General features: G+C 67.3%; 61 protein-coding genes, 4 tRNA genes and 1 other RNA gene (2 of these 66 running past the window's edge). 27 read left to right on the top strand and 39 right to left on the bottom strand.

What is annotated here, in order from left to right; translation table 11 throughout:
* The 3 genes in view from VFA08_02145 to VFA08_02135 are tightly spaced (each overlapping or abutting the next) and all read right to left on the bottom strand, a layout consistent with a single transcriptional unit that may run on beyond the window.
* Positions 1-455 carry the 5' portion of a class I SAM-dependent methyltransferase gene (locus VFA08_02145; GenBank protein ID HYZ12389.1) on the bottom strand. Its footprint begins 199 nt before the window's first position, so only the first 455 of its 654 coding nucleotides appear in the window; it begins with the start codon at positions 453-455; its stop codon lies off the left edge, out of view.
* Positions 452-1,129, bottom strand: coding sequence for a TIGR04282 family arsenosugar biosynthesis glycosyltransferase (locus VFA08_02140; GenBank protein HYZ12388.1), 678 nt, complete (start codon positions 1,127-1,129; stop codon positions 452-454). The genes VFA08_02145 and VFA08_02140 overlap by 4 nt, the downstream gene beginning before the upstream one ends.
* Positions 1,126-1,773 (bottom strand): glycosyltransferase family 2 protein, encoded by a 648-nt coding sequence (locus VFA08_02135; GenBank protein HYZ12387.1) that lies wholly within the window; start codon positions 1,771-1,773, stop codon positions 1,126-1,128. Before VFA08_02135 ends, VFA08_02140 begins: the two co-directional genes overlap by 4 nt.
* Before the next feature lie 124 nt (positions 1,774-1,897).
* On the opposite strand from VFA08_02135, the gene VFA08_02130 reads away from it, so the two are divergent.
* The 3 genes from VFA08_02130 to VFA08_02120 are packed head-to-tail and all read left to right on the top strand — an operon-like array spanning position 1,898 to position 4,169.
* Positions 1,898-2,596, top strand: a complete 699-nt coding sequence (locus VFA08_02130) for a response regulator transcription factor (protein HYZ12386.1) — start codon at positions 1,898-1,900, stop codon at positions 2,594-2,596.
* Entirely contained in the window at positions 2,593-3,798 is a 1,206-nt protein-coding gene (locus VFA08_02125) for a HAMP domain-containing sensor histidine kinase (protein ID HYZ12385.1), read from the top strand. The genes VFA08_02130 and VFA08_02125 overlap by 4 nt, the downstream gene beginning before the upstream one ends.
* 44 nt (positions 3,799-3,842) lie before the next feature.
* A complete protein-coding gene (locus VFA08_02120; protein ID HYZ12384.1) occupies positions 3,843-4,169 on the top strand; it encodes a hypothetical protein in 327 nt (108 codons plus the stop codon).
* 7 nt (positions 4,170-4,176) lie between these two features.
* Here VFA08_02120 and VFA08_02115 read toward each other — a convergent pair whose 3' ends face one another.
* From VFA08_02115 to VFA08_02085, 7 genes are all read right to left on the bottom strand, one after another.
* On the bottom strand, positions 4,177-4,581 hold the full coding sequence (locus tag VFA08_02115; protein HYZ12383.1) for an ATP-binding protein: 405 nt from the start codon (positions 4,579-4,581) through the stop codon (positions 4,177-4,179).
* Between the two features lie 133 nt (positions 4,582-4,714).
* Positions 4,715-5,317 carry a TetR/AcrR family transcriptional regulator gene (locus VFA08_02110; GenBank protein ID HYZ12382.1) on the bottom strand — a complete coding sequence of 201 codons (603 nt, stop codon included), beginning with the start codon at positions 5,315-5,317 and terminating at the stop codon, positions 4,715-4,717.
* A gap of 4 nt (positions 5,318-5,321) precedes the next feature.
* On the bottom strand, positions 5,322-6,251 hold the full coding sequence (locus VFA08_02105; GenBank protein ID HYZ12381.1) for a lysophospholipid acyltransferase family protein: 930 nt from the start codon (positions 6,249-6,251) through the stop codon (positions 5,322-5,324).
* Complete coding sequence (locus tag VFA08_02100) at positions 6,251-7,837, bottom strand: lactate racemase domain-containing protein (GenBank protein HYZ12380.1); 1,587 nt, start codon at positions 7,835-7,837, stop codon at positions 6,251-6,253. Before VFA08_02100 ends, VFA08_02105 begins: the two co-directional genes overlap by 1 nt.
* A 7-nt stretch (positions 7,838-7,844) precedes the next feature.
* Entirely contained in the window at positions 7,845-9,050 is a 1,206-nt protein-coding gene (locus tag VFA08_02095) for a zinc-binding dehydrogenase (GenBank protein HYZ12379.1), read from the bottom strand.
* Positions 9,050-11,347 carry an HAD-IB family hydrolase gene (locus VFA08_02090; GenBank protein HYZ12378.1) on the bottom strand — a complete coding sequence of 766 codons (2,298 nt, stop codon included), beginning with the start codon at positions 11,345-11,347 and terminating at the stop codon, positions 9,050-9,052. Before VFA08_02090 ends, VFA08_02095 begins: the two co-directional genes overlap by 1 nt.
* A gap of 47 nt (positions 11,348-11,394) precedes the next feature.
* Positions 11,395-11,883 (bottom strand): hypothetical protein, encoded by a 489-nt coding sequence (locus VFA08_02085; GenBank protein ID HYZ12377.1) that lies wholly within the window; start codon positions 11,881-11,883, stop codon positions 11,395-11,397.
* A gap of 81 nt (positions 11,884-11,964) precedes the next feature.
* Here VFA08_02085 and VFA08_02080 point away from each other — a divergent pair, with 81 nt between their 5' ends.
* The 4 genes from VFA08_02080 (at position 11,965) to VFA08_02065 (ending at position 14,927) form a co-directional block, all read left to right on the top strand.
* Positions 11,965-12,852, top strand: a complete 888-nt coding sequence (locus VFA08_02080; GenBank protein HYZ12376.1) for a neutral zinc metallopeptidase — start codon at positions 11,965-11,967, stop codon at positions 12,850-12,852.
* A gap of 45 nt (positions 12,853-12,897) precedes the next feature.
* Positions 12,898-14,286, top strand: coding sequence for an MFS transporter (locus VFA08_02075; protein ID HYZ12375.1), 1,389 nt, complete (start codon positions 12,898-12,900; stop codon positions 14,284-14,286).
* A complete protein-coding gene (locus tag VFA08_02070) occupies positions 14,286-14,576 on the top strand; it encodes a MazG nucleotide pyrophosphohydrolase domain-containing protein (protein ID HYZ12374.1) in 291 nt (96 codons plus the stop codon). Before VFA08_02075 ends, VFA08_02070 begins: the two co-directional genes overlap by 1 nt.
* 84 nt (positions 14,577-14,660) lie before the next feature.
* On the top strand, positions 14,661-14,927 hold the full coding sequence (locus tag VFA08_02065; GenBank protein ID HYZ12373.1) for a hypothetical protein: 267 nt from the start codon (positions 14,661-14,663) through the stop codon (positions 14,925-14,927).
* Here VFA08_02065 and VFA08_02060 read toward each other — a convergent pair.
* On the bottom strand, positions 14,912-15,493 hold the full coding sequence (locus VFA08_02060; protein HYZ12372.1) for a TetR/AcrR family transcriptional regulator: 582 nt from the start codon (positions 15,491-15,493) through the stop codon (positions 14,912-14,914). The two genes, VFA08_02065 and VFA08_02060, sit on opposite strands and share 16 nt — an antisense overlap.
* A 290-nt stretch (positions 15,494-15,783) precedes the next feature.
* On the opposite strand from VFA08_02060, the gene VFA08_02055 reads away from it, so the two are divergent.
* From VFA08_02055 to VFA08_02045, 3 genes are read left to right on the top strand one after another with little or no spacing between them, the layout of a single operon-like run.
* Positions 15,784-16,545 carry an ATP-binding cassette domain-containing protein gene (locus VFA08_02055; GenBank protein ID HYZ12371.1) on the top strand — a complete coding sequence of 254 codons (762 nt, stop codon included), beginning with the start codon at positions 15,784-15,786 and terminating at the stop codon, positions 16,543-16,545.
* Positions 16,542-17,288, top strand: a complete 747-nt coding sequence (locus VFA08_02050; protein ID HYZ12370.1) for an ABC transporter permease subunit — start codon at positions 16,542-16,544, stop codon at positions 17,286-17,288. The genes VFA08_02055 and VFA08_02050 overlap by 4 nt, the downstream gene beginning before the upstream one ends.
* 3 nt (positions 17,289-17,291) lie before the next feature.
* Positions 17,292-17,969: a class I SAM-dependent methyltransferase gene (locus tag VFA08_02045; GenBank protein HYZ12369.1), complete on the top strand. Its 678-nt coding sequence runs from the start codon at positions 17,292-17,294 to the stop codon at positions 17,967-17,969.
* Positions 17,970-17,986: 17 nt separating this feature from the next.
* Here VFA08_02045 and VFA08_02040 read toward each other — a convergent pair whose 3' ends face one another.
* The 6 genes from VFA08_02040 to VFA08_02015 are packed head-to-tail and all read right to left on the bottom strand — an operon-like array spanning position 17,987 to position 24,750.
* Complete coding sequence (locus VFA08_02040; protein ID HYZ12368.1) at positions 17,987-18,406, bottom strand: HIT domain-containing protein; 420 nt, start codon at positions 18,404-18,406, stop codon at positions 17,987-17,989.
* The gene (locus VFA08_02035) at positions 18,403-19,434 is read right to left on the bottom strand and encodes an aspartate-semialdehyde dehydrogenase (protein ID HYZ12367.1); all 1,032 of its coding nucleotides are present in this window, start codon (positions 19,432-19,434) and stop codon (positions 18,403-18,405) included. Before VFA08_02035 ends, VFA08_02040 begins: the two co-directional genes overlap by 4 nt.
* 32 nt (positions 19,435-19,466) lie before the next feature.
* Positions 19,467-20,153 carry a hypothetical protein gene (locus VFA08_02030; protein HYZ12366.1) on the bottom strand — a complete coding sequence of 229 codons (687 nt, stop codon included), beginning with the start codon at positions 20,151-20,153 and terminating at the stop codon, positions 19,467-19,469.
* Positions 20,154-21,395, bottom strand: coding sequence for an aspartate kinase (locus VFA08_02025; GenBank protein ID HYZ12365.1), 1,242 nt, complete (start codon positions 21,393-21,395; stop codon positions 20,154-20,156). It lies immediately after the preceding gene.
* A 35-nt stretch (positions 21,396-21,430) separates the two neighbouring features.
* On the bottom strand, positions 21,431-22,651 hold the full coding sequence (locus VFA08_02020; protein ID HYZ12364.1) for a low temperature requirement protein A: 1,221 nt from the start codon (positions 22,649-22,651) through the stop codon (positions 21,431-21,433).
* Between the two features lie 5 nt (positions 22,652-22,656).
* Positions 22,657-24,750 carry a prolyl oligopeptidase family serine peptidase gene (locus VFA08_02015; protein ID HYZ12363.1) on the bottom strand — a complete coding sequence of 698 codons (2,094 nt, stop codon included), beginning with the start codon at positions 24,748-24,750 and terminating at the stop codon, positions 22,657-22,659.
* 58 nt (positions 24,751-24,808) lie between these two features.
* Between VFA08_02015 and VFA08_02010 the strand changes: the two genes are divergently transcribed.
* The 5 genes from VFA08_02010 (at position 24,809) to larE (ending at position 29,363) form a co-directional block, all read left to right on the top strand.
* A complete protein-coding gene (locus tag VFA08_02010; GenBank protein HYZ12362.1) occupies positions 24,809-25,447 on the top strand; it encodes a sigma-70 family RNA polymerase sigma factor in 639 nt (212 codons plus the stop codon).
* The gene (locus VFA08_02005) at positions 25,423-26,451 is read left to right on the top strand and encodes a DUF4349 domain-containing protein (GenBank protein HYZ12361.1); all 1,029 of its coding nucleotides are present in this window, start codon (positions 25,423-25,425) and stop codon (positions 26,449-26,451) included. Before VFA08_02010 ends, VFA08_02005 begins: the two co-directional genes overlap by 25 nt.
* A gap of 94 nt (positions 26,452-26,545) precedes the next feature.
* Positions 26,546-27,331, top strand: a complete 786-nt coding sequence (gene larB, locus VFA08_02000; GenBank protein ID HYZ12360.1) for a nickel pincer cofactor biosynthesis protein LarB — start codon at positions 26,546-26,548, stop codon at positions 27,329-27,331.
* Complete coding sequence (locus VFA08_01995; GenBank protein ID HYZ12359.1) at positions 27,331-28,527, top strand: LarC family nickel insertion protein; 1,197 nt, start codon at positions 27,331-27,333, stop codon at positions 28,525-28,527. The genes larB and VFA08_01995 overlap by 1 nt, the downstream gene beginning before the upstream one ends.
* 47 nt (positions 28,528-28,574) lie before the next feature.
* Positions 28,575-29,363 (top strand): ATP-dependent sacrificial sulfur transferase LarE, encoded by a 789-nt coding sequence (gene larE, locus VFA08_01990; protein ID HYZ12358.1) that lies wholly within the window; start codon positions 28,575-28,577, stop codon positions 29,361-29,363.
* A gap of 34 nt (positions 29,364-29,397) precedes the next feature.
* Here the strand turns inward: larE and VFA08_01985 are convergent, their stop codons facing one another.
* The 5 genes from VFA08_01985 to VFA08_01965 all read right to left on the bottom strand — a co-directional run bounded on the left by VFA08_01985 (position 29,398) and on the right by VFA08_01965 (position 33,080).
* Complete coding sequence (locus VFA08_01985; protein HYZ12357.1) at positions 29,398-29,526, bottom strand: hypothetical protein; 129 nt, start codon at positions 29,524-29,526, stop codon at positions 29,398-29,400.
* A gap of 2 nt (positions 29,527-29,528) precedes the next feature.
* The gene (gene recR / locus VFA08_01980) at positions 29,529-30,122 is read right to left on the bottom strand and encodes a recombination mediator RecR (protein ID HYZ12356.1); all 594 of its coding nucleotides are present in this window, start codon (positions 30,120-30,122) and stop codon (positions 29,529-29,531) included.
* The gene (gene dnaX / locus VFA08_01975) at positions 30,123-31,961 is read right to left on the bottom strand and encodes a DNA polymerase III subunit gamma/tau (protein ID HYZ12355.1); all 1,839 of its coding nucleotides are present in this window, start codon (positions 31,959-31,961) and stop codon (positions 30,123-30,125) included.
* A gap of 49 nt (positions 31,962-32,010) precedes the next feature.
* Positions 32,011-32,276, bottom strand: an RNA gene (gene ffs / locus VFA08_01970) — signal recognition particle sRNA large type.
* Between the two features lie 45 nt (positions 32,277-32,321).
* Positions 32,322-33,080, bottom strand: a complete 759-nt coding sequence (locus VFA08_01965; protein HYZ12354.1) for a GNAT family N-acetyltransferase — start codon at positions 33,078-33,080, stop codon at positions 32,322-32,324.
* A gap of 24 nt (positions 33,081-33,104) precedes the next feature.
* Here VFA08_01965 and VFA08_01960 point away from each other — a divergent pair, with 24 nt between their 5' ends.
* Entirely contained in the window at positions 33,105-33,797 is a 693-nt protein-coding gene (locus VFA08_01960; protein HYZ12353.1) for a hypothetical protein, read from the top strand.
* Entirely contained in the window at positions 33,782-34,696 is a 915-nt protein-coding gene (locus tag VFA08_01955) for a GNAT family N-acetyltransferase (protein HYZ12352.1), read from the top strand. The genes VFA08_01960 and VFA08_01955 overlap by 16 nt, the downstream gene beginning before the upstream one ends.
* Before the next feature lie 7 nt (positions 34,697-34,703).
* Here VFA08_01955 and VFA08_01950 read toward each other — a convergent pair.
* Positions 34,704-34,793: transfer RNA gene (locus tag VFA08_01950), tRNA-Ser, on the bottom strand.
* 48 nt (positions 34,794-34,841) lie between these two features.
* On the opposite strand from VFA08_01950, the gene VFA08_01945 reads away from it, so the two are divergent.
* A complete protein-coding gene (locus VFA08_01945; GenBank protein HYZ12351.1) occupies positions 34,842-36,404 on the top strand; it encodes a glycosyltransferase 87 family protein in 1,563 nt (520 codons plus the stop codon).
* Here the strand turns inward: VFA08_01945 and VFA08_01940 are convergent.
* Positions 36,401-36,880, bottom strand: coding sequence for a general stress protein (locus VFA08_01940; protein HYZ12350.1), 480 nt, complete (start codon positions 36,878-36,880; stop codon positions 36,401-36,403). The two genes, VFA08_01945 and VFA08_01940, sit on opposite strands and share 4 nt — an antisense overlap.
* Positions 36,881-37,010: 130 nt before the next feature.
* Complete coding sequence (locus VFA08_01935; protein HYZ12349.1) at positions 37,011-37,427, bottom strand: cyclic nucleotide-binding domain-containing protein; 417 nt, start codon at positions 37,425-37,427, stop codon at positions 37,011-37,013.
* A 294-nt stretch (positions 37,428-37,721) separates the two neighbouring features.
* Here VFA08_01935 and VFA08_01930 point away from each other — a divergent pair, with 294 nt between their 5' ends.
* Complete coding sequence (locus VFA08_01930; GenBank protein HYZ12348.1) at positions 37,722-38,816, top strand: hypothetical protein; 1,095 nt, start codon at positions 37,722-37,724, stop codon at positions 38,814-38,816.
* Positions 38,817-38,938: 122 nt separating this feature from the next.
* Here VFA08_01930 and VFA08_01925 read toward each other — a convergent pair.
* Positions 38,939-39,028 (bottom strand) — tRNA-Ser (locus tag VFA08_01925).
* Between the two features lie 51 nt (positions 39,029-39,079).
* On the opposite strand from VFA08_01925, the gene VFA08_01920 reads away from it, so the two are divergent.
* Together VFA08_01920 and VFA08_01915 are read left to right on the top strand one after the other, a co-directional pair.
* Positions 39,080-39,493, top strand: coding sequence for a cyclic nucleotide-binding domain-containing protein (locus VFA08_01920; protein ID HYZ12347.1), 414 nt, complete (start codon positions 39,080-39,082; stop codon positions 39,491-39,493).
* A 39-nt stretch (positions 39,494-39,532) separates the two neighbouring features.
* A complete protein-coding gene (locus tag VFA08_01915) occupies positions 39,533-40,327 on the top strand; it encodes a DUF429 domain-containing protein (protein HYZ12346.1) in 795 nt (264 codons plus the stop codon).
* On the opposite strand, the gene tadA is transcribed toward VFA08_01915, so the two are convergent.
* Genes tadA through speB form a run of 3 tightly spaced genes read right to left on the bottom strand, consistent with a single transcriptional unit; the run spans position 40,299 to position 42,147 of the window.
* A complete protein-coding gene (gene tadA / locus VFA08_01910; GenBank protein ID HYZ12345.1) occupies positions 40,299-40,769 on the bottom strand; it encodes a tRNA adenosine(34) deaminase TadA in 471 nt (156 codons plus the stop codon). The genes VFA08_01915 and tadA overlap by 29 nt on opposite strands.
* A complete protein-coding gene (locus VFA08_01905; GenBank protein HYZ12344.1) occupies positions 40,769-41,113 on the bottom strand; it encodes a metallopeptidase family protein in 345 nt (114 codons plus the stop codon). The genes tadA and VFA08_01905 overlap by 1 nt, the downstream gene beginning before the upstream one ends.
* A complete protein-coding gene (gene speB, locus VFA08_01900; GenBank protein ID HYZ12343.1) occupies positions 41,110-42,147 on the bottom strand; it encodes an agmatinase in 1,038 nt (345 codons plus the stop codon). The genes VFA08_01905 and speB overlap by 4 nt, the downstream gene beginning before the upstream one ends.
* A gap of 71 nt (positions 42,148-42,218) precedes the next feature.
* On the opposite strand from speB, the gene VFA08_01895 reads away from it, so the two are divergent.
* Complete coding sequence (locus tag VFA08_01895; GenBank protein ID HYZ12342.1) at positions 42,219-43,550, top strand: nicotinate phosphoribosyltransferase; 1,332 nt, start codon at positions 42,219-42,221, stop codon at positions 43,548-43,550.
* A gap of 3 nt (positions 43,551-43,553) precedes the next feature.
* On the opposite strand, the gene VFA08_01890 is transcribed toward VFA08_01895, so the two are convergent.
* The 6 genes from VFA08_01890 to VFA08_01865 form a co-directional block, all read right to left on the bottom strand.
* On the bottom strand, positions 43,554-44,393 hold the full coding sequence (locus VFA08_01890; GenBank protein HYZ12341.1) for an ABC transporter permease: 840 nt from the start codon (positions 44,391-44,393) through the stop codon (positions 43,554-43,556).
* Positions 44,365-45,195 carry an ABC transporter ATP-binding protein gene (locus VFA08_01885; protein ID HYZ12340.1) on the bottom strand — a complete coding sequence of 277 codons (831 nt, stop codon included), beginning with the start codon at positions 45,193-45,195 and terminating at the stop codon, positions 44,365-44,367. The genes VFA08_01890 and VFA08_01885 overlap by 29 nt, the downstream gene beginning before the upstream one ends.
* Entirely contained in the window at positions 45,192-46,226 is a 1,035-nt protein-coding gene (locus VFA08_01880; GenBank protein ID HYZ12339.1) for an ABC transporter substrate-binding protein, read from the bottom strand. Before VFA08_01880 ends, VFA08_01885 begins: the two co-directional genes overlap by 4 nt.
* 139 nt (positions 46,227-46,365) lie before the next feature.
* Positions 46,366-46,545: a YezD family protein gene (locus tag VFA08_01875; protein ID HYZ12338.1), complete on the bottom strand. Its 180-nt coding sequence runs from the start codon at positions 46,543-46,545 to the stop codon at positions 46,366-46,368.
* Positions 46,546-46,637: 92 nt separating this feature from the next.
* The gene (locus VFA08_01870; protein ID HYZ12337.1) at positions 46,638-47,609 is read right to left on the bottom strand and encodes an aldo/keto reductase; all 972 of its coding nucleotides are present in this window, start codon (positions 47,607-47,609) and stop codon (positions 46,638-46,640) included.
* Between the two features lie 39 nt (positions 47,610-47,648).
* Positions 47,649-48,980 carry an MFS transporter gene (locus VFA08_01865; protein ID HYZ12336.1) on the bottom strand — a complete coding sequence of 444 codons (1,332 nt, stop codon included), beginning with the start codon at positions 48,978-48,980 and terminating at the stop codon, positions 47,649-47,651.
* A gap of 97 nt (positions 48,981-49,077) precedes the next feature.
* Between VFA08_01865 and VFA08_01860 the strand changes: the two genes are divergently transcribed.
* Positions 49,078-49,848, top strand: a complete 771-nt coding sequence (locus VFA08_01860) for an SDR family NAD(P)-dependent oxidoreductase (protein ID HYZ12335.1) — start codon at positions 49,078-49,080, stop codon at positions 49,846-49,848.
* 27 nt (positions 49,849-49,875) lie between these two features.
* Here the strand turns inward: VFA08_01860 and VFA08_01855 are convergent.
* Positions 49,876-49,948, bottom strand: a tRNA-Arg gene (locus VFA08_01855).
* A 132-nt stretch (positions 49,949-50,080) separates the two neighbouring features.
* Between VFA08_01855 and VFA08_01850 the strand changes: the two genes are divergently transcribed.
* On the top strand, positions 50,081-50,497 hold the full coding sequence (locus VFA08_01850; GenBank protein ID HYZ12334.1) for a VOC family protein: 417 nt from the start codon (positions 50,081-50,083) through the stop codon (positions 50,495-50,497).
* 314 nt (positions 50,498-50,811) lie between these two features.
* Here the strand turns inward: VFA08_01850 and VFA08_01845 are convergent, their stop codons facing one another.
* Positions 50,812-51,726: a hypothetical protein gene (locus VFA08_01845; GenBank protein ID HYZ12333.1), complete on the bottom strand. Its 915-nt coding sequence runs from the start codon at positions 51,724-51,726 to the stop codon at positions 50,812-50,814.
* Positions 51,727-51,954: 228 nt separating this feature from the next.
* On the opposite strand from VFA08_01845, the gene VFA08_01840 reads away from it, so the two are divergent.
* The gene (locus tag VFA08_01840; protein ID HYZ12332.1) at positions 51,955-52,092 is read left to right on the top strand and encodes a GPGG-motif small membrane protein; all 138 of its coding nucleotides are present in this window, start codon (positions 51,955-51,957) and stop codon (positions 52,090-52,092) included.
* Between the two features lie 103 nt (positions 52,093-52,195).
* On the opposite strand, the gene VFA08_01835 is transcribed toward VFA08_01840, so the two are convergent.
* Positions 52,196-52,285, bottom strand: a tRNA-Ser gene (locus VFA08_01835).
* A gap of 68 nt (positions 52,286-52,353) precedes the next feature.
* Between VFA08_01835 and VFA08_01830 the strand changes: the two genes are divergently transcribed.
* Entirely contained in the window at positions 52,354-53,532 is a 1,179-nt protein-coding gene (locus VFA08_01830; GenBank protein HYZ12331.1) for an FAD-binding oxidoreductase, read from the top strand.
* On the opposite strand, the gene VFA08_01825 is transcribed toward VFA08_01830, so the two are convergent.
* Positions 53,529-54,635: a P1 family peptidase gene (locus VFA08_01825; GenBank protein HYZ12330.1), complete on the bottom strand. Its 1,107-nt coding sequence runs from the start codon at positions 54,633-54,635 to the stop codon at positions 53,529-53,531. The two genes, VFA08_01830 and VFA08_01825, sit on opposite strands and share 4 nt — an antisense overlap.
* A gap of 91 nt (positions 54,636-54,726) precedes the next feature.
* On the opposite strand from VFA08_01825, the gene hemA reads away from it, so the two are divergent.
* A protein-coding gene (hemA, locus tag VFA08_01820; GenBank protein ID HYZ12329.1) for a glutamyl-tRNA reductase crosses the window boundary here: on the top strand, positions 54,727-54,855 show its 5' portion. 1,128 nt of this gene lie beyond the right edge of the window; only the first 129 of its 1,257 coding nucleotides appear in the window; its start codon is at positions 54,727-54,729; the stop codon falls past the right edge of the window.

The raw sequence follows: 54,855 nt of genomic DNA, 5'->3' as shown, positions 1-54,855 counted from the left end.
CCGCCGGGGTGGAGGAGCTCACGGATGCGGACGAGCAGCCGTGCCGGGTCGCCGCCGATGCCGATGTTTCCGTCGAGCAGCAACGCCGTTCCCCACGTCCCGCGTCCCGGAACGTCACCGAACACGTCGCCGTGCACCACTCGGGCCCCGCGGCGGCGGGCGGCGCGCACCGCGCCCAGCGAGATGTCGAGACCGAGGGCTTCCACGCCTCGTGCCGCGAGCGCGAGCGTGTGCCGACCCGGCCCGCACCCGACGTCGAGGACTGGGGAGAGCGCGTGCGCAATCACCTCGTGATCTGCGACGCTCGGTTCACCGAACCAGCGGGCGACGTGCAAGGCGATCACATCGCCGATGTGCGAACGAAAGACCAATGTGCGCTGTGCGGTCGTCGATCCGGCGATCGCGTAGCTCTGCCACGCGTCGGCCACCTCTCGGCGATCGACCACCACGCTCATGCGGACACCGCCGCAACCGCCTCATCACGGCGTGCGCGCCCCCGACGAGCGAGCCGCGGCGAGATCGCGCGAAACGTGACGGCGAATTGCGTACTCGGCGCTTCGAGCGCCACCGCCGACGCGTCGTCGATCGTGTCGACGTCACGAAGGCGTGGGAGATCGGCGACGTGCAAGCCGAGCGTCTCGAGGCGCTCGCGCGTCCGGATCGCGGTCGTGGGCGCGCTCATGGGGACGCCGAGGAATGCGGATGCGTTCGGCCGGCGGAGCCCGATGGCCCAGTAGCCGCCGTCGACCGCATCGCCGAGCACCGCGTCGGAGTCGACCAGCCGCGCAGTCGCCGCCTCCAGGAGTGCGGGCGTGAGTTGCGGCGTGTCCATCCCGACGAGCAACGCCGCTCCGCCGAGGTCTTCGAAAACAGAAGCGAGTCGCTCGTCGAGGCCGTGTCCCCTCTGAAGCACGACGTCCCAGTGCGGTGACAGCCAGGCCGGCGGCGGTCCATCCAACGCGAGAACGCGACGACCTTCGATCCACATCGAATCGACCGCACGCAGCGTGTCGAACAGCGCCGCCTCTGCGAGTTCAGCGGCCTCGACGAAAGTGCACGGCGGATGCAGCCGCGTCTTCGAACGCCCCGGTCGCGGCGTCTTCGCGAGCACGACGACGTCGACCCTCATCGGGAAAGAACCTCCGCCATGTCCCGCACTGTTCGCGCCGTCCCGAGCGCCGTGCCCGTGACCTTCGAGCGTCCGCGCCGGGGGTAGTACGGGACAGGCACGTCGTTGACACGCCACCCGGCGTCCGCCGCGCGTACCACCATCTCGAGCGGCCAGCCGAACCGCCGGTCGCGGATCGCCAGATCCATCAACGCCGCGCGTCGAGCAGCACGCATCGGCCCGAGGTCGCGCAGCGCGAGTCCGGTCCGCCGACAGACGAGACGAGCGAGGACGCGATTGGCAACGCGTGCGTGCGCCGGCCACGAGCCCCGTGTGAACGTCACGCGCATCCCGAGGACGAGATCCGTACCACCCGCTGCGACGGGACCCACGACCGTCGGCAGGTCCGCGGGGTCGAGTGACCCGTCGCAATCCATGAACGCGACGATGTCGGCCTCGGCTGCCGCCAGGCCAGCGGCGCAAGCCGCGCCGAACCCGCGACGCGGCTCGGCGACGACGGTGGCGTGAAGCTCGCGCGCAACGGACGCGGAGTCGTCCGTCGAGCCGTTGTCGACGACGATCGGTCGGTACCCAGCAGGCATCCGCCCGAGGACCCACGGGATCGACGAGACCTCGTTCAAGACGGGCAAGATCACGTCCGGCATCCCACCGAGCCTTGCCCACTCGTGGTTGCGGAACCCTTACGGCGCGGTTCCGGAACGGTGAATCCTTGCCTGGCCGCCCATGATGTAAGGATTCGGAAACCATCGCGGGGCGATGATTAGGGCGATGGACGCGACGAGGGTCCTCGTCGTCGACGACGAGCCGATGGTCCGCGAGGTGCTCGCGAGGTACCTCGAGCGAGAGGGCTACGCCGTCGACGTCGCCGAGGACGGTGAGCAGGCGCTCGCGACCTACGCGGCGACGACGCCCGATCTCGTCCTGCTCGATCTGATGCTTCCTCGCGTCGACGGCCTCGAGGTCTTCCGGCGGATCCGCGACGGCAGCCACAACAACACTCGTCCGGCCGTGATCATGCTGACGGCAAAGGGGGACGAGACGGATCGGATCGTCGGACTCGAGCTGGGCGCCGACGACTACGTGACGAAGCCCTTCTCGCCCCGCGAGGTCGTTGCGCGGATCCGGGCGGTGCTCCGTCGAGGCGCGGGCGAATCAGATAGCGACAAGCGCGTTCTCGCCTTCGACGACCTCGAGATCGACGCGCACCGCCGCGAGGTCCGCCGCGCGGGTCGGCCGGTGCCTCTCACCCGAAAGGAGTTCGACCTCCTGCATCTCCTCGCCTCGAGCCCGGGCCGAGCGTTCACCAGGGCGGAGCTGCTCGAGGAGGTCTGGGACTTCGCCTGGAGCGGCGACACCGGCACAGTTACGGTTCACATTCGCCGCCTCCGCGAGAAGATCGAGCACGACCCGTCCCGACCGCGACACCTGGTCACGGTGTGGGGCGTCGGATATCGGTTCGAGCCATGAAGGGGTTGGGCGCGCTCCTGCTGCTCGCGGTCGTGGCCACCGCCGGCGCGCTCGGCACGTTCGCCGTCGCTGCAGTCATGGGGATGGGCGGCGATGAGATCGCTCAGCTCGTGGCGTTCATCCTGCCCGCGCTCACGGTGACCGTGATCGCCATGTGGATCGTCGGACGCCTGCTGTCGTCGGCGACGCTCGGGCAACGCTTCGTGTCGGTCGCCACGATCGGCGTCGTGCTGGCGCTGGCCAACGTGTGGGTCCTCTCGCAACAGATGTTCGTCAGCTCTCACGACGCGACCCTCGTCGGCGTGATCCTCGTGTACTCGGTCGGTGTGGGGATCTCGGCGGCCGTCGTGATCGCACGGTCGACATCGCGGGCGATCCGCCGGCTCACCACGACTGCCGAGGCCTACGGGAACGGAGACCTTGACAGGCGAACTGGCTCGCTCGGCGCCGGGCCGGAGCTCGAGCTGCTGTCGCGGACGTTCGACGAGATGGCCGAGCGGCTCGAGGTAGCGCTCGAGCGCGAACGCGCGGCGGAGACGACGCGTCGTGATCTCGTCACCGCCGTGTCGCACGACCTGCGGACACCCCTCGCGAGCCTGCGCGCGATGGTCGAGGCGATCGACGACGGCGTGGTCGAAGATCGGACGACGCTCCGACGGTACGCCGGCGAGATGCGCCGGTCGATCGAGCAAGTCGTCGCGATGGTGGACGACCTGTTCGAGCTCGCGCAGCTCGACGCCGGCGCGATCGAGCTCGAGACGATGCGGTCGCATCTCGGAGAGGTCGTCGACTCTGCCGTGGCCATCGTGGAGCGCGAGGCGGAGGACAAGCGCGTCACGCTCCTCACGAGCCTGAACGGCATCGAGGCCGCGCCCTGCTCACCACGTCTCGCGCGTGTGCTTCAGAACCTGATGGTGAACGCCGTTCGCCACACTCCCGCCGACGGCACGGTCCGAGTCGAGGCGAGGCGTTCGAGCGATGGACTCGAGGTGAGCGTCATCGATACCGGAGAGGGGATGTCCGCGGAGGACGCCGCGCGCGTGTTCGAGCCGTTCTTCCGCGCGGATCCGGCCCGCACCGGCCCAGGCGCCGGTCTCGGACTCGCCCTCGCCAAGCGCATCGTCGAGGCGCTCGGGGGAGACCTCCGCGTGGAGAGCTCACCCGCCGGGTCACGCTTTGCCCTCGTCGTTCCGCTCGCCTAGAGCGCGCGAGGACGGGCCGGCGCGTCGAGGGGTACGGTTCACCCATGCCGGGCCGCGAGGAGCGGGTCGCACTGAACGAGGCGACCGCGCGCGAGATCAACGAGGCCATCGAGGAAGCTCATGAGGGATCGCCAGGCCGGCAGATCCGGATGATCTGTGAGTGCGGACGCGACGAGTGCGAAAGCGTCATCGCCATCACGGTGGCTGAGTACGAGCAGATCCGAAGCGACCCAGTCCGCTTCGCTGTCACGCGGGACCACGTGATCCCCGACGTCGAGGAGGTCGTCGACCGGACCGACCGGTTCGTCGTCGTCACGAAGCGTGAAGGCACGCCGACGGAAGTCGCCATCGAGACGGATCCCAGGAGTTGAGCCGGACCTAGGTTGACTCGAGTCCGAGCTCGAACCAGAACGCGCCGTTGCCGTGACCCCACCGCTCCGCGAGCACGTCGACCAGGAACAGGCCCCATCCGGAGCTGGCCTGCGGGCCGGGACGAATGCCTCCGGCGATCGGGTGAGGAGCGCCCCGCCCGCCGTCAACGACTTCGACATGGAGCGCGTCGCCCACGACCCTGGCCCAGATGCGGATCCGCCCGTTCGGGACACCGGAGTGGCGGATGCTGTTCGCCACCAACTCGCTCACGAGGAGACGGGCGTCGCGCAGCTTCCGCCTGGGGATCGCAAGGCTCCCCAGCGCGCTGCGGATCGCGGCGAGCTCACCGGCGTCGGGCCTTACCTCCAACGTCAGCTCGACCGCGCCAGCCTGCGCGAGGCCCCCGCTCATACGGTCGAAACGTTCCCGATCTGGTCCCGTCCATACCTCCTGGACACGCTCCGTAGTCGCCAGGGGCCGCGCCGAGACATGGACGACCGCAGATCCCGGTGATTTGGGCCTGCCCAGAGCGGCGGCGCGGAGACTATTCCTGCAGCGCGCTTCGAACGAACGCGACGACCTCGCGCTCGCGGCGACGGAGTGACGCTCGGCTCTTGTCCTTTCCCACCACGGCGTTGAGCACACTTGCTTCGGTAAGCGAACCCACCACCGCTGTGTAGAGCATGAACAGCAGCAAAGCTGGATCCTGCTCGCGGATCTCTCCTGCATCCATCCCCGCCTGGAGAAACTGAACCGCTCGCTTCCGCAACGGATCGATCACGCCCGCGAACTTCTCGAAGCCCTCTGCGCCGAGTCGACCCGCCTCCCTGATGAACATCGGGAACTCGGGCCAGTCCTCTGCCAAGCGAAAAACCGCATGGATCACGGCCTCCGCTCGGTCCCAATACGTCTCCTTGCCTTCGAGCGCGGTCGTGATCTCCTCGGCGACGCGCTCGCCCGCCGCCTGGAGGCACGCCTCGAGTAGTGCGTCCTTGGTCGGGAAGTAATAGAGGAGCGTCTGTTTCCGGATCCCCACCGCACTCGCGATCTGGTCGAGGCTCGCGCCCGAGTAGCCCTCGCGGCCGAACGCGCGGATGGCCTCCTCGATCAGCGCGTGGCGTCGCTTCTCGCCGCCGGTCCGGGTCACACCGTCACTTCCACGCCGGGGGTTTGCCCCGGCGGCGGATTGGTCTCGTTCCCTCCCACGTTCGCATCCACGAAGGACCCGACGGGCCAGCCAGCCGCGGCGTCTCACCTGCCGCCGCGCGGCGCTGGGCCTCCCACCACGTCGTGCGGTCCTCGTCGAACAGCTCGGCCACTGCTTGCTGCATCCGCAGCGACAGCTGCTGATGCGTCTCGCCCTCGCGCGGGAACAGCGGCTTGCCATACCGAACTCTGATCGGCGGCCGTCCCGGCTTCGGCCACGAGCGGCCCTTCGGCATCGCCTGGTACGCGCCGACGATGGCGATCGGCACGACCGGCATGTTCATCTCGATCGCCAGACGGCTCGTCCCGTGGCGGAAGCGCTGGAGCCAGCCGTCCTGCGAGCGCGTGCCCTCTGGGAACACGATGATGCTCCAGCCCTCGCGGATCAGCTCCTTGGCCTTGTCGGTCGCCCGCTCGCCCTCTCCGCGGGCGACGGGGAACCCCGCATACACGAGCGCGGTGAACGCCGATCGCCACCACACGTCGAAGAAGTAGTCCTTGGCCGCTGCGGTGGCCGTTCGGTCGCGCCACTCGCGCGGCAGCGTGATCATGATGATCGAGGCGTCGAGATGGCTCGAGTGGTTCGAGATGAACATCGCCGGGCCCTTCAGCCCCTCGAGATTCTCGACGCCGAACACCTCGGGCGACGTCTCGTTCCAGATGATCGTGCGGATACCGGCGTCGAGCACGACGTTCCGCACGGCGACGCCGGCATCGCTCCGTGCCCAGTCGGTGGGGAACTCCCACGTCCTCGGCGGCGGCGTAGACGGCTCGGCCGCGCGCGGGATCATCGTGCGGCGGCCCCAACGCCATCCCTTCGCTACATCAAGGATCTCGGCGCGGAGCGAACGCTTCTGCTTCGTCCGTGTGGCCATCAGCGCACGTCCGCGATCGCCAGCGGAGGCACGTGGAGGTACGAGATCGACGGCGAGCGCCCCACGGTCTCGCCGGCCATCTCCAGCGCGTCACGGAACGACGTGGCGGCTCGATAACCGAGGCGCGCGCATGTCTTGGGGTCGCCGCCGACGACGATCACGTCGCCGAGGTAGTCGAGCGCGTGCGCGCCCCAGTACCACATGTAGAACGGGTGAACGCCGTGGTACGCGTGGCTCTTCCGGTACAGGTGGATGTACCAGGGATCGGTCGCGTACTTCTCCTCGTACTTCGACTCGATCGTGGAAGGGTCGTTCGTCTCGGCCAGGACCTCCTCGAAGAAGTCGACGTAGGAAGGGTGGTGGACCTGGTGGAAGTCGTTCGGCACGGGGTGGAACATGATCATCGCGCCGCCGGGCCGGACGACCGGCTTGTTCCGGTACAGGTTGAACAGGTACCCGAGCCCCAAGCAGTGGACGAGGATCGGGTTCATGATCGAGTTCACGTTGTACGGGCTGATGTAGGGGAGCCCGACGACCATGACGTCGCTCTGTCCGTTGACCTCCGTCAGTTGCTGCTCGTGCAGCTTCGCCAGCGTGCGCTCGTGGACGGCTTCGGTCTCGCCCGCGTTGATCCCGGTCACGCCGTAGGGCGACTCGATGCGCATCCAGATCTGGTGCTTTGCTGCTGAGGGCGCCATGTCGTTCGCCTTCTTGGCCGCCAGGTAGGTGCCCTGTTCGATCAGCGACCACTCCCACTCGCGCTTGTTCATGAAGCCGAACGGGTCGGGAAAGGTCTCGTTGTTCAGCGTGGTCTCGATGGTGAAGACGTTGAGCCCGCTGGCCTTCAGCAGGTCACCCATCCGCTTGCACGAGTCGTGGATGGCGCTCCGCCCTGGGCGCGGGTCCATGTAGGACTTGGAGTGGAGCATCGTCTCGACGTTGTGGTGCGGCTTGACGCTGCGATAGGAGGCGAGGCCGACCGGCACGGACTTGTGACCGCCGTCCATCGCCACGAGGTTGATGTTCACGTAGATCAGCAGGTCTGACTCCATGGCCCGCTTGTTGATCTCGACGTCCTCGCCCTTGTCGGTCTTACCGACGTACACGAGGTTGTCGCGATCCTCGGCGTCGTGGTTCCGCAGGTCCTTCGGGAAGAACGAGCGGAACACGCGCTCACCGACGGCGTGCTCGATCTCGTCCGCTGTCATCCGGCGGTGAAGCGAGTTGGCCATGGTGAGCTTGATGTCCTCGACCCCCTTCTGCGCCGCGAGCTCGATCACCTCCTCGAGGACGAGCTGGCGGATGTCGGGGGATTTCATCGGCGGGAGCGGGATGGAGATGTCGTCGATGGCGATCGTCAGCTTCATCCCCGGCTTCAGCAGCTCCCGGAGCGGTTCGCTGTCGTGGGGATGCTCGAGCGCGTTTCGGATCGCCTGACGCACGTTCTTGATTGCCGGGAGCGCGTCGGGCGGATAGATCACCCGCGAGCCGAGCGGGAACTTCTGGAGCCGGAACCCCTCGCCCTGATGCACGAGGAGCGGCGGGGTGCGCTCGTCGACCTCGAGTACGAATCCCGGTCTGCTCATATCGTGTTCAATCGCTCCTCGGGTCGAAGGCCACTCGTAGCGTTCCCAACTTGCCCGCACCGAGCGCGTGGTCGATCGCCTCGCGCCACCGCCGAAGCGGGTACGTCGCGCCGACGACCTGCTCGAGCGGGTTCTCCCGGGCGAGCTCGATGGCGACGTCGAACGCGTGGCGCTGCTTGCCGTCGATGTTCTCGATCCCGCCGGTGTACGTGCCGACGAGCTCGAGCTCTCGGAACCACAACGGGGTGAGGTCGGCGCCGGCGACGGGGATGCCGGCGACGACGACGCGACCGCCGGCCTTCACGTTTCGAAGGGCCATGTCGAGGCTCGATCTGCTTCCGACGGCGTCGATGGCCACGTCGGCGCCGCCGAGCAGGAACGGCGCGCCTCGCTCGGGCCGGAGCTTCATCGCGCTCGTCTCGCGACGGATGGCGTTGGTCGCCTCGTCGGGTTCGACGACGTCCGACGCGCCGAACGCTCGCGCCCACTCGCGCTGACGCGAATGCTTGGCGACGACGGTGATCGTTCCGGCGCTGGTGAGCTCCTTTAGCGCCAGGAGCGTGAGGACGCCGATGGCGCCGGCGCCGATCAGCAACACGCTCGCGTTCGGCTCAACGTTCGCCCGGAGCGCCGTGTGAACGGCGCACGAGAGCGGCTCGACGAGAACGGCCTTCCGGTTGGACAGCTCGTCGGGCAGCGGGTGGAGCTGCGAGCGGTGCGCGACGAACATCTTCGACCAGCCCCCGCCGGTGTCGGCGCAGTAGCCGGTCTGCAGTCCGGCGCTCACGTGACCGGTCGTAACGCGGTCGCAACGGCCCGTCAGTCCCTGCTTGCAGTTCTGGCACGGATCGAGGCCGCGCGCGAGGCACGATAGAACCGGCTGCAACGCGATGCGAGTCCGTGCCGGCAGCTCGTCGACGTCGTCGATCAGCTCGCCCACGACCTCGTGCCCGGGGACGAACGGCAGTGAAACGAGCGGAGAGAAATAGAACGACGACTTGCCGCCGATCGTCGCGAGGTCGGAGCCGCAGATGCCCGACATCAGCGGACGCACCCGACCCCAGCCGGGCCCCAGCGGAACCGGGTCCTTCTTGTGGACGAGACGCATCGCCGCGAGCGGCCCGGACAGGAGACCCGGTGCCTTGTCGCCGACGGCGCGCGCCGCCAGATACCGCGGGGCCGAACGGAACAGCTCGAGCGCCTGAGTCGTCATCAGCGCATCGCCGGCCTGGGGAATCGAACGCGCGGCATGCCACCGGCCATACCCCACTCTTCGATCGGCCACCGTCTGCGCTTCGCCACGCGAAGAAGCGCGGCGTCCGGGCTGACGGCGACGGGGTTGCCCACCGCCCGCAGCAACGCGAGATCGGAGTGTGAGTCGGCGTACGCGTACGAGGACTTCAGATCGGCGCCCTCGAGCATCGCGTACCTGCGGAGCCACGCGCCTCGCGCCTCGCCGACGAGCGGCGGTTCGGCCAAGAAGCCCGTGTACACGCCGTCCTTCACGGCAAGCTTGGCCGCGACGACCTCGTCGAACAACGGCGCGATAGGCCTCACGAACGGCTCCGCCGCCGCGGTGATGAGGATCGTCCTGTGTCCCGCCTCGCGGTGCTCTCGGATGCGTCGAACGGCCGCGGCCGAGAGCTTCTGGAGCATGAACTCGGAGACGACTTCGTCCACCAGATCGTCGATGCCCTCGACGGTCGCCCCTTCGTAGCGGCGGAAGAACGTTCGGAGAAACTCGCCACGGTCGCGGCGGTCGGCCATCAGGTACGACGGGATGCGCGAGAACACGTCGACCAGCTCGTCCGTCCACTGATCCCACGGCAGGTCGGCCATTCGCGACCACACGTAGGACTCGACGACGTTCGACGGCAAGAGCGTCCCCTCCATGTCGAACAGCGCCAGCACGAGCTGTTCGCGTTCGCGGATCCGGACCTGCGGCTTGGCGCGCGCGCTCGACAGCGCCCTCAGTCCCCCCGTCACTGCCGGGCAGTGCACGTCCTGCAGGTAGTACCGCCAGTCGACCGTCTCCGCGTCGAACGGGAACCTCTTCTGGTCGGTCTTGGTGAGTGACTGGAACAGCTCGACCGTTCGGTCGTCGGTGTAGATGACCTCTGCCTCGGTGTAGGCGCCATACAGGTCCGAGTAGCGTCGAACGAACTCGACGCGCCCTTTGTCGCGATCGACGCGTGAGACGAGATCGCGCATCTTCTTCGACTTCGGGAGGTGGGTGACGACCTTGTCGGCAATGTCCACGGCTCGTTCGGCCGTCTTCAGGAGCCGCTCGACGCGAAGGTGGCCGGGAAATGACCACTCCGGCACCTTGATATCGCCGCGCCCAGACTGCGGCAAGGGGTCGCGCTCGAAGTACTCCTTCACCAGCTCGTACAGGCCGCGGTACTGGAGCGGGTTCCGTGCGCCTGAGGAGACGTGGTAGTAGGCGGGCGTCGCCGGTTCGGGCGGGGTGGCCGCGGCGGCGAGGATCGCGTTCACGACGAAGTCGGCGGGGATGATGTCGACGATGCCCTCGGGGATGCCGGGGAACTCGGGGATCGTCCCGCGCCCGTAGGCGAGGATGATCGGCTCGGCCATCTTGAAGCCCTCGATCCAACCGGGGAACGGGTGGCTGTACGCCGACTCGATGATCGAGGGCCGAACGATGCTCAGCGGTGCTTTGTGCTCCGCGGCGAGCTCCTCCACGGCGCGCTCGCCCATCGCCTTCGTGAACGTGTAGTTGTCGGGCCAGCCGAGCGTCTGCGCTCGCGCACGCCCGTACTGCACGAGCCGTTTCGTGACCCAGCTCTTACGGCGCTCCTCGGCGTCGTCGGCGACCGATTGCGGACCTGCGCGGCCGTGTTCAGCGCGCGCCTTCCGGAGGAACGAATCGAGGATCTCGGGCTTTCGGCTCGCCGCCTCGACGTCGTCGCGCGCGCGGAGCGCGAGCTCCGCCTCGGCGCGCCAATCGACGCGGTGGTCGAGCGTCGCTTCGGGAATCACGCCTTTGCGAACGCCGGCGACGTACGCCGTCGAGACGTGCACGAGATGCGGCGCTGCGTTCGCGGCGAGCGCGGCCTCATACAACCGAACGGCGCCGAGCAGGTTCGTCTGGAACCCCTCGTCGATCGGTGGGTCGAAGCTGACCGTCGCCGCGCAATGGATCACGACGTCGATGTCGCCGGGGAGCGCCGGGAGCTCGCGAGAGAAATCGCCGTCGACGACGTCGACGCGCTCGTCGAGCAACGCCTTGATCCCGTCGCCGCCGACCTCGTCGCGAAGCGCGTTGAAGGTGGGCCGTCCGAGCATGGATTCCACCCGCTGGCGGCCGCTCGAACCGAGCTGCGACCGCACGAGGAGCGTGATCCGGGTCTCGGCGAAGTCCTTCAGGAGGCGCTCGAAGACGGCCTGGCCGAGGAAGCCGGTCACCCCTGTGACCAGCACGTTCTTGCGAGCGAGGCGCTCGGCGATGGGCCTCGCCCGGGTGGTTCTGGAAACGGCCTTCTCTACCACGCGGCAGATTATGCCTCTCTACCACTCGGTAGACAACCCTTTGTTGATCAGTCCTTCCGCGTGAACGAGATATCCATCCAGCGCTCCCAGTTCGCGCCATCCTCGGAACGCTCCCACAAGGCGTTCATCGATTGCCCATCGTGAGCGATTTTGAGCGTGGATCGGACTCGAGCCGTCGGGGAGTCTGTCGGCTGCGCGGCCGGTGCAACCTCCGGTCCTCCGGTGAAATGAAAGACGCCGTCGTCATCGATCGTGACACGCATGACTTCGGTGTTGCCCTCATTGTCGAAGCTCCGTGCGAGGAACCCGCCGCTCACCGTGTCCGGCTCGCCGATGATCTCGACAGCTTGGACGTTACGGTCCCCAACGAAGACATCGACGTAATGGACGACGAAGTACCCGCCCGGCAGGACCTCGTAGTTGTCGATGCCGATGACCGGGAGATCCGGTTCGTCGATGACGTAACCGGACGTTTGCCAACGTCCGGCGATCGCGTGGAGGCGTCGATCGGGTGTGCGTCCCTCGTCCTCGCTCACGTGCCCGCGAGTGTAGTGAGATTGATTCGCCCCTGGAACGGGAACGTGTCAGGCACATTGACGGACACGAGGTGAATCGACATGCGGCTGAAGAGACTTCGGCGACGGCGAGGCGGGGTGATCGACCGGCGTGGCGGATTCAGCGGCGGGTTGAGAGGCGCGGGCGTCCCGGTCTCGGTCGGCGGAGGGATATCCATCGGCGCGATCGTTCTCGTCGCGGTGATCCTGGGCGCGATGTGGCTGTTCGGGGGTGGCGGTGGTCTCGGCGACGTGCTCGACGATTTCGAGGGAGCGGGCCCGGCCTCGGGTGACGGCGGTACGCGAGTCGATCCCGACGATCGGATGGGCCAGTTCGTCGACGCCGTGCTCGACGACACGCAGGTCACCTGGTCGAACATGTTCCGTAGAGCGGGTCTCGACTACGAGTCGACGAACGTGGTCTTGTTCGACGGCCAGACGTCATCGGGGTGCGGTGCGGCGACGTCGTCAACGGGTCCGTTCTACTGCCCCGCTGATCGCCTCATCTACCTGGACACCGACTTCTTCAGAGTTCTCGAGGAGCGATTCGGCGCGCCGGGCGACTTCGCGCAGGCGTACGTGATCGCGCACGAGGTCGGACACCACGTGCAGAACCTGCTCGGCACCGAGGCAGCGGTACGTCGCGAGATGCGAGAGAACCGTGACATCGCAAACGAGCTCTCTGTTCGGCTCGAACTGCAGGCCGACTGCTTCGCCGGTGTATGGGGTCGCGCCGCGCAGTCACAGGGCGTTCTGCAGCCGGGCGACATCGAGGAGGGCCTCCGCGCCGCATCCGCGATCGGCGACGACCGGATCCTCGGTCGCCGAGCCGACCGCGACAGCTTCACGCACGGAACGTCCGAACAACGCTCGACCTGGCTGCGGACCGGGATTCAGATCGGCAACCCGGACGCCTGCGACACGTTCTCGATCCCGTACTCCGAGCTGTAATCGGTCGAGTGCCGGCGAGTCATTTGCGCGGCTAGGCTCCGCGCCGTGACGACCGCCGATGAACAGGCGCTCGCGCCGCCGAAGTGGCGCGAGGTCTTCGCCGGCGCACGCGGGCGTCTCACCGCGGGCCTGTTGCTGCTCGAAGCGCTCGTGGCGATCGAGGCGCTGATCGTCGTGACGATCCTTCCCGAGGTCGAGAACGACCTCGGCGGCTTGGCGCTCTACGGATGGACGTTCACCGCGCTGACGCTCGCGTCATTCGCCACCGTTCCCATCGCGGGACGCCTCGTCGACCGCGTTGGTCCGACGCCGGTGCTGACGTTCGCACTTGCGCTCTACGTCGGCGGATTACTGATCGCTGCGCTCGCTCCTTCTATGTTCGTGCTCGTGTGCGGCCGGTTCGTGCAGGGGATAGGCGGGGGCGGCCTCTACGTCGTCTCGCTTTCCGCCGTCGCGAAGACCTATCCCGAACGCATCCGCCCACGCGTGATGGCGCTGCTCGCATCGATGTGGATCCTGCCCGGGCTGTTCGGTCCGATCATCGGAAGCGTCATCGCCGAGAGCGTGGGGTGGCGGTGGGCGTTCGTCGCACCGATCCCTGCGATCATCATTGGCGTCGCGATGGTCATTCCATCGCTCGGCTCGATCGGCTCAACCCCCGACGAAGACAGACTTCCCGTCGCGGCGAGCCTTCTCCTGATGTTCGGCGCGGGCGTTTTCCTCGCGGGGCTGACCGACCCGACGTGGCCACTCGTGGTTCTCGTGCCGATCGGGCTGGCGGTCGGTTTGCCGGCACTGTCGAGGATCACGCCGCGCGGGACATTCGTTGCCAGAGCAGGGCTGCCCGCGGCGGCGGCCGCTGCGTTCCTCGCTTCGTGCGCGTTCTTGGCTGTCGACGGGTTCCTCACGCTGATGTTGACGAAGGTGCGCGGGCTGTCGATCGGAACGGCCGGCTTGGTGATCACCGCTGCGAGCGTCGCATGGGCCGCGGGAAGCTGGTACGAGTCGCGGACGGTCGGCCGGTTTGGTGCGAGGAGGCTGGTGACGATTGGCGCGCTCGTGATCGCGATCGGAACGGTCTCGGTCGCCGGTGGCCTCGTGCGCGACCTGCCGATCATCGTGCCGTACATCGGCTGGGCGCTCGGCGGGTTCGGCATGGGGGTGGTGTTCCCGACGATCCCGCTGGCGGTGATGAGCGAGACGACCGAAGGACGCGAGGCAGGCGAGCTGTCGGGGACGATCCTGATGGACTTCCTCGGGGTGGGTGTCGGAGCGGGACTCGGCGGCGCGAGCGTGGCGCTCGCCGACGCGGATGTCATCTCGCTCGAAGCGGGCATCGCCGGCGCGTTCGGCGTCGGCCTCGTGGCGGCCCTGTTGCTGGCATTCGTGGCCGGGCGGGTGCCCGATGCGCGGTCGGTAGACTCGGCCGCCTGATGGAGCTCGGCGAGCTGCAGCGCACGTTGCGCGACACGTACTTCGAGCGCGACTCGAAGCGCGGAGCGGACGCGACGTTCCGCTGGCTCACCGAAGAGGTCGGCGAACTCGCGAAAGCGCTACGCCATCGAGATCCGGATGAGCTCGCGCACGAGTTCTCGGATGTGCTCGCGTGGCTCGCCTCGCTGGCGAACTTGACCGACGTCGATCTCGAGCGCGCGGTCGAGCGGTACGCAGACGGTTGTCCCAGGTGCGGCGCCTCGCCGTGCCGCTGCGAGTTCGACCGCTGATCCGACCCTCGAAGAACGACCTCCTCAGCGACATGTCACAAGGTGACGGCCTCTCTCGTCTCGTGGACAGGACAAGAGGGAGAGGTGGGAACCATGATCGCTCAGGAGTCGCTGACCACTCAGCCCGTACGACGTCCCGTTTCTGCGGAAGCGCGCGTCGCGGAGGTCGTGCCGCTGCGCTCTGCGGAGCCTGCCGAGACGAGTCTGTTGTGGCGGATCATCCTGGTCATGGTGGGGTTCGGTATCGCCATGACGGGATTCGCGCTCATCCTCACCGCGCTGATGGCCTTCATCGGGCTACCGCTGTTCATCTTCGGACTGGCGCTGATGCAGGCTCAGGAAAGCGCCTGATCGCGTAGCCCGGCCATCGTCACCGACACCAATCGATGCACGGCGGCCTTTGAGGTGCGGGCTCGCGTACCGGTCAGTGCGTTGATACAGAATGCCGCCAGCTCCTCAGGTGGGACGTCCGTGCGGACTTGGCTGGCTTCGGCGGCGGCGATCACCAGATCGCGGATCATGCGTTGCACTTGGCTGTGGGCACGTCGCATCCGATCGTCTCGGTGAAAGAGCTCGGCGAATCCAGGGTCATGCCCGTGCGTGTGCCGAGTGAGCAACGCGAAGGCCTCGAGCACTGACTCCAACCGCTGGACGGGATCCTCGGTGCGATCCCGTACCTCGGCGAGATACGTGATGTGGCCCGTGACCTCACGGTCGTGCCACGCGAGCATGATCGATTCGACATCCGGAAAATACTTGTACAGGGTGGCCCGCCCGATCCCCGCTTCCTCCGCGATCTGAGACATCGTCACTCCCAGAAGCCCGTGTTCGGCGACCAGCACGGCAGCCGCGTCGATGATTGCGTCGTGCACCTCGCGTCGGTGAGACTCGATCGTTCGCGTCCAGAGCCGAGGCATGGACGAACTATACGCCGCACGCGGCCGTTTGAGCGACACCGTGATTTGACATAGACAATCTGTCTCGATAAAGTCCCTCGCAGCACTGAACGAGGCGAGGACCGCCGATGGCCCAAAGGACTCCGTCCTCCCCGAACGACGGTCCCGCTCGTTCGCCCGTCGGCCCGCGCGGACGGATGCGCCCCTTCGTCGTCGCCATCTGGATCGTGGTCGCGATAGCACTGATCGGCGCCGTGGTCTTCCTTCACGTGAGCGGCACCATCGGCCCCGGTTCGCATTAGGAGACGCGAGTGCACGATCGCAACCGCACTGGACCGCGAAACGCTCCGTCCCCCGCCGCGATCCAGCCGGTGACGGTCAACTCGCTGACGAAGCGGTTCGGCGACGTCCTCGCCGTCGACGATCTCTCCTTCTCGCTACGGACCGGCACGGTCACAGGCTTCCTCGGACCGAACGGTGCCGGCAAGACCACCACGTTGCGGCTGCTGTTGGGGCTCGCCGAGCCCACCGCGGGTGAGGCGATCGTGTTCGGTCGCCGATACCGCGACCTCGATGAGCCCGCCGGGCGGGTCGGCGCGGTTCTCGAGTCGAACGACTTTCATCCCGGACGCTCGGGGCGCGATCACCTGCGGACGCTCGCGATCGCCGGAGGCATCGCTGCGAGCCGAGTGGACGACGTACTCGCGCTGGTCGAGCTGGAGTCGCTAGCTCGTCGACGCGTTCAGACGTATTCGTTGGGCATGCGCCAGCGCCTCGGCCTGGCCGCGGCGATGCTTGGGGGTCCCGAGCTCCTCGTCCTCGACGAGCCCGCAAACGGGCTCGATCCCGCGGGCGTCCGCTGGCTACGGCAGTTCCTGCGTACGTTCGCGAATGGAGGCGGCACGGTCCTCGTATCGAGTCACATCCTGGCGGAGGCAGCGCAGACTGTCGATAACGTCGTGATCATCGATCGAGGTCGTCGGATCGCGAGCGGAGCGCTCGACGAGCTCACCGAGCGCGGCCGGACCACGCTCGAGGAGCTCTTCCTCGAGCTGACGGGAGCGGCCTCGTGAGCAACGCCTTCCGTTCCGAGCTCCTGAAGCAGCGGTCGACGCGAACGGTCCTCGCGTTGTTCGCGGCCATGGTCGGACTCGTCGCGCTCGCGGTCGTGCTCCACGGCGTCGGTCTTCCGGTCGACGCGCTCCAAGATCGTTCGCGCCAGCAGATGGTCCTCGGGCTCGGAGGATTCTTGGGTTCGTTGTTCGCGGCCCTGCTCGGCGCTCTGTCGATCACGAGCGAGATCCGCCACGGCACGATCCGGCCAACCTTTCTCGTGACTCCACGGCGCGGTCGTGTGGTGGCGGCGAAGGCCGTCGTTTGCATTCTGATCGGAGCGGTCTTCGGCCTCGTCGCAGCGGTCATCGCCATCGGCTCGGGGACGGCGACGCTCGATGGTCGCGGCGTCGAGATGTTGGTCGACATCGACGACGCCGCGCTCCTCGTTGCGGGAGGAACGATCGCGTCCGCGCTGTGGGCGGCGATCGGCGTCGGCGTCGGGGCCATCGTCCGACGCCAGGTTCCAACCCTGGTCGGGTTATGCGCTTGGCTCTTGTTCGTCGAGGGCTTGCTGGCCGACGCGACCGGGGGCCTCGGCGAGGTCGGCCGCTACCTCCCGGGCGCGGCGGCCGCGGCGATCAGTGGGCAGGAGCCGGACCGCCTGCTCGCACCGGCTTTGGGCCTCGCGGTGCTCGGCCTCTACACGGCCGGTTCGAGCCTATTGGGCGCGTTCACCATGTCGCGTCGAGACGTCGAGTAAGCGATGTCGCGACGTCGAGCCTGGCTGATTCCGCTCGGGGTGGTGGCCGGGGTCGCGTTGGGCGTCATTCGGCACGGCCGGCGCAGCATGGGCAAGAAGGTTGCCGGCGGAATCCTCGTTAGCAACGCCGCCGTCTACGACGCTCTCGCACACCGACTCCTGCTCCGATCGCTGTTTGACGGGGTCGCCGCGGACATCGCCCGAGTGGCGCCCCAAGAGGCCCGCGTCCTCGAGGTCGGGTGCGGACCCGGCCGACTGTCGATCCTTCTCGCACGCCGATACGGTCTCCGCGTGACCGGTCTCGACCTCGATCCGGAGATGATCGAACTGGCGCGTGCGAATGCTGCGGCGGCGAGCGACGGGGACACGCCGTCCTTCGTGGTCGGGAATGTGTCGGCGCTCTCATTCCCGGACGAGTCGTTCGATCTGGTGGTGAGCACCCTGTCGATGCACCACTGGACAGACGTTCGTGCTGCCTTGAGCGAGATCGGCCGGGTGTTGCGGCCGAACGGGCGCGCGCTCGTGTGGGACCTCCGACGAGGGTTCTTTCCGCTGCACGGCTGGATGCCGGACCCAGCTTCGCACACCGCCGGCACATTTCTGACCTTGGCGAGTTCCACCGCGTGGCGATGGCCGTGGAGGGTCTCGCTGCTGCGACGGATCGAGCTCGTACGTCAGTGAACGGCTTCGGTCAGTCTCTAACGGGAACGCAGCTCCGAACGGATCTTCGCGGCCGCCTCGCCGATCCCGTCTCGCCGGGCCGAGCTCGATTGCCATGGCTTAGCGAGATCGTCGTTCGACCATCTCGGAACCAGGTGGAGGTGGAAATGGAAGACGTCTTGCCAACCCGCCTTCCGGTTCGCCTGGAACAGCGTCAACCCGTCTGGGTGCAGGGTGTCGCGGATCGCTTCCGCCACGTCCGCTGTTAGCAACCACACAGCTTCGCCGTCTACCCGTTCGAGTTCCCAGATGTCCGTGGCATGCGCCTTCGAGATCACGAGCGTGTGACCGTCGGTTGCCGGATTGATATCCATGACGGCGAGCGCGCGCTCGTTCTGCGCAACGATCTCGCTCGGCGCGTCGCCAGCGACGATTCGGCAGAAGACGCAGTCGGTCACGAACGGGCGCGAACTGCTTCCGCGATTTGCACGGCGTTCAACGCGGCGCCCTTTCGCAGGTTGTCGCCGCATGCGAAGAGCCACAGCGCGTCGTCGTGGCCCTCGGGCTTTCGGATTCGTCCGACGAGAACGTCGTCGATCCCCGCGGCCTCGAGCGGGCTCGGGTAGACGCCGTTCGCCGGGTCATCGCGCAACTGAACGCCGGGTGCACCCGCGATCGTCTCGCGCGCTTCCTCGATCGAGACCGGCCGGTCGAACGTCGCGTACACGCTCACGCTGTGTCCAACCGGCACCGGAACGCGCACGCACGTCGCGCTGATGTCGAGTTGAGGCATTGACAGGATGCGCCTGGCCTCGCGGATCATCTTGATCTCCTCGAACGTGTACCCCGTCTCCTCGTCGAACACGTCGATCTTGGCGACCACGTTGTAGGCGATCGTTTTGCCGAACACGTCCCCGACGGGCAGCGATTCGGGATCGGGATGCGCCAGCTCCTCTTCCATCCCGTGGAGCTTCTCCACCTGTTCGGCGAGCTCGCGCACGCCCTTCTGCCCGGCCCCCGACACCGACTGGTACGAGCTCACGATTAGCGAACGCAGTCCCGCCGCGCGATGGATCGGCGCGACGGCCATCAGCGCCGTGATGATCGTGCAGTTCGGAACGGCGATGATCTTCGGCTCGGAATCGAGCGCTTCAGCATTGATCTCCGGAATCACGAGCGCCGCGTTGGGTTCCATCCGGAACGCGCTCGAGTTGTCGATACAGACGGTGCCGGCCTCGGCAGCCGCGGGGATCCAGCTCTTCGCAACCGCGCTGCCACACGAGCTCAGCGCGATATCTACACCATCCAGAGCGTCGTGTGACAACACGCCCACGGTGTGCTCGTCGCCCTTGAATCGGATGCGCGTGCCCGCGGTTCGCTCCGAGGCGAGCGGGATGAGTTCGTCCACGGGAAAGTCCCGTTCCTCGAGGATCCGGAGCATGGTTCGGCCGACCGCTCCCGTGGCACCGACGACGGCAACGCGCATGGTCGAACCATGGTAGCCGCCGAGCTACGCGATTATCGGAACTGCCAGGAGTCGAGCATCGACTCGAAAACGACGGCGCTCGTCGAGAAGCGATCCGCCACGTCGTTGAGCGTGATGCGCCAGCCGATGTCTTCGCGGACGACGACGACCTCGCGCATCTGGAAGCTCTCGCCCTCGGCGGACACCCTCACGTCCCACGTGATCGCGTCGACGCCGTCGATCGTTTCTTCACTCGAGGCGCCGGGCGTGAGTCCCGCGTCTTCGTCGCGCTGACGGACGAACTGCGACCAGTCTTCCAGGCGCGTACCGCTTTCCAGGTCGACTGCCTCGACCATGACCGTCGCGGCCTCGGTCGGGGGCGCGAACTGGTCGAGCTCCACGGCGGAGCCGAAACGCGCCGGCCCGGCCTCCCAGCCCTCCGGAACGAGGATGCAGTACCCGAAGTTGTCCGACCGGAAATTGGTTCCCTGGCACGGATCGGGGCGCAGGAGCCACGCCACGCCCGCAACCCCCAGTGCCAGCACCAGCCCGCCGAGCACGACATAGGGCCGCCACTTCGACGGTGGGTTCGGCTGGCGAACCTCGATCGGCGGCCGCTCCGACGGGTCGCGGCGAACCGCCAAGAGGGCCGTGTACCCGGGCGCCAACGAGTCGCCGCAGTTCGCGCAGTTCTCGGCGCCTTCCTCGTTGGCGTGCCGGCAGCTCGGGCAGACGACCATCTAGCCCTCGCCCTCCAGCACGTCACCCGACAGCCCGAATCGTTGATGAACCGTTTGCACGGCGCGCTCGGCATCGGCGGCTCGGATCACACACGAGATGCGGATCGACGAGGTCGAGATCATCTCGATGTTGATCCCCTCGGTCGCGAGCGCGTCGAACATGTCCGCGGCCACCCCGGGCGAGCTCTTCATCCCGGCACCGACGAGCGAGAGCTTCGCGATGCCGTCGTCTGTGGAGTAGCGAAGCGCTTCCACGTCGCTCACGATCCCCTGCAACAGCTCGTGAATCCGTTGGAGCTCGGCTCGCGGCACGGTGAACGAGAGATCCGTCCGTCCGGCGTGTGAGACGTTCTGCACGATCATGTCGACGTTGATCCCTTCCGCCGCAATCGCCTTGAAGATCGCTGCGGCGATGCCCGGGCGGTCGGGAACCTCGTCGAGCGTGACCTTCGCCTCGTCGGTGTCGAGCGCGACGCCGCGGATCAGTGCCTGCTCGAGCGTGGGGATCTCGTCCCGCTCCACCACCCAGGTCCCTTCGCCGTCGGTGAGCGCCGGCAGCACTCGGAGGTGCACGCCGTGCCGACGAGCGTACTCCACGCATCGCAGCTGGAGGACCTTCGCGCCGGCGGCCGACAGCTCCAACATCTCCTCGTACGAGATCCGATCGAGCTTTCGAGCCGACGGTTCCAGGCGTGGGTCTGCGGTGAAGACCCCGTCGACGTCGGTGTAGATCTCACACACGTTCGCGCCGAGCGCCGCGGCCATCGCCACGGCCGTCGTGTCCGAACCGCCCCGCCCGAGCGTGGTGATGTCGTAACTCGTCGACAGCCCCTGGAACCCGGCGAGGATCACGACGTTGCCGGCATCGAGCGACTCGCGGAGCCGGCCCGGTCGAACCTCGACGATCCGCGCCTTGCCGTGCTGCGTGTCGGTGATGATCCCCGCCTGCGACCCGGTGTACGAAGCGGCCCTGCACCCGCGCGCGTTCACCGCGATCGCCAGGAGCGACATGGCGATACGCTCGCCGGACGTGAGGAGCATGTCGAGCTCCCGCGGCTCGGGGACGAGCGTGATCTCGTTGGCCATCCGAAGCAGGTCGTCCGTGGTGTCCCCCATCGCCGAGACGACCACCAGCACGTCGTTGCCATCCTCGCGCGTTCTGGCGACCCGGTCGGCGACGTGCTGGATCCGCTCGCGCGTTCCGACCGAGGTACCGCCGTATTTCTGCACGACGACGGGCATGTCGGCAGGGTAACAGCGGTTTCGGTGCGTCCCGGCTAGTCCGCCTCGACACGTGGAGGAGGGTTCCGACCGCGAGTGCTCGCGACCCGGGCGGCCTCTTCTTGCGTGAACGCACCCCGCCGGTCCCGGATCCAGTGGCGGGCATAGGGATAGCGGAGCGCTTCGTACGCGACGAGGGCTATGCACACGGCCGCGGCGAGTCCGAGTGCGACGGCGGCGGGCACCATTCGGGCCACCGGGATCAGCCCGAGGAGCACGAGCGTGGCGATCGGCCGGCCGTGCCCCCACCCACCGCCGATCCGGAGCCGCGTGGCCACGTGCGCAGCGAAGTAGGCCGCCAGCCCGCCGAACAAGCCGACGGCCGAGATGATCGGAAGCGGCTCGTCGCCGTGGGCAAGCGTCGTCTTGACGCCGAGGGCGAACAGGACGATACCGGCAACCATCGGCAGGTGCAGGTACGTGTACAGGTCGCGCGCGAGCGTGGCTCGGTCCCGACCGGTCGCCTCTGCCAGCCTCGCCTGCGACACGAAAGCGACCCAGTCGAAGTAGGACCACCACACCGCGCAGGCGACGGCAAACCCCAAGAGGGAGGTGAGGATCATGTCTCGATCGACCGGCAGCCCGGCTGCGCCCACTCCGATCGCGACGATCGACTCTCCCAGCGCGATGATCACGATCAACCCGTGGCGCTCGACGAAATGCTCGGGCGAGACGTTCCATCCGCGCCCGCGACCGATGAGCGCGCCGAGATAGTCGATCGCCAGCGCCGCGCCCCAAAGGGCGAGCTGCGTCGCGCCGTCGAAGAAGCCCGCGATGACGAGGAGCCCTGGACCCAGGACCGCCGTCGGTGCGAACCGGAGGACGGCGCCGAGCAAGTCCCGGTCGCCCCGACCGGCGATGGCGTAGAGGACGATGTGAAGCGCGCGCACCACGAAGTACGCCACGCCGAACGTCACACCGGCCGTGCTGAACGCCTTGGGCACCGCCAACGACACGATGAGCATCGCGCCGATCACGCAGAACACGGCGATTCGAACGCCTCCCTCTTCGGGATTCAGCGTGTTCGTCAGCCACGCGTACGCCGCCCACGCCCACCACAGGGCGCCGAGCAACATGACGCCTTGGAGCAGGCCCTCCCACGTCGCGTGATCGGACAGGAACCCCGTCACCTGGGTGATCGCGAACACGAAGACGAGGTCGAAGAAGAGCTCGAGCGGCGTCACCCGCTGGACGGTGTCGACGGTTCGATCGCTCATCGTGCCTACAGTCCGAGCGAGCGCTTCAGGAAGTCGAGCTGCGTTCGAAGGAGATTCTCGGTCACCGCCTCCGAGCGCGTGAGATGGGTCGCGTTCGGGACCAGGACAAGCTCGTGATGCCGTCCGGCCTCGAACAGCGCTGCGGAGAGACGAAGCGTGTGCGCCACGTACACGTTGTCGTCGACGAGCCCATGGATCAGCAGGAGCGGGCGTTCGAGCTTCGCCGCGCCGGCCATCAGCGAGTTGCGTTCGTACACGTCGGGGTGCTCGTCGGGATGGCCCAGGTACCGCTCCATGTAATGGGTGTCGTACAGGCGCGGGTCCGTGACCGGCGCGCCCGCCACGCCGGCGTGGAACACGTCGGGTCGCCAGATCACGGCCATCGCGGACAGGTAACCGCCGCCCGACCATCCGCGCATCGCGACGCGCGAGAGGTCGAGGAACGAGAACTGGTCGGCCGCGGCGTTGAGCGCGTCGACCTGGTCCTCGAGCGCGATCGTGAAGTCGTACTTCATCGTGCGGTCCCAGGCGGGCCCGCGGCCGTCGACGCCGCGGCCGTCGGCGATCAGGACGGCGAAGCCGTGGTCGGCGAGCCACTGCGAGTCGAGCATGCGCGTTCGCGCCTTGAGCACCTGCGCGCCGTGGGGGAACCCGTACGGATCCATCAGGACGGGAAGGGGTGCGTCAGGCTCCCGTCCGTTCGGAAGGAGGAGCGCCGCGCGGAGGTTGTGTTCGCCGAGCGTGAGATAGCGGGGCGTCGGTTCGATCACCGGCATTTCGGCCTTGGACGCGATCTCGCTTGTGGCGGACCCGTTGCGTCGTATCGTCGCCTTCGGGAACAGTTGCTGGGTCGTCGCCGACACGACGACGCTCACGTCGCCGCCGGTCGCTCCGGTGTGCACGCCGGGTTCCTGGGTGATGCGAACAGGACCTTCGGCCTGCGTCCACCGCCACAGGTGGATCTCCGTCGGGTCGCCTTCCGAGGCGCGGAACAGGACGCCTTGCGCCGCCTCGAGGACCTCTCGAACCTGCACGCCTGGGGAAGTGACGGGCTTGCCGTCGACGGTCAGGCGATACGTGTCGGTGTCGCGGTCGGCAGCGACCTCGACGATGGGGCCGTTGGCGAGGCGCTTGGGCGTCTCGAACAGGTCGACCCACTCGTCGTCGAACGCTTCGCGAACGAGTGACGTCGCACCCGTTTGCGGATCGACGTCCAGGAGTTGCGTTCGGCGTTGGTCTCTGGACTGGACGAGGACTACAGGTGGGCCGCCCTCGCTCCACTCGACGCGCGCGAGGTAGGGGAAGGTCTCAGCGTCCCACGTGACGTCGTGGCGATCGCCGCTCGAGACGTCGAACACATGGAGGGTCACGACGGCGTCGTGCGCCCCGGCTTGCGGGTACCGGACCGCGCGGGGCGAGGACGCCGGATCGGTCGCATCTGTGATGTACCAGATCTGGACGTTCCGTTCGTTGACGCGGGCGGCGGCGAGCATCGATCCGTCGGGCGACCACCAGTGACCGCGGAGCCGAGCCATCTCCTCCGCGGCGATGAACTCCGCGAGTCCCCAGGTGATGTCGGGGTCGGCGTCCTCGGCGAGCGTGCGATCGCCGCCCTCGATGTCGCGAACGTGGAGCGCTCCGTCGACGACATACGCGATGCGCTCGCCCGTCGGATCGAGGCGGGGGTCGTCGACCGCGCCCGGTGCGGATAGCTCGCGCGCGGTTCCCTCGATCAGGTCCGCCAGGAAAAGCCGCCCGGAGACGGCGAAGACCGCGCGCTTGACGGGGTCGTCCGTCGCGTATGCGGTCACGCCTGTGGAGCGTTCCCTCGCTCGTTCGCGGCGAGCCCGTTCGGCCTCGCTCAGCTGTTCCTCGTCGGCCTCGCCGACGGAACGTGGGTCGAACACGCATCGCTCTTCTCCGGTGGCAACGTCGATGACCCAGATACAGCTGACGGGATCGGCGCCAGCCCTCGTTCGAAGCAACACGACGCGCTCGCCGTCCGGAGAGACCGTGAACGAGCGCGGGATCCCGAGGCTGAACCCGCGTGTCCGTGCGTATTGCCGAGGGAACTCGTCGAGCGGGTCGAGCGTCGACATCCGGCGAGCGTATCAATGCCTCCCCGTCACATGTCGAGGGAGAAACGGCATAGATCAGTTGCCACGCGATCGCGGAGCGAGCTTGTACGAGGACAAGGACGACGTTGAGGTGATCGTCCTGTCATGGGACGAGCCGGAGGCGTTCGGCGTGCTCTTCGAACGGCACGCCGAGTCGCTCCTCGGCTACTTCGCGCGGCGAACGCTCGACGCTGAGGCCTCGGCGGAGCTCACGGCTGAGACGTTCGCCCAGGCGTTCGCATCACGCAGGCGGTTCCGCGACCAGGGCGCCGATGGCATGGCGTGGCTGTACGGGATCGGAAAGAACCTGCTCTCGCGGTACTTCCGCAGCGGAGCCGTGGACGCACGAGCCCGGCGGCGGCTGGGGATGCCGGAACGAACGGTAGGGACGGATGACTACGAGAGGATCGAGGAGCTCATCGACTTCGACGCGATCGCTCACGTCGTGCGGGAAGCACTGGCGGACCTTCCGCCCGACCAACGCGAGGCGGTGACGCTGCGGACGGTCAACGAGCTGGGCTATCGCCAGGTCGCGGAGCAGATCGGCATCACCGAGCAGACGGCGAGAGCGCGCGTCAGTCGGGGACTCAGAGAGATCGCTAAGCGACTCGGCGCAGACGAGACGCTCACGCCGGACGAGCTGGAGAGGGAACGATGGAAACATCGATCGGGTATCTGAAGACCGTCCACGGCGATCTCCTCGTCGCGGCGAGATCGGAGGCGATCCGAGGCGCCGCGCCGAACGGCCCTCGCGGCCCGAGGCGCCGACGGTTCTCGACTGCGAGATTCGCGACTGCGGCAGCGGCGATCGTGCTGCTCGCAGGAATCATCGGTGGACTCATCCGATACGGATCCGGCATCGAGTACAGCGCAGATGTATCTGGCGGTGGGGGCGGCGCCGCTGGCTCAACGGGCGCGGCGGGCGCGGGGGAACGTGCCCCCACGATCCCGGAATCGGGCATGGGCTATCTAGACGCTGCTCCGCAAGCGTCGCCCGCGCCGGGTGGCGGGGATCAATCAGTCGGCGAGCCAACCACCTCACGCATCATCCGTACCGGGGACATCTCGGTGATCATTCCGCGGGATTCGTTCGACGACCGGTTCGCGGCCGTCGTCGACGCCGCCGAAGACAACCACGGATTCGTCGCGGAGTCGCGTTCGAGAGAACGAGCCGGCGCGCTGACGGTCCGCGTGCCATCGGCACGGTTCGACGAGACGCTCAGGGCGATCCGCGAACTCGGCACGGTCTCCGTCGAATCTGTACGTGGCCGAGACGTGACGGCGGAGTACGTCGACCTCCGGGCTCGCCTGCGGATCGAGAAGTCCCGCCGCGAGGTGCTCCTCCGACTGATGGATCAGGCGTCGAGCATCGAGCAGACGATCCGCGTTCGGAACGCGCTCGACGAGACGCAGCTTCGCATCGAGCAGATCCAGGGTCAGCGTCGCCTGCTGAACGATCAGACGTCGTTCGCCACGATCACCGTCGACCTCCGTGAGGAAGGGGTCGCGGCTGACGTCGAGGCGGCGAGCATCCCGAACGCCTTCGAGCGCGCCGGCGCGGGGTTCGTCGGCGTGATCGCGGCGATCATCATCGGGCTCGGGTACCTGCTCCCGCTCGTGGCGATCGGTCTCGTAATCTGGTTCGTAGTCGTGCAGGTTCGGCGACGCCGTCGCGTGGCGTAGAGATCTGGCTCGGCAGATACGACTGCCGAGCCGAGTTCGCGTGCCGGGACGAGGACCTCACTGACGAGACGCTCGGCGCTAAGGTACGCACGGCATGGTCGCCTCCTCCGCCTATGAGGCGCGACTATCGAATCTCCTTCGACGCGTGTCGATCGGCGACGTCACGCCTCATGACGCCGTCGAGGAGCTTCGTGACCTCCCGTTCAGCGACCTCGGATTCGCGAAGGTCGACCATCACCGCGAGCTGCGGCAGGGAGCGTGCGAGATCGTGTACGCCGCGGGGAAGACGCCTGAGGAAGTCCGATCGATCGTGACGCGACTACTCGAGCGCAACGACGGACCCGTTCTCGTGACCCGGACTTCTTCAGAGCACGTCGATGCCGTTCACGATGCTGCGGCCGGTATCGACGTCGAGGTCGTCGAGCGGCCGAGGGCCAGATGCATCGCGCTGCGTCGAAACGGTTCGGCCGCCCGAGGCATGGTGCTCGTGATCACCGCAGGAACCTCCGATCTTCCGGTTGCCGAGGAGGCCGAGCTCACCGCGTCGCTGCTCGGTGCGCGGGCCAAGATCGTCGCGGACGTCGGCGTCGCCGGCTTGCATCGGATCTCGGCGGCGCAGCCCCAACTCGCCTCCGCGAACGCGGTCGTCGTGGTGGCCGGCATGGAGGGAGCGCTCGCGAGCGTCGTCGGCGGCATGGCGGCCTGTCCCGTCATCGCGTGTCCGACGAGCGTGGGATACGGCGCATCGTTCGGAGGACTCGCCGCGCTCCTGTCCATGCTCTCGTCGTGCGCACCCGGCGTGGCCGTCGTGAACGTCGATGACGGCGTCGGCGCCGGATACATCGCCGCGATGATCGCGCGCTCGGCGGCGCAATCCTGATGAACCTGGCTTACGTCGATGTCGTCGGTGGTGCCGCAGGCGACATGTTGCTCGCCGCACTGCTCGATGCCGGGGCCGATCGCGACGCGGTTGCCGATGCGGTGTCGTCGGTGCTCCATCGTCGCGTCGAGTGCTCGACGACCGAGGTGAACCGCCGCGGCCTGCGGGCGCTCACGCTCTCCGTGCCCGAGGACGTCACGGCGACCCGCCGAACGCCTCGTGCGTTGATGGACGCGGTCGAGCGCGCAACGCTCGATGAGGTCATTCGAGAACGAGCCATCTCGGTCCTCGCTCGGCTCTTCGAGGCCGAGGCCCGCGTCCACGGCGGCTGGCTCCAGTCGCTCGAACTGGAAGAGCTCGGCACGGACGACACGCTGCTCGACGTCGTCGGGATCGTGGCGGCCCTGGACTCGCTATCGATCCAACGCCTTGCCGTCTCGTCGATCCCCATGCCGCCGTCGTCGGACGTCGGAGGTCACGGTTCGCCACCGCCCGTCACACTTGAGCTCCTGTCTGGATTCGCGCTCCACGCGTCCGCAGCCGGTCAGGAACTCGCGGAGACCGTCACACCGACCGCGGCCGCCATCTTTTCGGCGCTCGGTGGGTCCTCGCCCGACATGCCGACGATGGTGCTCGGCTCCACGGGCGTCGGCGCCGGGGCGCGCGACCCGTCCTCCGTCCCCAACGTCGTGCGCGTGTTGATCGGCTCGGTTCAGGAGGCGCCGGCCGCCGAGGCCTGGTCTCGCATGCTCCTCCTGGAGACGAACGTCGACGACCTGTCGCCTGAGCTCGTGCCCGATGCGATCGACGCGCTCCTCGGTGCCGGAGCGCTCGATGCGTGGACGACGCCGGTCATCATGAAGCACGGTCGCCCCGCGCTCACCGTGTCGGCGCTGTGTACGCGAGAAGCCGCCGGCGACGTCCAACATGTGTTCTTCGAGTCGACCTCGACCCTGGGCATCCGGATCCATGAAGTGGAGAGGCCCGAGCTCGAACGCCGCACGGTGGAGGTCGACCTGGATGAGGGCGGGCCGCGCATCCGCGTGAAGATCTCGTTCCTCGACGGCCGAGCGATGAACGCGAAACCCGAGCATGCCGACGTCGTCGAGGCCGCGCGGAAGCTCGGCCGCTCGGTTCGGGCCGTTCATTCCGACGCCACGGCGGTTGCACGCCGTCTCCTCGAGGAATCGCGCTGAGCGAGCAAACGATCGCGCCGCCCGATCACACCGTCGCGACGGCGATCGTGCACACGGAGCAGCACATCCGTGGCTACGGTGACCGAGCGCTCGTTGCGTTCTCCGGCGGCGTGGACTCATCGGTCGTCCTCGCGCTGGCCTCGCGAGCGCTCGGTCCGCAGAACGCCGAGGCCGTCACGGCGATCTCGCCGAGCTATCCGGCAGGCGAGCTAGAGGTCGCTGTGCGGACCGCGCGTGCGCTTGGGGTCGTGCACCGGACGATCGAGACGCACGAGGTCGAGCGCGAGGCGTACCTTCGCAACGACGCGCTTCGTTGTTTTCACTGCAAGGCCGAGCTGTACGGCGCTCTCGACCGGATCGCGGCGACGGCCGGCCCGAACACCGTCGTCCTCGCCGGAGCGAACGCCGACGACGTCGGTGAGTTTCGTCCGGGCTTGTGGGCCGGGGAACGCGCCGGCATCCGTAACCCACTGCTCGAACGCTCGCTCGGCAAAGGCGTGACTCGTGGGATCGCGCGCGCGCTCGGCCTCGCCGTCGCCGAGAAGCCCGCCCTCGCCTGCCTGTCGTCCCGGGTCGAACTCGGTATCCGCATCACGCCTGAGCTGCTCGGGCGCATCGACCGCGCGGAGAACGTCGTTCGATCGCTCGGATTCGACCCCGTCCGTGTGCGTCACCACGGCCCCACCGCAACGATCGAGGTCGCGTCCGTCGAGATCACCAGACTCGAGGGACACCCGTCGTTCGGCAAGGCGCTCCGGGAGATTCGCGCGCTGGGTTGGTCGGACGTTCGAGTCGATCGTCGCGGATATCGGCCGGCCGGCGCGATGGCGACGTAACCGTCAGTCGCCGTTCGGCGTCAGTTCGCCGAGCTCAGACGTCGAGGCGATAACCGAGGTCGACTTCGTCGGCGGGACGACCGCCGCGGATGGCCCAGTTCTCCATCACGAGCTCGTGAATGACGACCAAGACATCGTCCGGATCGATCCGAACGAGCGGCATCGCTACATCTCGCGACGGCCCTCGAGGGCCTGTGAGAGCGTCACCTCGTCGGCGTACTCGAGATCGCCGCCGACGGGCAGACCGCTCGCGAGCCGCGTGACGCGAACACCTGCCGGCTTCAGAAGCGCCGACACGTACATCGCGGTCGCGTTGCCCTCGAGGTTCGGGTTCGTGGCGATGATCACCTCGGTGACGCCGTCACGCTCGACCCGTTCGAGCAGCTCCTTCGTTCGAAGGTCCTCCGGCCCGATGCCGTCGAGCGGGCTGATCGCGCCGCCGAGCACGTGGTACCGCCCCTTGATCACTCCGGCCTTCTCGATCGTCGCGACGTCTTTCGGCTCCTCGACGACGCAGAGGACGGTTCGGTCTCTTCCTTCGTCGCGACAGATGCGGCACAGCTCGCCTTCGGCCACGTTGCCGCACTCGCGGCAAAAGAAGATGCGTTCCTTCGCCTGCACGATCGCCTCGGCAAGACGTTTGGCATCGTCCGGCGGCGACTTCACCAGGTGGAACGCGAGGCGCTGCGCCGACTTCGGCCCGATGCCTGGGAGCCGCGAGAGCTCGTCGATCAGATCCTGGATCGGTCCTTCCTGCACCTACGAGCCGTCCTCTGTCGCCGGCGTGGCACCGAGCTCTGCCGTGAGACGCGCGAGCGCTTCTTCCTCGGACAGGGGCGGGTCGTCCTCGACGTCGATCGTGCCGGCGACGGGCTCGCGCACGACGCAGCGGATGACCGGCGCGATGCCGAGGAGCTCGTGCAGCGCCTGGCGAAGCTCGCCCTCGCGCTCCTCGACCTTCGACACGCCGAACCGGCGATCGGGCGGGAACACGAGCTCGAGCGTCTGCCCATCGAACGCGGCGGGCGTGGCCACCTCGAGGAACGACGGCAGCACCGCCTTGCCCTGACTGCGGAGGTGCTGGATGACAGTCTGCCAGCTCGACCGCAGCATCCCGACGTCGACACTCGCTGAGGGCTTCGGGGTCGCTGCCTCAGGCGCAGATTCGGCGGCAGAGGGCGCACGTTGGGGCCGCTTCGGCGTGGGTGCCGCTTCATACTTGCCTTCAGCAGCGACCCCTGCGCCATCCGCAGCGTTCGCCGTTCCGTCGGGACGGCTGCTTGGACGTCTTGAGCGTTTCGGTGGTGCGTCCGTTGGCGACGCGGCGGGACTGGAAGGCGAGTATGAGCCGCCTACGGACGCCGGAGCGTCCTTCGAGGGCGCGCTTGGCGGCGAATCCGAGCCTGCAAGGACCGCCGTCCCGCCACCACCGCTGCCATCACCGATACCCGACAGACGTTCGAGCCGTTCAAGGCGAGAGATGAGTGCCTCGGGGCGTTCGTCTGCTTCGGGGATCGTCGAGCGGATCAGCGCGAGCTCGAGCGACAGGCGCGGCGACGTGGTCCACCGCATGTCGGTCTGTGCGGCGAGCAGCAACGAGATCACCCGCGCGAGCTCCGGCGCTGAGTACTTGGCGGCCTGCGCGGTCAGTCGTTCGGCCTCGTCGTCGGTGACGTCGAGGAGCTCCGGCTGCCCGGGCGCCGTTTTCACGAGCAGCAGGTTCCGGAAGTGCCCCAGCACCTCGTTCGTGACGTGTCGGAGGTCCTGGCCCTCGAGCACGAGCGTGCTGACGAGCTCGAACACGCCCTTCGCGTCGCCGACCGCAACCGCGTCCGCGAGCGCGTACTGCACGTCGCTGCGGCCCGTTCCGATGAGGGACGACACCGTCTGTTCGTCGATCGATCCTGCGCCGAGCACCGACGCCTGATCGAGCAACGACAGCGCGTCGCGGAACGATCCCTCCGACTGCCGCGCCATCGCCTGCGCGGCCTGCTCGGTCAGCGTGACGCCCTCTTCCTTGGCGACGCGCTTCAGGTGCTCGCCGAGGAGGTCCATCGAGCCCCGACGGAAGTCGAACCGCTGGCACCGGCCGACGATCGTCGGCGGCATCTTGTGCGGTTCGGTGGTCGCCAGTACGAATCGAACGCCCGGCGGCGGCTCCTCGAACACCTTCAGCAGCGCGTCGAACGCCTCGCGCGACAGGCGCTGCGCTTCGTCGACGATGTACACCTTCTCGCGCCCCTGCACCGGCGCGGTAGGGGCTTTCTCGCGGAGATCTCGCGCGTCGTCGACGCCGCCGTGGCTCGCCGCGTCGATCTCGACGACGTCGAGGTGCTGTCCCTCGCGGATCCGAACGCACTGCTCGCACACTCCGCACGGCTCGGGGGTCGGACCCTTCTCGCAGTTGACCATCTTGGCCAGGATCCGGGCGGTCGACGTCTTGCCGGTCCCGCGGGGGCCACAGAACAGGAACGCGTGCGCGAGTCGGCCCTCGCGCACCGCGCCCATCAGCGCGCGGACGACGTGCTCTTGGCCGAGGACCTCGCCGGGGCCCTGCGGTCGGTACTTCCTGTAGAGGGACTGGTACTCCTCAGTCACGCGCACCTCCGCGAGCCGCGGGAAGCCTAAGGCCTAAGGGAAGTGGTGACCGTGCACCCGTCTTCGACCACGTCGGACTCGAGCGCGTCACCGGCCGGTAGCTCCGGCCAGGCACTCCCGCGGCACCCGCCAGCGCCCGCTTACGGCTGCTTCCTTCCGGACCTGACCGGGTTCACAGGTTGGCGTCGCGCGGGACCCGACCATCGACGCTCCGCACCGGGAGCTGCCTCGGACCCGCCGGGCCTCGGACGGGGATTCAGCCTCGCTGAAGCGGATTGCGAGTTCAGGGCACCGCTGGCTCCCCGCCTAGCACGGCCACCGTGTTCGAGTATACGAGCGCCCTCCGACGCGTTCCGAACGTCAGGCGTGCGCCCACACGTCCCAGTCGGAGGCGTGGCGGAATCCCATGCGTTCGTACATCGATCGACCCTCTCGCGTTGACATGAGCCATGCGAGATCCGCGTTCGGCGCGTCGCTGATGGCGAACGCCGTTACGGCAGTTCCGATGCCGCGGCCACGTTGTTCGGGAACGGTGGCGACGCCCCACGCACTCGTAGCGCCGTTCACGGTGTGGGTGTACGCCTGCGCGACCGGCCGGCCGTCGAGGAGCGCGGCATAGAACCGAACGGCGGGCAGCTCGAGCTGCCCCGGCCCGAGCATGCGATTCGCCACGATTGGCTCGCTCCCGAACGAACGGACCTCGACATCCACGAGCCGGCGGAGGAGCTCGGCGTCGGTCACTCGAACGATCTCCACTCCCTCAGGCACGACGGCAGGTGAGACGTCCGGGACACCGATCGCCATCGCGGGCTCGGTCATGACGACGGTAAGGCCGTACTCGTGGAGTGCCCGATCGACCGACTCGTGCAGTCGGCGCTGGACGAGGATCCCGAGCGACTGTCCGTTCGCCCGAAAGATCGCCTCGGCGTCAGCAACCGCACGCATCGCGTCCAGCGGCTCGCGTTCGATCAACGCCGCCTGCTGATCTGGAGCCGGGAGGTTCGAAAGGCATACGACGATCCCATCGACCTCGTCGATGACGTGGCCGTCCAGGTGTCGAACGCGATCGCGCCACGCCTCGACTACGCCCGCGGCGATCCGTTCGGTCACGTCACGCATCCGTCAGGCGCTTAGTCTTCGGCCATGCTTCCGATCGGTTCGGTCCTCGTCGACTTCGACGGCACCGCATGCCTGCACGACGTCGCCGAGCATCTGCTCATCGAGTTCGCCGACGACTCCTCTTGGATCGAGTGGGACGAACGGTGGGAGCGCGGCGAGATCGGGTCGCACCAGGTCATTCTGGCGCAGGCCGCGATGCTCACACGACCGACGTCGGAGCTGCTCGCGTTCGCGCTTCGCCATTGCCCCCTCGATCCGACGTTCGCTCCGTTCGTCAGGTGGCTGGAGACCGTCGGTGTACCGGTCTCGATCGCCTCCGACGGGTTCGGCTTCTACATCGAGCCGTTGCTTCGGGCCTCCGCGCTCGGGCATCTCACGGTCATCACGAACTCCTGGTCCGAAGGTGGGCAGCGCGTCCATTTCGAGAACGGTCACCCCGAGTGCATCGGATGTGGAACCTGCAAGATGACGGCGGTGCTCAACGCGCGGGCACTGGGGCCGGTCGTGTACGTCGGCGAGGGCGGTTCGGATCGGTTCGGCGCGATCTATTCGGACGTCGTGTTCGCGAAGGACGCCCTGGTCGACATCGCGCGGGCAGACGGCGTCCCGTTCCTAGAGTGGCGAACGTTCGATGACGTGCGGTACCAGCTCGAGCGCCTCGAGGAGATCCCCGGCGCGATCGGCGCGCAGCCGTGCCCTGGATGGCGAACGGCGTGAAGCTCGAGCTTCCGGAGGGCCTCGCGTCGCGTTCGCCGACTCGAGGCGATCTCGATGCCGTCGTTTCGGTGATCGCGGCCTCCGAGGAGACGATGCAAGGTGTCGTCGACGTCACGGCCGAGGACGTCCGGAGTGACTGGGAGAGGCCGAGCTTCGACCTGTCGAGCGACGCCGTGGTTGTGACGGATGCGGGTCGGATCGTCGCCTATGCGGAGGTCTTCTCCCGACGTGCGTGGGTACACGTTCATCCCGATCACTATGGGCGAGGGATCGGCGCGGCGGTTCTGGAATGGACCGAGTCGCGGGCGCGCGAGCTCGGGTCCGACAAGGTCGGACAGACGGTTCCAGACCCAAATGCGCTCGCGGCGAATCTTCTCTCTTCGAACGGCTACCGCGTGCGGTGGGAGACGTGGGTCTTCCAGACGGACCTCGAGACCGAGCCGGCGGAGCCACGACTCCCCGACGGGATCACGCTTCGAACGTTCGACGAGGAGCGGGATGCCCGTGCAACGTACGAGCTGATCGATACGGCATTCTCGGACTGGCCGGACCGGGATCCCGGGTTCGTGTTCGACGACTGGGAGGCGTCGTTTCTGCGTCGTGAGGACTTCGACCCTTTATTGACGTTCCTCGTCGAGGATGACGGTGAGCTGGTCGGGGTCGCGCTATGCCTCGTTAACGACGACGAGGGTTGGGTTCAGCAGCTGGCCGTCAAGCGTTCGCACAGGGGTCGCGGACTCGGAGGCGCCCTTCTGCAGGCGGCGTTCCGCGAGTTCCACCGTCGCGGGCTGAAGACGGCCGGCTTGTCGACGGAGTCTCGAACCGGCGCTCGCGGCGTGTACGAGCACGTCGGGATGAGTGTTACGCGCTCGTTCAAGAGGTACTCGAAGGACCTCTGACGCGACTTGGCGGTGGCCGCGGGATTCGAACCCGCGAGGCGGTTGCCCGCCTACACGCTCTCCAGGCGTGCCCCTTCGTCCGCTCGGGCAGGCCACCGGGCAGAGTGTACGGACGTTGGGCGCGCCGGCGCTTAGGGTTATCGCGGTGGCCGCGGGCCTTGGATCGAGCATCTCGACGCGGCATCGTCGGGTCATCCTCGGGATCGTCCTCCTTTGCGGCGCAGCCGCACGAACGCTTCCACTTCTCGTCGCGAACGGACCGCAAGCGACCTCAACCTTCGACGAGGGCATCTATCTGGCGTCGGCCGGCGTCTTCTCGGAAGGATGGATGCCCTACCGGGACTTCGCGTTCCTTCACCCGCCGGGCATCCTGTTGCTGCTTCAGCCACTGACGGCGCTTGCACATGGCCCGTTTGGCTGGGACGACGCCCTCGTCGTAGGGCGCTGGGTGGGAGTTGCGCTGGGAACCGCGAACATCCTCCTCATTGCGCTGCTTGCAGAGCGTTGGCGTGGGTGGGTCGCGGGCGTCGTCGCTGGAACGCTGTACGCGACCAACGGTCCGGCTATCGGAATCGATCGTCACATCTTGTTGGAACCTGCCGTCGCCGCGGCGATGCTGTGCGCTGCGCTGCTGTGGTTACCGCGATCCGATGGGGTGAGCACGCGACGCGCCGTCGAAGCAGGTGCGCTCGTCGGCCTGGCCGCCACGATCAAGCTGACCGGCGGACTGGCGATCGTGGGGATCCTCCTCGCCGATCGGATCCGGTCTCGGTGGCGACAGCGGGCAGCCGCCGTCGGCGCTGCCGTCGCGGTCGTTGGTCTGATCGTGATCCCGTTCGTCATCGTTGCCGGGATCGGCGATGTTTGGCGACTCGTCATCGAGACACAGCTGGAAAGACCCGGCGGAGACGTAATCGGCGGAAGCCTGATGAGTCTTCGTGATCGGCTCCGCCATGTGACCCTCTTTGGCGTCTTGAACGTCGCCTCCGTCCCCGGTGTTGTGCGACTCGTCGCCGTCGTGGCGGTGGTCGTCGCCATCGGTTGGGCGTGGGTTCGTGGGGGCCGGCACGGACGCTTCTGGGCGGCTGTCACCGTCGTGACATCTCTTGCCGTTTTGATCGCGCCCGATTACTACGATCAGTACGGGGCGTCGGTCGCACCCCAGATCGCCATCGTCTTCGCCGCTGGCGCCGTCGCATCACTCGAGTACCTGCGGCGTTACCGCGTGGTCATCGCACGCGCGGCCGCGGTAGCGCTCGTAGCCGTGCTCGCCTCGGGGATCGCCGTCGTGCTCCGTTCGCAGATAGTCACACTTCGGAGCGGAGCGCCGGACATTGGGGCGCTCTTCCGCGCTCAGCTGGGGCCGGGCGACTGCGTCTCGTCCGACGCTCCCTACCTTGTCATCGCCGCCGACAGGCTGCCGCAGCCCGACGCGACGAGTGGCCCGCTCGTGGATCCATTCGGAGAGATGCTGGCGATCGCGCTCGAACACAGCTCGACGTGGCCTTCGACCTCGGCGGCTCTCCTTGCCCAACCGGCGCAGCAGCGCCTTCGCACTGCGCTTGCGGAATGCTCACACGTGGCGTTGACGGCGCGACCGGAGGACCACGTCCGCTTTACCGCTGACACCGCACGCTGGTTCACCGAGCGCTACGTGCTCGTCCTGGACGGACGCGATCGGCCGACGCTGTGGGTCCGGCGCGCTTAGGAAGTCCTCGCCGACAAGCCGAGGTCGGAAAGCACGCGACGCGCCTCGGCCGCCCTCTCAGGGGGCGCGGTCACGTCGTAGCTGTCGGCCGCCATCGCGCTCACGGAGTCGAAGTCACGAGCGCCTCGGGTCATCCATTGACCCAGTAGTCCGAGAATCGTTCCCCAGAACGCTCCGATGAGGATTCCGTACAGGCCGAGCACGATCACCGACTCCGCGGGCGCGAACCAGTCGAGAAGCCAGAAGATCAACCCGAAGACGAGCCCGATCATCGCGCCCGAAGCGGCGCCTTGCAGGGCGGCGCGACCGTAGTTCATCGGTCCCGTCACGCGCTCGATGACGCGCAGACCCCTGCCTTCGATCGCGAGCCCTGCCACGTCGAAATCACGGTCGGCGAGCGCGTCCACTGCTCGCTGAGCGTCTTCGTAGCGGTCGAAGGACGCGATCACCTCACGGTCCGTCGTTCGGGACTGCATGGCTCCCCCCTCCCCTGGTTGCCCAGCGAGCACGAGACCGTTATACGCCGATTCGTCAAGACGCATCGCCACGGCCATCGAGGCCGGTGACGCAAGATCCGCGGGGCCGGTCGAGGAAATGGCTGTGGGACTAGGTCTCGTGTTCGAGGCGGCTCGCCATTGCATCGTGGATCCGCTTTGCGACGGCGGGCATGGCCGCCTCCATCTCTCGGAACTCTGTCCCGAAGAGCACGAACAGCGTCACGGGTGAGGTGGCGATGACGTCCGCGGTTCGTCTCCCCTCGCCCAGCAAGGCCATCTCACCGAAGAAGTCGCCGCGAACGAGGTCGCGGAGCGATTTGCCGTTGTGCTCGACGCGTGCGGTGCCCCGATCGATCACGAAGAATGTGTAGCCCGACGCGCCCTCCGGGACGAGTCGTTCTCCGGGCTGGGCCGTCCGGATCTCGAGCCAGCCGGTCAGTCTCTCGATCTCCCTGCCATCAAGCGAGGCGAACAGGTCGTGGGCGCGAACGTCCGCAGGATCTGGGTGCATAAGAGGATCCGTCACCCTTTCCGTCGCGATCGCCGCACGCTAGCGGCCGGCGAGCCGTTCGTCCACGGGTCCTACCTCTTCGTTCACGGTCCGGCCGCGCAGCGTTCAACTGCGGCGGCCGTCCCGTCGTTCGGGACACATGCCGGATTGGGAGGCGCGTGACTCGTCTATACCGTTGACCAGGCATTTCGTGCTAGAGCGCCGGTTGCCGCGGTTACCCGGTGACGGCGTCGCGAGCGAATGGTCTAGAACTGGGGCCGCGAGCTCGCCTAGCTGTGTCGCCCTCCCGCCATAGCATGCCGAGGCGAGATGGCACACATCCGCGACTCAGACCTCGAGCGATACCTTCGCGTCTTCCACGACACGTACTTCGAGACGGCGAGCGACGTCCTCCCAAAGGACCTGAGTGACGAACTCCTGCGGTCGACGCTCTACGAGTCCGCAGCGATCCGAGCTTGTATCTCGACTCACGCTCGAGGTGGAGTCGGATGGGAGTACACGGCTGAGCCCGGTGGAGAGGTATCCGTTACCCACGGAAGTGCACCAATCGAGAACCTGTTCTTCGGCTACCCACCAGCGCTTGCGCGCCACCCCTTCACCTTCTTCAGGGCTGCTGGGCCGCTCACGCTGGGCGGAGGCGTCTGGCGGAACGGGCGGTTGTTCGAGCTCCAACCCGGAGCATTCGTGAAGTTTCACGACCTGATTCTCCAGACCGGGAGGTGGGAGCGGGCCGTCAGATATGCGGAGATTTCAACAGACCGAACGCAAGAGTTTTGGTCGGAACTCAACGCGGTCTCCCGCGCGAAGGACGAGCTGCTCATTGCAGTGGTAGACAGAATGCGGATTGAGGAGTCGCAACCGATATCGCTGAACGAGTACTTGCGGCGGAAGAAGGAGAGCCAGGTTCTCGTCTGTGGCGACTACAACGCGGGTGCCGAGAGGCTCGATGAAATCACGCACCTCGTTGCGGAGGCGGGATACGAACCGATCCGGCTCGACGAGGTCAACGAGTTCCCCGAGTACGATCTCCGTCAGAAATTTGAGGCGGTCGCTCCGCTCATGCGGTTCATCGTGATTGACGACTCGTCACCTGCAGGCCAAATCGCGGAGGTGGTGCTCGCAGAAAGAGGGCGATGGGTAACCCTCGTGTTGCGAATGAGCGGTTCGACGAGTTCGTTCATGACCCGCGGCGCTTCCGCTACGTCGACCGCAATCCGCGAAATGGAGTATTCAGAAGACGAGCTCGGTGAAACCCTAAGCTCGGGACTTGATTGGGCGGAAAAAACGCGAGCTCAGCTAGGGGCAGCCAGAGACGCCACTTTCCCCTGGCGCACACCACCCGAGATGCTGACCGAACTCCATGAGCGCCCAGACGAAGACAACGGCGCGCCTGCTGAGGCTTGATAGGCGTCGAGTGGGCAACCTCGCGGGGGACGCCGAGAAGTTCGCGAATCGCAGACGCGCATGACGGCCTCTCCCGAGTGGTAACCCCGATGGTTACCACCGCCGATAGAAGGCGTATCAAGCGGAGGCGGCGTGATTCGAACACGCGAGGGGCGGTTTAGGCCCCTAACCGCTTTCGAGGCGGTCCCGTTCGTCCACTCCGGCACGCCTCCGGGGCGAGTCTAGCAAGCAGCCCCCCGGGCTCCTGTGGCAGGATTCCGCCGATGAACGCCGAGCGGCTGAAGCGCATCCCGCTGTTCAGAGACCTCTCGCGCCGCGACCTCGAGCGCCTCGCCCGGTGGGCAGACGAGGTCGACGTCAAGGAAGGACGCGATCTCATCGATCAGGGGTCGTTCCCCCACGAGTTCATGGTCATCGAATCCGGCACCGCCGAGGTCCTCGTCGATGGCGAGCACGTCGCCGACCTCGGGGAGGGCGAGTTCTTCGGCGAGATGGCGCTCCTCGTCGAGCAGCGCAGGACGGCGACGGTGACCGCGACGTCCGATCTCCGCGTGATTGTGATGCACGAGCGCGACTTCCGAGCGATGGAGGACGAGATGCCAGGGGTGGCCGCTCGGATCAAGGGCGTCATGGACGAGCGCCGGAAGAGCGACGCCACGCGCGCCCGAGAGAGCTGACCGCTCCCTCGAAGTCACCTCGTGCATCGGTCGCTCGACATGACAACCTCGTCGACCGCCGGAGTCGATCTCTCCTCTCAAGACCGGAAGACGGCTTCGTGCGTTATCGGGTGGAGCAGCGGGCGCGGATGGGTTTCCTCGCTGGAAGTCGGCATCACTGACGAGGCGATCAATCGGCTTCTCACTGACGACGACATCGCGAAGACGGGTCTGGACGTTCCGTTCGGCTGGCCAACGGCATTCGCCGACGCAGTGTTCCATCACTCGAAGAATGGCGACTGGCCCAGCAGCTACAGCCACGCCGATATCCGCGCGTTCCGGTTCCGTCGAACGGACATCCACGTCTGGCAGCAAACCGGCCTGTGGCCGCTGTCCGTCTCGACCGATCGGATCGGCATACCGACCATGCGCGCCGCAGCGTTCTTATCAGCAGGGCGCGTTCCGCTCGACGGGTCGGGCCGTATCGTCGAGGTGTATCCGGCCGTCGCGCTGCGCCAGTGGGATCTTCCGTTCAAGCGGTACAAGGGTGAGAACCATCGAGCCGAACGCGCGGCGCTGCTCGCCCAGGTCGTCGCCGCGACGCGCGACTGGCTGTCGATCCCGACACGGTTTCAGGCTCTGTGCGAGCACTCCGACGACGCGTTCGATGCACTGATCGCTGCGCTCGTGGCTCGTGCGGCCGCATTGAAGGAAGTCATCGCCATTCCCGACGCGGAGCGCGAAGCAGCTTCACGCGAGGGATGGATCCACATCCCGAAATCGGGATCACTGTCAATGTTGCGCGGGCCCGTGGGGGTTGTGCTAACTAGCGCCTCGCCTCAAAGAACTGCCTGAGGAGCCTGGCAGCGTCAGACTCCAACACACCCGATTCCACCTCGAGCCGATGGTTCAGTCGTGGATCGCGTGTGAGATCGCCGAGCGATCCGGCGAAGCCCGCCTTCGGGTCGATCGCGCCGAACACGAGCCTGTCGAGCCTCGCCAGCACGAGCGCGCCGGCGCACATCGCGCACGGCTCGAGCGTCACATAGATCGTGCAACCCGTGAGTCGCCACGACCGCAACGATGCGGCCGCCGCTCGAATGGCCAAGATCTCGGCGTGCGCCGTCGGATCGTTGTCCCGTTCTCGAGCGTTCCCCGCGCGGCCGAGGACGTCGCCGCCGCGCGCGACGACCGCGCCGATCGGCACGTCGCCCCACTCCAGCGCGAGTCTCGCGTCCTCGAGCGCGAGGTCCATCATCGCTCGGTCGCGTCGCTCTGAGGCGAGCTCGAGGCCCATCAGTAGGCGTCGAGATCGCGCAGTCGCTCGTCCGAGATACCGAAGAAGTGCGCGATCTCGTGCTCGACCGTGTGGACGATCGCGCGGCGGAGCTCGTCCTCGTCACGTGCGATGCCCGAGATCGTCCGCCTATACAGCGTGATCGTGTCGGGGAGAACGCCGGCGTAGTACTGCCGTTCGGTGAGGGGGATCCCGTGGTATCGGCCGAGCAGGCCCGGCTCACCCGGCGGAGGTCGTTCCTCGACCATGATCTCGACGTTCTCGAGACGCTCGAGCACCCACGGTGGCATCGAGTCGACCGCCTCCGCGACGAGCTCCTCGAACCTGTGGCGATCGACGTTCACGAACGCGCCTTGAGGGCGAGCGCGCCGATCGACTCGAGCACGACACGGTGCGCGAGCATCGCGGTGATCTCGCTCTTGTCGTACGGCGGTGATACCTCGACAACATCCATCCCCACGAGGTCGACCCGGCCGACGATCTGACGGACGGCGCGGAGCATCTCGCGCGCCAGGATCCCGCCCGGCTCGGGCGTGCCCGTTCCCGGCGCCATGCCCGGATCGACGACGTCGATGTCGACCGAGAGGTACACGCAATCGGGACCATCGAGCGCTTCATCGATGGCGTCGGCGATCACCGCTTCGGCCCCGCGCTCCTCGATCTCCACCATGGTGTGCCACCGGAATCCCTGCTCGCGCATCCACTCGAACGTCTCGCGCTCTGGCCAGTGGCCGCGAAGGCCGATCTGCACGAAGTTCCGCCCTGCTACCCAACCCTCTTCCAGTAGGCGGCGCATCGGGGTGCCGTGCGACAGCAGCGAACCCCACACATCGTTGCCCGTGTCGGCGTGCGCGTCGAAGTGCACCATGCCGACCGTGCGCGGGTGCACGTGACGGGCGACCGCGGCTGCGGAGGGATAGGTGATCGAATGGTCTCCCCCGAGCACGATCGGGATCGCGCCGGCGCGAGCAACTCGAAGCACCTTCTCGTGGATGACGCGATGTGCCCGCTCGAGTCGGGACGGAACGACCGGAGCGTCGCCCGCGTCGACGACGACAAGCTCGCGGAACGGCTCGACCTCGAGCTGGATCGACCACGCTTCGGTGGTCCCCCAGTGGTACGGCGCCTCGCGGATCGCCCGTGGCCCGAACCTCGCGCCCGCACGAGCGGACGTCCCGTCGTCGAGCGGCGCTCCTACGATGGCCACCTGCGCTCCTGCTTGACGGATCGCGTCCTCGTCGGTAGCCCACGGCAGCTTGTGGAACGAACCGCGCCAGTCGGTGTGGTACGGCAGTTCCTGCCAGCCGAACTCGTCGAACTCGTCACCCTCGGCCTGGAGCTCGCTCTGCTCGATGCGGAAGTCGGGCGCGTCGGTCACGGCAGCCGCACGCTAACCGCGACGCACGCAGCGCGTCCACGGACCGCGCGCAGCCCCGATAGCCTTACGCCATGCCGCCGAGCGCGCTGCTCACTGACCTGTATGAGCTCAACATGGCCGCGAGCTACCTGCGCCGGGGGATGCGACAGGAGGCAACGTTCAGCCTGTTCGTCCGGACGCTGCCGCCCACACGGGGGTTCCTCGTGTCGGCCGGCTTGGAGCCGTGCCTGGAGTTCCTGGAGACGTTCGACTTCCCTGAGCGTGACCTCGACTATCTAGAAGAGGTTCTGAACTTCCCGCGTGACGTGGTCGACGCGTTCGCGGGACTTCGGTTTCAGGGTGAGGTGTGGGCGGTTCCGGAGGGACGGATCGTCCACGCCGGCGAGCCGCTCCTAGAGATCACCGCTCCGATCGCCGTAGCCCAGCTCGTCGAGCCATTCCTTCTGAATCAGATCACCTTCCACACGACGATCGCGTCGAAGGCCGCGAGGTGCGTGATCGCAGCGGACGGGCGCGACGTGGTCGACTTCGCGCTCCGGCGGACACAGGGCCTCGAGGCGGCGATGACGGTCGCCCGGGTGAGCTCATTCGTCGGATTCTCGTCCACCAGCAACGTAGAGGCGGCGCGCCAGCTCGGGCTGAAGGTCGCGGGCACCATGGCGCACTCCTATGTCGAGTCGTTCCCGACGGAAGCCGAGGCGTTCCGAACCTTCGCGCGCGATTTCCCCGACCGCACGACGTTCCTCGTCGACACCTACGACACGCTGAACGGCGTACGAGCTGCGATCGCTGTGATGAAGGAGCTGAATCTGTCGGACCATCTCGGAATCCGGATCGACAGCGGAGACCTGGGCCAGCTGAGTCGAGCCTCTCGCGAGATCCTCGACGACGCCGGGCTCCACGAGGTCCGCATCTTCGTCAGCGGCGGACTCGACGAGATCGAGGTGGATCGGTTGGTGCGGAGTGGCGCTCCGATCGATGCGTTCGGTGTCGGCACTCGCGTCGGTGTTTCAGCCGACGCGCCATCGCTCGATTCCGCCTACAAGCTGGTCGAGTACGACGCTCGGCCGATGATGAAGCTCTCGTCGCAGAAAGCCACGTCGCCCGGTCGGAAGCAGGTGTTCCGCGGCCCCGACGGCGACACGATCGGGTTACGTGATGAGACGCTCCCTGCCGAGAGCGAACCTTTGCTCGTCCCGGTGATGACGGATGGACGCCGAACCGGCCCGCACCGAACCCTGGAGACCGCGCGCGGCCTGTTCCACGCAGATCTCGAACGGCTGCCACAGCCGATGAAGGCGATCGAGCGGCCCGACCAGCACGTGCCGCGGGTCTCGGACGCGCTGCTGCAGCTGACTCAGGAGGCGCGTTCGGACGCGCTCAAGCGCGCAGCGGTCTTGTAGGCGCTACGCGTTCACCAACAGACCCCGCCTGCTTCGCACGCGCCGGTCGACGGCGCCGAACAACGCTTCGACGGACATACCGACGATGATGATCATCAACATCACCGCAAAGATGTTCCTCGTCGAGAAGATCTGCCTGTTGGCGTCGAGCAGGTGGCCGAGGCCCTTACCGCCCGTCGAGATGAGCTCTCCCGCCATGAGGGCACGCCAAGCGAGCGCCCACGCCGATTGCAGTCCTCCGAGATAGGCGGGAACGGCCGCAGGCAACACCACCCGCCGGTAGAGCGTCCAGCGACGCGCGCCCAGTGTCCTACCGGCGCGAACCAGGAGCGGCGGCACGAGGCGGATCGCCGATGCCGCCGCTATAGCGACCGCGGGGATCGAGGCGATGACGACGACGAACAATATGGCGCGCTCGTTCAGCCCGAACCAGATGATGGCGAGGGGCAGCCACGAGATCGACGGCAATGCCTGGAGCCCGGACATCAAGCTCCCGACACTTCGCTGAATCCACGCCGAGGCGGCCATTGTGAGACCGAGGGCGGTTCCGATCAGGATGCCGATACCGAGTCCGACGATCAGACGGATCACGCTCGCCTGCGCGGCGTCGAGGATCGATTCCCTCGGCGGCGACGGTTGCGCGAAGTTCTCGGCGAACGACGCGATCACCGAGTCCGGAGCCGGAACCACGCTCTCGGAGAACAGGCCGGAGATGGAGATGAGCCACCAGATCAGCAGGAGCCCACCGACGGCGGCCAGGCGCGGCAGGATCTGCTTGGCGACGTTGGACCATGTTGCGCTCGACCCGGCAACGTCAGACCACCTCGCGCTCGCGCTGGACAACTTTCTCCACCTCCTTCAGCAGGTGCTCGTGGATGTCGACGACGACCTTGCCCAGGAGCACGTCCTCGAATTGCCGCGGCCGCGGCGCCGCGATGCGGTGCTCGGCGACGAACGACCCGGGCGGCGCGGACATGAGGACGACCCGGTCGGCCAGAAAGACGGCCTCACGCACGTTGTGCGTCACGAAGATGAACGTGTTGCGGACCTCCAACCACACCTCCTGTAGCTCGTGCTGGAGGATCTCTCGCGTCTGGGCGTCAAGCGCCGCGAACGGCTCGTCGGCGAGGAGCACCTGAGGCCGGCAGGCCAGCGCCCGCGCCAACGCCGCCCGCGAGCGCATCCCGCCCGACAGCTCGTGGGGCTGCGCGTCGGCGAACCGCCGGAGATGGACGCGGCGGAGCCAGTGCATGGCGATGTCGCCGCGTTCGTCCTTCGGGGTGCCGATCAGCTCGAGGGCGAACTCGACGTTGCGGCGAACGCTGAGCCACGGGAACAGCGCCGGGTCTTGGAACAGCACGGCTCGATCCGGTCCCGGCGCCTGGATAGGCCGCCCCTCGATGAAGAGCTCGCCCGTATCCGGCCGGTCGAGCCCGGCGAACAGGTTCAGCAGCGTCGTCTTCCCGCAGCCCGATGGGCCGATCAAGCAGATGAACTCCCCAGGCGCGACGTCGAGGTCGACCTTGCCGAGCGCGCGCACCACGTCACCTCGTTGGTTGCGGAACGTCTTCGACACGCCCCGCGCCGAGAGCTTCGGGGTACCGTCGCGCGCCTGGGGCTCGACGAGCGAGAGCTCGGGTCTCATGCCACGACCTGGATCAACGGGACGTCCATGCCGTTGAGGACGTCGTTCAGTGGCTCGAGCCTGAACAACGCCGTCATGTCGACGGGCTGGGTGTCGAGGTATCCGAGCGAATACGCGTTCGCCGCCCCCTGGATCAGGCTGGGCGCGATGGGATCCCACGTGAACGTGAGCTTGTCCCACGCCGTGTCGACGACTGACTGATGGAGCGATGGCGCTCCGGCGTTGATCAATCCAGCCTGCGCGGCCGCCTTGGCTGCTTCCGGATCGTCCTCGATCGCCTGGATCGCCTGGACGTTCGCCTCGACAAGCCTGGCGACGACGTCGGGGTGGGCCTCCATGTACGTCGTGTTCACGGCGAGGACGGTCGTGACGAACTCCCCGTTCGGCCACAGGTCGGCTTCGTCGACGAACGGCTCGGCCAGACCCTCGGAGATCAGGAGGCTTGGGTAGGGCTCCGGCTCCCACGCCCCGTCGACCTGTCCGGCCTGGAACAGACCGAGGAGCTCGGGGTTGTCGACGGCGGCTACGGAGACCTCGCCGCCCTCGTCATTCGCCTTCAACCCCTGCTCGTGGAGCCACGTGCGAAGCGCGACGTCCTGCGTGTTGCCGACGCCCGGTACCGCGATCCGCTTGCCGTCGAGATCCTCGGGCGATTCGATCCCCGCGCCGGTGCGCACGACGAACGACGCGCCGCCAGACGTGACGCCGGACACGATCGCGACGCGCGAATCGGGCTGCAGGTACAGCGCCGTAGCGGGGCCGGGGCCGATGTACGTCGCGTCGATCGAGCCGGACTGGATGGCGGCGCCGGCGTCCGAGCCGGAGTTGAAGTACGTGACCTCCACGTTCGTCGGCGCGAGGACGTCTTCGAAGATCCCCTGCTCGAGCGCGATGTAGCCCGGCGCGTGCGTCAGGTTCGGGAAGATCCCGAGCCGGAGGACGCCCTCCTCCCCTCGAGCGCGTTCATCAGAGCTAGCGCATGCCCCTGCAACGAGCGCCGTTGCGGCGAGTACCAACACCGCCTTTCGCATCAACACCCTCCCTTGAAACGTCCCTTGAAACGCAAAAACGGCCGCGACACAGATGTGTCGCGGCCTCCAGTCGTCTGGTCAGCCTGCCGAACGGTTGAACACTATCGAGGGCGCGCGAGGGCTGTCAACGAAGCGCGCGTTACCGAAGACGGAACTTCTCGGCCATCTCGATCTGGACGACCTTCCCGTCCTGCACGACGAGCAGGATCGTTCCGAACTCGATGCGCCGCAGGACCTCCACGACCTTGTGGAGCACGGCTCCCTCCTCCTCGGTCAGGTCCTCTACACGCTCGACCGGATGTCCATCCTTCGCCGTCACGGACGGACGGTATCCCAGATGCGGCGTCGCGGCCGCAACGAGCCGACCACGTTCTCCACACGAACGTGACGAATGACGTGTCTAGAACGTCACTACCACGCGTACGCCTCGGGCGCCGGCCCTCCGGGACCGGGGAAGATCTGGTCGAGCCGCCGCATCGCCTTGTCGTCGAGTCGAAGCTCGAGCGAACGCATGGAGCCGTCGAGCTGTTCCATCGTCCTCGGTCCGATGATCGGCGCCGTGACGACGGGGCTCGCCAGAAGCCACGCGAGCGCGACGTCGGCGGGGCGCTCGCCGAGATCAGCGCAGAACTTCTCGTACGCCTCGATCCGATCGCGGTGCTTGTCCAGCTCCTCCTGAACGCTCCCCCTCGACCGCCGGCCCCCCTCGAGCTTCTCGAGCACGCCGCCCAGCAGACCGCCGCCGAGTGGGCTCCACGGGATGACCCCCATACCGTACGCCTCGCACGCGGGGAGCACTTCGAGCTCGCTGTCGCGGTCGACCAGGTTGTACAGGCACTGCTCGGAAACGAGACCGAGGAAATGGCGTGCCTTCGCGGCCTCGTTCGCCCGCGCGATGTGCCACCCGGCGAAGTTGCTCGAACCGACGTACAGCACCTTGCCCTGCTGCACGAGCGTTTCGAACGCCTGCCAGATCTCGTCCCACGTCGCCGGCCGGTACACGTGGTGCATCTGGTAGACGTCGATGTGATCGGTCTGCAGACGGCGAAGGCTCCCCTCGCACGCGTCGCGGATGTGTCGCGCCGACAGCCGCGAGTCGTTCGGCCACTTGCCCATCTCGCCGTAGACCTTCGTGGCGACGACGACCTTCTCCCGCCGTCCGCCGCCTTCGGCGAACCACTTGCCCACGATCGTCTCGGTCGCGCCGACGCCCTTCGAACGGCCGTAGACGTTGGCGGTGTCGAAGAAGTTGATGCCGAGGTCGATCGCTCGGTCCATGATCGCGAAGCTGTCCTGCTCGGACGTCTCGGGCCCGAAGTTCATCGTTCCGAGACAGAGCGGGCTGACCTTGAGACCGAGCCGGCCGAGGTGCACGTACTCCATCAGGCCCTCCTCACGTCGTGAGGATTCCATTGCACCACTTCACGTCGTGACGGGAGCACCCTCCGGTTCGACAGGAACCGCCTCGAGTGAACCATCGCGTTCGGGAGCGCGCGCACCCGGATAGAACATGAACGCGAGCGTGAGCGCCCCACCGATCACGCCGGCCGCGATCAGAGTCGCGTCGACGCCGAACGCGTCGGCGGCGGGACCGACGATGGCGAACGACGCCGGCACCCCAGCGATCGAGATCATCCAGTCCAGGCTCGAAACGCGTCCGAGAAGGTGTGACGGCACGAGCCGCTGCAGGAGCGTGTACCAGATCACGATCAGGATCGTGATCGACGTCTCCGCGACGAGCGCCACGAGCATGGCCTGCCACACGCTGGTCACGACACCGAACCCCGCCGTGGCGAACATCCCGACCGTCCACGCGATGTACAAGACCGTGACGGCTCGGCGAGGGATCCGGCCGCGCTGTCCCAAGACGATGGCCGCGGTGACGGCCCCCACGCCCCCGGCTCCGTAGACCAGTCCGAGCGCCGCGGCCGAGCCGCTCAGGTCGTTTCGCACGACGTACGGCACGAGCACCTCCCACGGTCCCCACGTTGCGAGCAAGCTCACGGTCGCGGCAACCATCGACACCCAGAGCCACGTCCGGCCGCGTACGTAGCGGAGGCCCTCGACCAGATCCGCCCAGGGCGACGTCCGCTCCTCCTCGGATCTCGGCACGTGACGCGTGCGCATGGCGAAGATCATCACGGCCGAGAACGCGAACGTGCCGGCGTCGGCAACGAAGGCCCAGCCCGGTCCGATGCTCGCCACCAGGGCGCCGCCGACGAGCGGTCCGATCAGCGTCCACGAAATGGGGCGGACGAACTGGCCGAGCGAGTTCGCCTGTACCAGCAGGTCGTCCGGGACGATCGTGGGCACGATCGAGCTGAACGCCGGTGCGAAGATCGCCTGCCCGGCGCCGTACACGACCACGAGCAGGATCAGGATCGGGAGCGTCAAGACATCGACGATCGACAGGTAACCGATCGTTCCGATTGCAATGCCGCGGATGACGTCGCCCGCGATCATGAGGTGCCGACGGTCGAGTCGGTCTGAGAGCACGCCACTCGCGAGCACCAGCACGACCTGCGGCAGGCTCCACGCGATCCCCACGGCGGCAAGCGCCGACGGCGAGTTCGACAGGTCGTACGTCTGCCAGGCGATGGCGATGATGTAGATCCCGTCGCCGATGAACGAGATCGTCAGGCCGGCCCACAGCAGCGCAAAGTCGCGAACCCGAAGGGGCCGCAGGATGCCGATCCGGTCGACGAACGCCGAAGCGCGCCGCCGCAAGCCGAGACGCTCGAGGAGACCGGCCACGCCGAGGAGCATACGAGTGCGTTTCGAGGCCGCATTGACCGCAGGTTCGCGTACGCATCGTTACGCTCGGCGCTCTTCTCTCGAGGGGGGTTGAGCGATGAACGGGTTCCCGCGGTTCGATCTGGAAGGTCAGACGGCGCTCGTGACCGGCGCGGCGCGGGGGCTCGGCCGGGCGATCTCGCTGGCGCTCGCGAACGCCGGTGCAAACGTCGCGCTCGGCTTGCGTGACGTCTCAGCGGGTACTGACCTCGCGGACGAGATCGGTTCACTCGGCCGAACGGCACTCCCGCTCGCAATGGACGTTCGCCACCTCGATCAGGTGCGCGCCGGCATCGATTTGACCGCGGAGCGGCTCGGCCGCCTCGACATCCTGGTGAACAACGCGGGCGTCGCCCCGACGAACGCCGCGGAGGAAGTGAACGAGGCTGACTTCGACGACACGTTGCGGGTCAACGTGAAGGGGACGTTCTTCGCGAGTCAGGCCGCCGGGCGTCACATGATCAGGCAGGGCTACGGACGCATCGTGCACGTGAGCTCGCAGGCCGGGTTCGTCGCGCTCCCGACTGAGTCCGTCTACTGCATGACGAAGGCGGCGATCGTGCACCTTGCCAAGTGCCTGGCGGTCGAGTGGGGAGTGCACGGCATCACCGTGAATGCCGTTGCGCCGACGTTCATCCGTACGCCGGGAACCGAGAGCGCGTTGAGCGATCCGGCGTTCGAGGCAGAGATCGTCGAACGGATCGCTGCGTTGCACCGCATCGGCGAGCCGATGGACGTCGCGGGGACCGTTGTGTTCCTCGCCTCACCCGCCGCCTCGCTGATTACGGGCACGACCGTGCTCGTCGACGGGGGCTGGACCGCTCGCTAGCGTGCGGGACTCGCTTCAAGCCGTACGCGCGCCCGGAGGGAATCGAACCCCCAACCTTGTGGTCCGTAGCCACACGCTCTATCCGTTGAGCTACGGGCGCGTTCGAGCAAGACAGTCTACCGGGACGCTCAAGCGCCCCTCCCGAGCGCGCAGGCGGCACGACCCGGGCAAGACTTCGAACCCCCCGAACCCGTAGCATCGAAGGTCCGGCCCGCGACGTGGGAGGTGGGACATGAGCTCTCGTCTGAACCCGTACGTGATGTTCGACGGCAACGCGCAGGACGCGATGGAGTTCTACAAGGGCGTGTTCGGCGGCGATCTGCGATTGAACACGTTCGGTGAGTACGGCGTTCCCGAACCGGCCCTCGCCGACAAGGTCATGCACGCACAGCTCGAAACCGACCGTGGCTTCACGCTCATGGCGTCGGACCCGCCACCCGGCATCGATCGTCAACCCGGCAACAACATCTCGATCAGCCTGAGCGGCGAGGACGCCGACGAGCTGCGCGGCTACTGGGAGAAGCTCTCCATGGGCGGGACCGTGACCATGCCGCTGGAAAGGCAGATGTGGGGCGACGAGTACGGCCAATTGGTCGACAAGTTCGGGATCTCCTGGATGGTGAACATCGCCCAGCCTCAACAGGGCTAGGTCGTTTATCACCCGTTCGGCGCCATGGGTTAGCCATTTGACCGATGAGGAGGACCCTGCGCGCGGCCTACAGTGCGCGCATGTGGGGACTCTTCCTCGAGGAACCCAAGCAACGGCCTGTGGTGTGCGGCGAGTGCGCTCACTCGGAGTTCGTCCACGGCGACCGCGACCGACACTGTCTCTACTCGGGATGCATGTGCCGATCGTTCCGGCCAATCCTCGTGGTCCCGAGTACGTAGCCGAGCGAGAGAGATCGCCGGCTCACGAGTGTCTGCCGAAACTTCTTCGGCATGTAGCGCGCCCACGCGCTAACGTCAGTCGGGTACGACGAGTAGATGCCGCACGGGGGAAAGCCCCGTAACCAGTTCGCGCCACGTGGTTCCGCCGTCGTCCGACGCGTACACGCTCCCGTCGTTGGTACCGAACGCCGCAAACGAACCATCGTTCAGCGCATCGAGGCAATACGTGTCGATGTTGTCGTCGAACCACTCGGGGAGTCCCGACCGGCACTGCTCGAACGCGCCGTCCTCGAGACCGCCTCGATAGACGGCGCCGCGTCCGCCCCTCGGCCCGTTCGATGCCGAGACGAGCACCTGATCCCCATAAAGCACCACTGCTCTGCAGTATCGGGCCTCGAGTCCATCGCTGCGCAACGACCACGTTGCACCCTTGTCGGTGCTCATCGAGAGCCCGCGTGCGCCGGCCGCGAGGACGAGGCCTTCCGCCGTCGCGACCTGGTGGACATCTGCGTCGATATCGATCGTCGGGTTCCAGCTCGCACCGCCATCGGCCGTGTGCAGCACGCCGCCGACGTGAACGTTGACGTAGACGTCCTCTCCCCACTCGGAGATCGATCGCGTCGCCGGAGGTCCGCCCCACGGCGTGTACCAGGTGTCGCGTCCCTCGGCCGCGTCGAACGCCTCCACCGACTCGAGCGTCCCCTCGGCGAGCCTGAACAAGCGCGCCTCCGACGTGCCGACATGGATCGCATCGGTCATCGCAAGACACGTTCCCTCGACGCCCTCGAGCGTCGCGACGTGACGCCATCGATCGTCGGGGGCGTACCAGATCTCGGAACCCTCCACGATCGCCCACAGCTGCGGGCGATCGTCGCCGTCCCGGACGACTGCGGTCACCGGCCGACCCGCGTGCTGGATGGCCGCTAGCTCCTGGCCACGTGCATCGAATGAGCGAAGACCGTCCGGCGCGGCCGCGAGGATCCGGGGCATCCCGGGATGCTCTAACGCGATGGCAAGGGTTGTCTACTAGAGGCCGAAGCCCCGGCCCCAGTGAGACGGGACTTGCGGCATATCGCACACTTAAGGACTCTTGTGAATCTCCGGGTAGCTGATGTTCGGAAGGCGCCTCCTGGGTATGTACCGGGTCGGAAAAGGGAGGTGGGTATGGCAACGGCCTTATGGCTGCTCGCCCAAGGCGGGAAAGAGGGAACGACCGATCTGATCCTTTGGATCATCGCTGCCGTCCTCGTCATCGCGGGCATCGTGACGCTCGTGCGCGGTGGGGTTGTGCTTGGCATCATCCTCATCATCGCCGGCCTGCTCGTCGGGCCCGGAGGCGTGAGCCTGTTCGACTAGCAGATCCAATCGGTACCAACGCTGAAGCCCCTTAGAGGAACGGCTCCCCGGAACGCGACGGCGGGGCCGTTTCTCTGCGCTGTGCGGGCTCTTCCGCTCTCTGCGGAGACGGCGCGATTCGAACGCGCGAGGGACCTCAACGGCCCCTAACCGCTTAGCAGGCGGCTGCTTTCGGCCACTCAGCCACGTCTCCGGGGTGGATTCTACGGAACCGGGTGGCGCGGTCACTCCGCCTGAAGGCGCTGCCGGTACCCTCGGCGCATGCCGGACGTGGTGGTCGTCGGCGGGGGAATCATCGGCACGTCGTGCGCGTACGAGCTCGCTCGGCGCGGTGCCTCCGTCACATTGTTCGAGAAGGACGAGATCGCGGCTGGGGCGTCCGGCCGGAACCTCGGGTACCTGGACACGTCGAAGGATCCCGTACTGGCGCCGCTGGCTCGACGCACTCTCGATCGCTATCTGGATATCGCGTCCGAGACGCCCGTTCCGTTCTTCATGGACCGAAAGGCGATCGGGACGCTGGCGGTCACGCTCGACGAGGACGAGGTCGACGACCTCCGGGGATGGGCCGAGGCCGCTGCGGCGGTTGGTGTCACCGCCGAGCGCGTAGAACCAGCCGACGTTCGCCGGATCGAACACGAGCTCACGCCCGATGTCATCGAGGCGTACGTGCTCGAGGAAGGACATCGCGTCGATCCCGCTGCTTTGACGAGTGCGTTCGCAGCGCTCGCGGCCAAGCGTGGCGCGGACGTCCGACATCATCTCGGGGCGCGTCGCCTGATCGAACGGTCCGGGCGCGTGACCGGCGTCGTCACCGACGACGGCATCGTCGAGGCTGACGTCGTCGTGCTGGCGGCAGGGCCGTGGTCTGCTGCCATCGCGCGACCGCTCGGCGTGACGCTGCGCGTCGCCGGAGCGAGAGGCTGGCTCGTGCACTCGGCACCTGGTAGGCAACTCGTTCGTCGATGGATTCAGAGCGGTGCGAGGCGGTTGTTCGACGGTCAAGGCAGCCGATCCGATCCAAATCTCGTCGTGTCGCTGCAGGAGTTCGGCGAGGGCGTCGGATCGCACGACGTGTCACCGATGATCCAACCGGCTCCCGACGGTTCGATCCTCGCGGGGACGTCGCGGGAACCGTCGCTCGCCGCCGACTCGTACGACCTCGAGGTCGCACGGATGGTGGCGAACGAGGCGGTTCGGCTGATCCCCGCGCTCGCGGACGCACCGGTCATCGCGACGTGGTCGGGGGTGCGCCCGGTGTCGCCGGACGAACGTCCGCTGATCGGACGGGTGATGGAAGGCCTCGTCGTCTCGACGGGTCACGGTTCGGAGGGCGCGATCCTTGGTGGCGCGAGCGCGGAGCTCACCGCGGCGATCGTGCTGGGGGAGGAGCCGCCCTTCGATCGCGAGCCGTTCGACCCGTTGCGGTTCGAGCGCTAGGTCTTCGGCGGACGTCCGTACTTCTCGAGGATCTCGAGCGTTCGGTCGATCGGCAGGGCGTGCAGCACGTGGCCGTCGCGCCCGACCGTGGTCGTCGCCGCGAACAACGCATCGACGACCGCCTCCTCCACGGCCTCGACCGCCGCCACGAACAGGTCGTTGATCGATGCGCCCGGCGCGTTCCAGGCGGCGCCGTCGAGGAGCGTCCTCGCCTCGAACATCCCGTCGCGCGTCTCGAGCGGAAGCCGGTTCGCCGTCGAGAACGCGATCATCAGCTCACCCGAACCGTTGTAGGCCGTTGACCCGCACCGAGCCAATCCAAGCGCGCCGCGAGCCGCCAGACGCCGGCATTGATGCGGGAGAAGCGGAGCATCGGTTGCGAGCACGACGATGCACGAGCCCTCATCGTGCCCCTCGGGCATCAGGTCGCTGATCTCGCGACCGACGGGAACGCCGTCGATCCGAAGGAACTCTCGGTCGCCGAAGTTCGTCAGTACGAGGGCGCCTACCACGAACTCGGCCGGAACGACGCGAGACGCCGTCCCGATCCCGCCCTTGAAGTCCATGCACTGCATGCCGGTCCCGGCGCCGACGCACCCGACCGCGACGTCGCCTCCGCTCGCACCGTCGAGCGCCGCAAACACATCCGTATCGGAGAGCGGGAACGTCGTCACGTCGTTGAGGAACGAGTCGTCGCACTCGGTCACGACCGGCATGTCGCCGCCGGTGCTCGTCGTCGTGCGATGCCGCTCGGTTCGCCAGCGGACCGTGGCGTCGTACGCGCGGCCGATCGCCAGCGAGCTCGTCAGGACGATCGGCGAGTGCAGCAGTCCCCATTCGGCGATCTGGTTGATGCCGATGATCTCGCCATAGCCGTTCAGGATGTGCGTGCCCGCATAGACGCGTTCGGTCCACGGCAGCTCTTCGTGCGGAAAGATCGCCGTGACGCCGGTCCGGACGACGCCGCGACCGTCGGGATTCGGGTCGCGGATGACCGTGGCGTGGCCGACGCGTACGCCGTCGACGTCGGTGATCGCATTGCGCGTTCCGGTCGGCATCGTGCCGATGACGACTCCGAGCTCGCGCGGTCTGGCTCGCTCCACTCGACTGCCTCCCAACCGTTTCCGAACGAGGGCCGCCGGATGGTATCGCGCGGCGGTCCTAAGCGACGCCCTGCGTAGAATCGAGCTCGACATGCCCCTTCTCGCGCTCGGCGTCTCGTACCGCGCCGCGTCGGTCGACCTGCTCGAACGCCTCACGCTCGGCGACGACGACTTCACGAAGGCGTATCGGCGTGCCGCCGACGACCCCGCGATCGAGGAG

The sequence above is a fragment of the Actinomycetota bacterium genome (genome assembly GCA_035640355.1).
Lineage (GTDB): Bacteria > Actinomycetota > UBA4738 > UBA4738 > HRBIN12 > CALGFI01.
The sequence above is the reverse complement of the archived record's forward strand: the minus strand, read 5'-3'. Positions and strand labels throughout refer to the sequence as shown.

What these genes read in the sequence shown, in the direction of transcription:
- VFA08_02140 (HYZ12388.1), bottom strand. Translation starts at nt 1,129, where the DNA reads ATGAGGGTCGACGTCGTCGTGCTCGCGAAGACGCCGCGACCGGGGCGT.
- VFA08_02135 (HYZ12387.1), bottom strand. Translation starts at nt 1,773, where the DNA reads ATGCCGGACGTGATCTTGCCCGTCTTGAACGAGGTCTCGTCGATCCCG.
- VFA08_02130 (HYZ12386.1), top strand. Translation starts at nt 1,898, where the DNA reads ATGGACGCGACGAGGGTCCTCGTCGTCGACGACGAGCCGATGGTCCGC.
- VFA08_02125 (HYZ12385.1), top strand. Translation starts at nt 2,593, where the DNA reads ATGAAGGGGTTGGGCGCGCTCCTGCTGCTCGCGGTCGTGGCCACCGCC.
- VFA08_02120 (HYZ12384.1), top strand. Translation starts at nt 3,843, where the DNA reads ATGCCGGGCCGCGAGGAGCGGGTCGCACTGAACGAGGCGACCGCGCGC.
- VFA08_02115 (HYZ12383.1), bottom strand. Translation starts at nt 4,581, where the DNA reads ATGAGCGGGGGCCTCGCGCAGGCTGGCGCGGTCGAGCTGACGTTGGAG.
- VFA08_02105 (HYZ12381.1), bottom strand. Translation starts at nt 6,251, where the DNA reads ATGGCCACACGGACGAAGCAGAAGCGTTCGCTCCGCGCCGAGATCCTT.
- VFA08_02100 (HYZ12380.1), bottom strand. Translation starts at nt 7,837, where the DNA reads ATGAGCAGACCGGGATTCGTACTCGAGGTCGACGAGCGCACCCCGCCG.
- VFA08_02095 (HYZ12379.1), bottom strand. Translation starts at nt 9,050, where the DNA reads ATGACGACTCAGGCGCTCGAGCTGTTCCGTTCGGCCCCGCGGTATCTG.
- VFA08_02080 (HYZ12376.1), top strand. Translation starts at nt 11,965, where the DNA reads ATGCGGCTGAAGAGACTTCGGCGACGGCGAGGCGGGGTGATCGACCGG.
- VFA08_02070 (HYZ12374.1), top strand. Translation starts at nt 14,286, where the DNA reads ATGGAGCTCGGCGAGCTGCAGCGCACGTTGCGCGACACGTACTTCGAG.
- VFA08_02060 (HYZ12372.1), bottom strand. Translation starts at nt 15,493, where the DNA reads ATGCCTCGGCTCTGGACGCGAACGATCGAGTCTCACCGACGCGAGGTG.
- VFA08_02045 (HYZ12369.1), top strand. Translation starts at nt 17,292, where the DNA reads ATGTCGCGACGTCGAGCCTGGCTGATTCCGCTCGGGGTGGTGGCCGGG.
- VFA08_02035 (HYZ12367.1), bottom strand. Translation starts at nt 19,434, where the DNA reads ATGCGCGTTGCCGTCGTCGGTGCCACGGGAGCGGTCGGCCGAACCATG.
- VFA08_02030 (HYZ12366.1), bottom strand. Translation starts at nt 20,153, where the DNA reads ATGGTCGTCTGCCCGAGCTGCCGGCACGCCAACGAGGAAGGCGCCGAG.
- VFA08_02025 (HYZ12365.1), bottom strand. Translation starts at nt 21,395, where the DNA reads ATGCCCGTCGTCGTGCAGAAATACGGCGGTACCTCGGTCGGAACGCGC.
- VFA08_02020 (HYZ12364.1), bottom strand. Translation starts at nt 22,651, where the DNA reads ATGAGCGATCGAACCGTCGACACCGTCCAGCGGGTGACGCCGCTCGAG.
- VFA08_02015 (HYZ12363.1), bottom strand. Translation starts at nt 24,750, where the DNA reads ATGTCGACGCTCGACCCGCTCGACGAGTTCCCTCGGCAATACGCACGG.
- VFA08_02005 (HYZ12361.1), top strand. Translation starts at nt 25,423, where the DNA reads ATGGAAACATCGATCGGGTATCTGAAGACCGTCCACGGCGATCTCCTC.
- larB (HYZ12360.1), top strand. Translation starts at nt 26,546, where the DNA reads ATGGTCGCCTCCTCCGCCTATGAGGCGCGACTATCGAATCTCCTTCGA.
- VFA08_01995 (HYZ12359.1), top strand. Translation starts at nt 27,331, where the DNA reads ATGAACCTGGCTTACGTCGATGTCGTCGGTGGTGCCGCAGGCGACATG.
- VFA08_01985 (HYZ12357.1), bottom strand. Translation starts at nt 29,526, where the DNA reads ATGCCGCTCGTTCGGATCGATCCGGACGATGTCTTGGTCGTCATTCAC.
- VFA08_01965 (HYZ12354.1), bottom strand. Translation starts at nt 33,080, where the DNA reads ATGCGTGACGTGACCGAACGGATCGCCGCGGGCGTAGTCGAGGCGTGG.
- VFA08_01960 (HYZ12353.1), top strand. Translation starts at nt 33,105, where the DNA reads ATGCTTCCGATCGGTTCGGTCCTCGTCGACTTCGACGGCACCGCATGC.
- VFA08_01955 (HYZ12352.1), top strand. Translation starts at nt 33,782, where the DNA reads ATGGCGAACGGCGTGAAGCTCGAGCTTCCGGAGGGCCTCGCGTCGCGT.
- VFA08_01940 (HYZ12350.1), bottom strand. Translation starts at nt 36,880, where the DNA reads ATGCAGTCCCGAACGACGGACCGTGAGGTGATCGCGTCCTTCGACCGC.
- VFA08_01930 (HYZ12348.1), top strand. Translation starts at nt 37,722, where the DNA reads ATGGCACACATCCGCGACTCAGACCTCGAGCGATACCTTCGCGTCTTC.
- VFA08_01920 (HYZ12347.1), top strand. Translation starts at nt 39,080, where the DNA reads ATGAACGCCGAGCGGCTGAAGCGCATCCCGCTGTTCAGAGACCTCTCG.
- VFA08_01915 (HYZ12346.1), top strand. Translation starts at nt 39,533, where the DNA reads ATGACAACCTCGTCGACCGCCGGAGTCGATCTCTCCTCTCAAGACCGG.
- tadA (HYZ12345.1), bottom strand. Translation starts at nt 40,769, where the DNA reads ATGGGCCTCGAGCTCGCCTCAGAGCGACGCGACCGAGCGATGATGGAC.
- VFA08_01895 (HYZ12342.1), top strand. Translation starts at nt 42,219, where the DNA reads ATGCCGCCGAGCGCGCTGCTCACTGACCTGTATGAGCTCAACATGGCC.
- VFA08_01885 (HYZ12340.1), bottom strand. Translation starts at nt 45,195, where the DNA reads ATGAGACCCGAGCTCTCGCTCGTCGAGCCCCAGGCGCGCGACGGTACC.
- VFA08_01880 (HYZ12339.1), bottom strand. Translation starts at nt 46,226, where the DNA reads ATGCGAAAGGCGGTGTTGGTACTCGCCGCAACGGCGCTCGTTGCAGGG.
- VFA08_01870 (HYZ12337.1), bottom strand. Translation starts at nt 47,609, where the DNA reads ATGGAGTACGTGCACCTCGGCCGGCTCGGTCTCAAGGTCAGCCCGCTC.
- VFA08_01860 (HYZ12335.1), top strand. Translation starts at nt 49,078, where the DNA reads ATGAACGGGTTCCCGCGGTTCGATCTGGAAGGTCAGACGGCGCTCGTG.
- VFA08_01850 (HYZ12334.1), top strand. Translation starts at nt 50,081, where the DNA reads ATGAGCTCTCGTCTGAACCCGTACGTGATGTTCGACGGCAACGCGCAG.
- VFA08_01845 (HYZ12333.1), bottom strand. Translation starts at nt 51,726, where the DNA reads ATGCCCCGGATCCTCGCGGCCGCGCCGGACGGTCTTCGCTCATTCGAT.
- VFA08_01830 (HYZ12331.1), top strand. Translation starts at nt 52,354, where the DNA reads ATGCCGGACGTGGTGGTCGTCGGCGGGGGAATCATCGGCACGTCGTGC.